Source organism: Agromyces aerolatus (assembly GCF_031432255.1).
Taxonomy (GTDB): domain Bacteria; phylum Actinomycetota; class Actinomycetes; order Actinomycetales; family Microbacteriaceae; genus Agromyces.
In genome coordinates this window covers 1-57,671 of record NZ_JAVKGQ010000014.1, presented here as the reverse complement: position 1 = coordinate 57,671, position 57,671 = coordinate 1, and the positions used below count along the sequence as shown (strand labels likewise).

The following is a 57,671-nucleotide window of genomic DNA, read 5'->3' as shown; positions in this document are numbered from 1 at the left end:
GGCCGAGAGGGCGTCGTCGATCACGTCGAGGCCGCGGGTGAGCTCGGCTTCCGTGATCACGAGCGGCGGGGCGACGTGCATCCGGTTGAAGTGGATGAACGGCCACACGCCGGCCTGCTTGCAGGCGGCCGCGACCGCGGCCATGGGCGCGGCATCCGTGCCCGAGGCGTTGAACGGCACCAGCGGCTCGCGGGTCTCGCGGTCGCGGACCAGCTCGATCGCCCAGAACAGCCCGAGCCCGCGCACGTCGCCGACCGACGGGTGCGCCGCGGCGATCTCGCGCAGCCGCGGCTCGACGACGCGGGACCCGAGGTCGCGCACGCGCTCGAGGATGCCATCGCGCTCGAACACCTCGAACGTCGCGACCCCGGCGGCGCACGCGAGCGGATGCCCCGAGTAGGTGAGCCCGCCCGCGAACGCCACGGTGTCGAAGTGCGACGCGATGCGGTCCGAGATGACGACGCCGCCGAGCGGCACGTAGCCCGAGTTCACGCCCTTCGCGAACGTGATCAGGTCGGGCACGACGTCGAAGTGCTGCACCGCGAACCACTCGCCGACCCGGCCGAATCCGACCATGACCTCGTCGGCGATGTAGACGATGCCGTACTTGTCGGCCAGCTCGCGCACGCCCGCGAGGTACCCGGGCGGCGGCACGAGCACGCCGTTCGTGCCGACGACCGTCTCGATGATGATCGCGGCGATGGTCGACGCGCCCTCGAGCGTGATGACCTGCTCGAGGTGCGCGAGTGCACGCTGCGTCTCCTCCTCGGGCGTCGTCGCGTGGAACGCCGAGCGGTACGGGTACGGCCCGAAGAAGTGCGCGACCGAGCCGTCGGACGGCTCGTTGGCCCAGCGCCGCGGGTCGCCCGTGAGCGAGATCGCGGTCGCCGTGCCGCCGTGGTAGCTGCGGTACATCGACAGCACCTTGCGCCGGCCCGTGACGGCGCGCGCCATGCGCACCGCGTACTCGTTGGCGTCGGCGCCGCCATTGGTGAAGAACACCTTGTCGAGCCCGGCGGGCGCGACCTCGGCGATGCGGCGGGCGAGCTCGCCGCGCACGTCGTTCGCCATGATCGGCTGGATCGTCGCGAGGCGCCCTGCCTGCTGCTGGATCGCCGCGACGAGGTCGGGGTGCTGGTGGCCGAGGTTCAGGTTCACCAGCTGCGAGCTGAAATCGAGGTAGGCGTTGCCCTCGTAGTCCCAGAAGGTCGAGCCCTCGCCCGCGGCGACGGGCATCGGGTCGATGAGCGCCTGCGCGCTCCAGGAATGGAAGACGTGTGCGCGGTCGTCGGCGCGCACGCGCGCGTCGGCCTCGGCGTCGGGCAGGGCGTGGGTCGCGCCCGCGCGGTCGGTGTACGTCGGCGCGTCGGTCAGGGTGTCGGTCATCGGATGCTCCTTCAAGCCGTTGATCGAGTAGCGAAGCGTATCGAGATCCGGGTCTCGATACGCTCGCTACTCGACCAGCGATGGTCAGTGGTTGCTCGGGAAGCCGAGGTTGATCTGCGACTCGGACGGGTTCGGCCACCGCGTGGTGACGACCTTGGAGCGCGTGTAGAAGTGGATCGACTCGGGACCGTAGATGTGCGAGTCGCCGAACAGCGAGTTCTTCCACCCGCCGAACGAGAACGCGCCGACCGGCACCGGGATGGGCACGTTCACGCCCACCATGCCGACCTCGATGTCGAGCTCGAACGAGCGGGCCGTACGGCCGTCGCGCGTGAAGATCGCGACGCCGTTGGCGAACTGGTTCGCGTTGATGAGCTCGACGGCCTCGTCGTACGTCTCGACGCGCACGACCGACAGCACGGGCCCGAAGATCTCGTCCTCGTACACCTTCATGCCGGGCTTCACGTGGTCGACGAGCGAGACGCCGACGAAGAAGCCGTCGCTGTCGAACCGCTGCGCCGTGCCGTCGACCACGACGGTCGCGCCTTCGGCGGCGGCGCCGGTCACGTACGAGGCGACCTTGTCGCGGTGCTCGCGCGTGATGAGGGGACCCATCTCGCTCGAGGCATCCGTGCCGTCGCCGATCTTGAGGTTCGCCATACGCGACGCGACCTTCTCGACGAGCGTGTCGGCGACGTCGCCGACGGCGACGAGCACCGACACGGCCATGCAGCGCTCGCCAGCCGAGCCGTAGGCGGCGGAGATGGCCGCGTCGGCGGCGCCGTCGAGGTCGGCGTCGGGCATGACGACCATGTGGTTCTTCGCGCCGCCGAGCGCCTGGACGCGCTTGCCGTTCTCGCTCGCGCGCTGGTAGATCGACCGGGCGATCGGCGTCGAGCCGACGAAGCTCACGGCCTTCACGTCGGGGGAGTCGAGGATCGCGTCGACCGCGACCTTGTCGCCGTGCACGACGTTCAGGACGCCCTTGGGCAGGCCGGCCTCCTCGAACAGCTTTGCGAGGAACACCGACGCGCTCGGGTCCTTCTCGGAGGGCTTCAGCACGACCGTGTTGCCGCACGCGATCGCCGAGGCGGTCATCCACAGCGGGACCATGACCGGGAAGTTGAACGGCGTGATCGTGCCGACGACGCCGACCGGCTGCTTGGCCGAGTGCACGTCGACGCCGCGCGCGACCTGCTGGGCGTGCTCGCCCTTCAGCAGGTGTACGAGCCCCGCGGCGAACTCGATGTTCTCGATGCCGCGGCTGATCTCGCCCTTGGCGTCGTCGAGCACCTTGCCGTGCTGGCTCGTGATGATCGCGGCCAGCTCGTCCTGTCGTTCGACGAGCAGCTGCCGCAGCCGGAAGAACACGTCGGCGCGCTTGATGAGGCCCGTCGCGCGCCACCCGGGGAGGGCGGCCTTCGCGGCCTGGATCGCCGCCTCGACCTCGGCCGTGGACGCGAACGCGACCTCGTGCTGCTGTTCGCCCGTTGCGGGGTTGAAGACGGGGCCGGTGCGGACGGCCGCACCGGTCTCCTGACCGGCGATGTGGTGGCGGATGAGGCTCATGCGGATCCCTTCGAGTTGCTGCGGGAGGTCGGCCCCGGACGGATCGACCGGGCGCGGAGTAGGCTGTGAGATCCCAGCATTGCAGCGGATCGAAGGGCGATCGAGTGTCAGAGCGTCGTGAACACGATGATTTCCGTACGGATCGTCCGAGCCACGCCTCCCTTGACGAGAGTCATCCCACGGTGGCCGAGGTGCTCGGTCTCGGGGCCGTCGCCGACGGGCGGCCCGAGGTGCTCACGGGCGACGCCGGGCTCGCGGCCCGCGTGCGCTGGGTGCACGTCTCGGACAGCGCCGACGTGGCCCGCCTGCTGAACGGCGGTGAGCTGCTGCTGTCGACGGGGTCGGGGTGGCCGGCGGAGCCGGCCGAGCTCGAGGCGTTCGTCGCGGGCCTCGTCGGTGCGGGCGTCGCGGGGCTCGTCCTCGAGCTCGGAGTGCACTTCCGCTACGTGCCGGCGATCATCGTCGACGCGGCCCGCCGGCACGGGCTCACGCTCGTCGTGCTGCACCGCGAGGTGAAGTTCGTCGCGCTCACCGAGGCCGTGCACCGGCACATCATCTCCGAGCAGACCGCCGCGCTCCGCGCGCGCGACGAGGTGCGCGCGCAGTTCACCGCGCTCGCCCTGCGCGGATCGCCCGCGGACTTCATCGTGCACCGGCTCGCCCAGACGCTCGACGCGCCGGTCGTGCTCGAGAACCTCGCGCACGAGATCGTCACGGCCGAGGTGCCGCCGGGCGCTGAGGAGGAACTGTTCGGCGACTGGGAGGCGCGGTCGAGGCGCGCGCGTGCCGGCGTGATCGCGGATGCGCCGGACGCCGGGCCGCACGGGGCGGACGCCCGGATCGACGACGGAGACGGCTGGCTGATCGTGTCGGTCGAGGCCCGAGGCATCCGCTGGGGACGCCTCATCGCGCTGCCGGGCCCGGTGCACCCGGCCGGTCGCGCGGGCGTGCTCGAGCAGGGAGCCATCGCGCTCGCGCTGGGCCGGCTGGCCGACGGCGGCGTCGACGAGTGGGCGAGGACCGGTCGGCAGCGATTGCTCGAAGCACTGCTCGCCGGGCGCTTCAGCGGGGTCGAGGCGGCGACGGCGAGAGTCGAGGCGGCGGGGCTGCCGGTCGTCGGCGCGCGGCTCGTCGGCGTGGTCGCGACGGGCGAGCCGATCGCGCCCGAGGTCGCCGACGCCGCGGCGCGCACGATCGGCGCCCGGGCCTTGGCCATGACGGTGCCGGTGCCGAACACGGGAGCCGAAGGCCTGGCACGCGGCTCGGGCCAGGCCGATCGGCGGCAGGCATCGACCCACGACGTGCGGCGGTCGGTCGCGACCGCGCTCCTGCTGTCCATCCCGGGAGGCGACGAGCTCACCGATCGCGCGGCGCGAGCGTTCGCGCACGGGCTCGTGCCGGCCGGCGTGGAACACCTCGTGCTCGACATCGGAGCCGCGGGCGAGGGGCTCGAGGCCGGGATCGCGTCGTTGCAGGAGGCGATCGATCTCGCTCGGGCGGGTGCGACCGCCGGCCTCGCCGCAGCCTCCGCCGCGGGCGCCGCCGCCGCCGGGGCCGGCCGTCTCACCGGCCGCGGGCCGGTCCTCCGGCGGGCCGATGACCGGCCGCTCGTGCGGCTCGTCGCGAGCCTCCGTGACGACCAGCGTGTGCTCGAGCACGGTGAGCGCATGCTCGCACCGCTCGTCGAGCACGACCTGCGGCGGCAGGGCGACCTGCTCGAGGTGCTCGGTGCGGTGCTCGCGCATCCGGCGAACCGGACCGCCGCGGCGACCGCATCGCATCTCTCGCGATCGGTGTTCTATCAGCGGCTCACGCTGATCCAGGACCTGCTCGGCGTGGACCTCGACGACGGCGAGACGCAGACCGCGCTGCACCTCGCACTGCTCGTCCGCCGCGCCTCGCGCCGCTGACACGCCCCTGGGTTCGTTCTTCGTTCTTGTGATCGTTCTTGCTCAGGAAGCTGCGCGCCGCGCGCGGCGTGTCGAGCCGCGGCACGCCGCCAATCCGCCCGATCTTCCTGAGCAAGGAACGGGCGGCGACGGAGCACGGCGCCGCCGCGAGGCATCCGTTTACTTGCTATTGACAAGTTTACTTGCAAAGAGCAAGCTGGTGCTCGCAACCCGGATCATCGACGAATCACCGGAGGACCTCATGGCCGAGACCAGCATCTTCGTGAACTTCCCGACGACCGACCTCGAACGCGCGAAGGCGTTCTACACGGCGCTCGGCTTCACGATCAACCCGAACTTCACCGACGACAACGCCGCGTGCGTCGTGCTCAGCGACACGATCTACTTCATGGTGCTCACCAAGGAGTACCTCGGCACGTTCACCGACAAGCAGATCATCGACCCCCAGACGCAGGCGCAGATGAGCATCGCGCTCAGCCGTGACTCGCGCGAAGAGGTCGACGCGGCGCTCGAGCGCGGGCTCGCCGCCGGCGGCACCGAGCCGCGCGAGGCGCAGGACTACGGCTTCATGTACTCGCGCGACCTCGACGACCCCGACGGCAACAACCTCAGCTTCCTCTACATGGAGCCCCAGGCCGCCGAACAGGGACCCGAGGCGTACATGTCCGGCCAGGGAGCCGACGCACCGGCGTCCGCCTGATCGGCGCGCGCACATGGCAGCCCGCGCGACGCGCGGTTTCGGGCAGTACAGCGGCGTGGCTCGCGCCGTCGAGCGGGTCGGGGAACGGTGGGCGTTGCTCATCGTCCGCGACCTGCTCGCGGGCGCGCGCCGGTACAGCGATCTGAAGGCCGGGCTGCCGCGGATCCCGACGAACATCCTGAGCGACCGGCTGAAAGAGCTGCAGGAGGCCGGCGTCATCCGCCGCGTGCCGACCGTGCGCGGCGGCTACGAGCTCACCGCGCTCGGGCGCGGGCTCGAGCCCGTCGTGCTCGCACTCGAGCGATGGGGTTGGTCGGCCCTCGGCGAACCCGCCGAGGGCGAGGTGCTCACCGCCGACGCCCTCGCCGTCGCGCTGCGCGCGGCATTCCAGGCGGATGTCTCGCGCACGCTGCCGAGCACCGAATACGTGCTGCACGTGGCCGACGTGTCGATCTCGGCCGTCGTCGCCGACGGTGCGCTCGACGTCGTCGCGATCGGGCCGGGCGCGCTGCCGCAGCCACGCCGCCGGCTCGCGGCTCCGCCGCCCGCCGACGTGCTCGAGCTCGCGGTCGACGTCGCCGGCTTCCGCCCGCTGCTCGGCGACGGCCCGCGCTCGGCCACGGTGCTGGCCGGCGGCGACGAGCTGCTCGAGCGCTTCCTCCGCACGTTCCGCATCACGCCGGACCCGGGCGTCGATGCGGCCCACGCCGCCGACGAGTCATCCGTCGCCTGACGCCTCACGATCGCGGGCGCACGAGTGCGGGCGTGCAGCGCCGAGCGGCGGCCGCACGCGCATCAGGGGCTGACGTACACCTTGCGCAGCGTCTCGCGCACCGTCCAGACCGTGCGCATGCCGGCCTCGAGACGCACGACCGAGCCGGGGCCGATCTCGATCGGCGGCAGCGCGGGCTCGTCGAACTCGACGGTCGCCTCGCCCGACAGCACCACGAACACCTCGTCGGCCTCGACGTCGCGCATCGCGCCGGGCGTCATCTCCCACACCCCGACCGTGCGGCCCTCGGCCTGATCGAGGCGGACGTACCCCGTGGCCGGTGTGCCGGCCACGACCTGGTCCGAGGAGACGGGTTCGTGGGTCAGGGCCAGTCCCGGAGCATCCGTGAGCCGGCCGCCGGTCAGGCGAGGAGCGTCGTTCATGAATCGAATCCCAATCCGAGTGCGTCGAGGGTTTTCAGGAGGAGGTTGCGGCGACCGCGGTCGTGGTCGGCGCGGTCGAGCGACCACCGGGTCGCGTTGATGCCGATCGACGCCGCGGGCTCGGGCGGGAACGGCAGCGGCCGTTCGCGCACCATGCGCAGCGTCGTGCGCTCGTTCTCGCGCCGCTCGAGCAGGTCGAGCATGACCTCGCCGGCGAACCGGGTCGCCGCGACGCCGAGCCCCGTGAAGCCGCTCGCGTACGCGACACGATCGTCGCGGGCCGTGCCGAAGAACGCGCAGAAGCGGGTCGACGTGTCGATCGCGCCCGCCCAGCGGTGCGTGAACCGCAGCCCCTCGAGCTGCGGGAACGTCGTGAAGAAGTGCGCCGCGAGCTTCTCGAACGACTCGCGGCGGTCCTCGTATCCCGTGCGCAGCCGCCCGCCCGAGTGGTAGATCGCGTCGTACCCGCCGAACAGGATGCGCTGGTCGCGGGTCAGCCGGTAGTAGTGGAACTGGTTCGCGAGGTCGCTGACGCCCTGCCGGTCGCGCCAGCCGATCGCCGCGAGCTGCTCGGCCGACAGCGGTTCGGTCATGAGCACGTAGTCGTACACGGGCACCGTCATGAGCCGGTTGCGCTTCAGCAACGACGGGAAGGCGTTCGTCGCGAGCACCGCGTGCTTCGCGCGGACCCGGCCCCGATCGGTGAGGACCGAGACCGCACCCGTCGACCCGGGCGTCTCGATGCGCCGCACTGGCGAGTGCTCGAAGATCTCGACGCCCGCGTCCTCGGCGATGCGGGCGAGCTCGCTCGCGAGCTTTCCTGGGTGCACGAGCGCGTTGGTGCGGGTCTCCCACACGGCGCCGAGGTAGGTCGGCGACGCGAGGGCGGCCCGGGCCTCGTGCTCGTCGAGCAGCCGCAGCGTGTCGTCGCCGCGTGCGCGGGCGTCCGCCGCGAGCTCGTGCAGCCACTCGACCTGGTGCGGTTCGACCGCGACGCTCAGCGCGCCGACGCGCTCGAACTCGGCGTCCGCACCCCATGCGGCGAGGTCGGCCTCGATCGCGTCGAGGTTCTCGAGGCCGAGACGGTCGAGGGTGTCGATCTCGTCGGGCCACCGGGTCAGCCCGTTCTCCCGGCCGTGCGTGAGGCTCGCCTCGCAGAACCCGCCGTTGCGCCCCGACGCGGCCCAGCCCACCGTACGGCCCTCGACGAGCACGACGCGTGCCTCGGGGTTCCGGCGCTTCGCGAGCACGGCCGTCCAGAGGCCCGTGTAGCCACCGCCGATGATCGCGAGCTCGGCGACGTGCTCACCCGTGAGCGGCGGCCGGGCGGCGCTCACGGGGAGGTCGTCGAGCCAGAACACGCGCTGCTCGGCGCGCGCGAGACTGTGCGCGATCACGCTCGCGGGCGGTCGGCGGCGTTCGAAGACGGTGGTTCCCACGGGCGCGGCTCCAAGTCGGACGGTTCACTCCATCCTCGCCGGGCGGCCGGTGGTCGCGCCAGTGCGCGATGTCGCGAACGGATGCCTCGGCCGGACGGGTCGTCCGGTGGGCATCGCCGCGACGTGCGTGCACCGGCACCTGATAGACCAGAGGTATGACCGGAGCTGAGTTCCAGGAGACGCTCGGGCGCACCGCCCACGCGCTCGCCGCGATGGGTGCGGGGGATGCGCGGCCGTATCAGGCGTGCTGGGCGCACGACGACGGCGTGACGCTGTTCGGCGCGTTCGGCACGATCGAGCAGGGGCACGGCAACGTCATGGCGACGCTCGACTGGGTCGCCAGCCGGTTCAGCGACGGCACGCTCGTGCCCGAGTACGAGACCGTGCAGGTGGGCGAGGACACCGCATTCACCGTCGGGTTCGAGCGGGGCGTCGTGCGGGTCGACGGCGCCGACCCGACCGAGATCACCATCCGCGTGACCCACGTCTACCGCCGCATCGACGACGCCTGGCGCATCGTGCACCGGCACGGCGACCACCCGCCGGCCCTGGCGGTGCGGCCCCGCTTGGAGACCTGACGGGAGAGGTCGCCGTCAGTATTCGCGGGTCATTGCGCCCGGGCACCCGCAGAACGTGACGGCAACCCGCGTCAGCGCGGCGCGTGCGCCTCGAGGAACTCGAACACCTCGGTCTGGTCGACGCCCGGGAACGAACCGGTCGGCAGTGCCGCGAGCAGGCTCGTGGGCGTGCGAGCCGCGGGCCACGAGGCATCCGACCAGCGCGTCGCGAGCGCCTCGGGGGCGCGACGGCAGCAGGACTCATCGGGACAGCGCGACACCGCGCGATGCGGGGTCTCGCGGCCGCGGAACCACTTGACGTGGTCGAACGGCACGCCGACCGACACCGAGTACTCGCCCTCCTTGGCCTTCTCGATGCGCGATGTGCACCAGAACGTGCCCGACGACGTGTCCGTGTACTGGTACCAGGGGCTGAACCGGTCGGTGACGTCGAACACCGTGCGCGCCGTCCAGTTCCGGCAGACCGTGGTGCCCTCGACCGCGCCGAGGGCATCCGACGGGAAGCGCACCCGGTCGTTCTCGTAGGCCTTGATGATCGTGCCCGACTCGTGCACCTTCATGAAGTGCACCGGGATGCCGAGCCGCGCGGTCGCGAGGTTCGTGAATCGGTGCGCCGCGGTCTCGTAGGTCACGGCGAAATGGTCGCGCAACTCCTCCATCGAGATGCGGCGCAGGTTCTTCGCCTCGGTGAGGTAGCGCACGGCCGCCTGCTCGGGCAACAGGATCGCGGCGGTGAGGTAGTTCGTCTCGATCCGCTGGCGAAGAAATTCGCCGTAATTTCTCGGCTCCTCGTGGGCGAGGGCATGGCTCGCGAGCGCCTGCAGGATCGGCGAGCGCGAGTCGCGCGACGACGTCGGCGCGGTCGGCAGGTAGATGCGGCCGTGCCGTTTGTCGGTAACCGAGCGGGTCGAGTGCGGCAGGTCGCCGACGTAGTGCAGCGAGTACCCGAGGTGGCTCGCCATGTCGGCGACCAGCTGGTGCGAGACCGGCCCGCCCGTGTGCCCGACGGCGCCGAGCAGCTCGGCCGCCTGGGCTTCGAGCTCGGGATAGAAATTGTCGCGCGCGCGCATCTCGGCGCGCAGCTGGGCGTTCGTGCGCCGCGCCTCCTCGGGCGTCGCCGCGCGCTCACGGTGCAGGCGGTCGATCTCGTGATGGAGCGCGAGGATCGTGCGCAGCGTCTGGTCGCTCATCGACTTCGCGACGCGGAACGGCTCGAGCCCGAGCGCGCCGAACACCGGCCCGCGTTGTGCACGCTCGACGGCGATCTCGAGCGCGGCGCGCTCCGAGGGCGCGTCGGGCCTGAGCAGCTCGTCGGCGGTCGTGCCGAGCGCCGACGCGATCGTGCGCAGCATGGACAGGCGCGGTTCGCGCTTGCCGTTCTCGATCGCCGACACCTGGCTCGGTGCGCGATCGATCGCCTCCGCCAGGGCGCCGAGCGTCATCCCGGCCGCGGTGCGCCGGTCGCGGATGCGCCGCCCGAGGGTCAGCGCGTCGATCTCATCGCCCGACGGGTCGGATGCCTCGCCGGCGGCGTGGCGGCTCGGCGTGCCGAGGGGCTCGGCCGAGGCCCGACGGGAGCGCGGTTCGACGATGGACATGAGTCGATGCTCACATGGAGCACGCGCCGAGACAAACAGAACTTCCTCAAAGTTTCACAACGTGATGTCGGCTCTCCGCATGAATTCGTGCCTCGCGGTTATACGCGCCGGTGAAGGTCATCGCAAGGGCCTATAGGCCACGGAAGCGGGTTCTTAGCGTTGGCGCACAACCGGCCGAGGCATCCGCTTCCGCCAATGGGAGCAAGTGAACCCACCCTGCGATCGCGGGAACCGGGCGGAGACAGGAAGTGAGCACACGATGACGAACACGTTTTCATCCGACCCCTACGGCTCCGGAGCGCCAGGAAGCGTGTCCTCCGGCGGTGCGGGGAGCGGCGCATCCGGCGGCGGAGGCTCCTCCGACCTTCGTGAGCAGGCCAGAAACGTGGCCTCGGAGGCCGGCGACGCCGGCAAGCACGTCGTCGACGTGGCGAAGGACGAGACGCGCGGAGTCGCGAGCGAGACCAAGACGCAGGCGCGCCGCCTCGTGAGCCAGGTGGGCGACGAGCTGCGCGGCCAGGCCGCGCACCAGCAGTCGAGGGTCGCCGGCGGCATCCGCGACGTCGGCTCGCAGTTCGAGCGCATGGCCGACGGCGACACGGATGGCTCCGGCATGGCCGCGAACCTCGTCCGCGACACCGGACGCCGGGTCGGCCAGGTCGGCGAATGGCTCGACCAGCGCGATCCGAAGGACCTGCTCGAGGAGGTCAAGCGCTTCGCTCGCCGGCGCCCGGGGGTCTTCCTCGCGGTCGCGGCCGGTGCGGGGTTGGTCGCGGGTCGGCTGACCCGCGCGCTTGCGAGCTCCTCGGGTGGCTCGGGTGACTCGGGTGCGGCGCGCCGGGGCGGCGGCACGACGCCGGGCACCGCGACGCGGCCGGTGCCGCCGGTGACGGTGCCGCCGGTGACGGCTCCGCCCGTGACGCCCCCGCGCGCGACCGAACCGCCCGCGACGACGACCATCGGCAACCCGGCGGTACCCGGCGGGGCCGTCGGCGGGCCGGGTACGGCGCAGCCCGGCGGGCTCACCCCGGGGACGGGCGGGCTCTGATGACCGACAACAGACCCGGATTCGAACCGCAGACCCCATCGGAACGGCAAGCCGAACGCGAGTCGCTCGGGCAGCTGCTGCAGGAGGTCTCCCGGGACCTGTCGACGCTGCTCCGCCAGGAGGTCGAGCTCGCGAAGGCCGAGCTGAAGGAGTCCGCGAAGAAGGCGGGGAAGGGCGCCGGTCTCTTCGGCGGCGCGGGCGTCGCGGGCCTGCTGGCTCTCGTCTTCGTGTCGATCGCCGCCTGGTGGGCGCTCGGGTACCTGATCGGCAATGCCTGGTCGGCGCTCATCGTCGCCGTCATCTGGGGCATCGTCGCAGCGGTCCTCGCGATGACCGGCAAGAAGGAGATCGAGGACATCGACGGCGCACCGCAGACCGTCGACACCCTGAAGGAGATCCCGGACACGTTGAAGAGGAATGAGGAGAACCGATGAGCAACCCCGACGAGATCCGCCAGGACATCGAGCGGACGAGGGCCGACCTCGGCCAAGACGTGGACGCGCTCGCCGACAAGGTGAACCCCTCCAAGATCGTGGACCGGAAGACACGCCGGGTGCGCCAGGGGTTCACGACGCTGAAGGAGAAGGTCATGGGAGTCGCCGACGACACCGGAAGCACGGCGCACGGCGCCATGTCGCACGTCGGCGACGCCGCGCACCACGCCGGAGACGCCGTCAAGGACGCCCCGCACAAGGTCGCGTCGACGACGCGCGGCAACCCGGTCGCCGTGGGCCTCATCGCCTTCGGGGTCGGCTGGCTCGTCGCGTCGCTGATCCCGTCCACGCGGGTCGAGCAGCAGGCGGCCGACAAGGCGAAGGAGGCGGCGGAGCCGCTCGTCGACCAGGTCAAGGAGGTCGCCCAGGAGACGGCCGAGCACCTGAAGGAGCCCGCGAAGGAGGCCGCCGAGGCGGTCAAGGAGCGGGCCACGGACGCGGCGCACACCGTCGCCGACGAGGGCAAGGCCGCGGCCTCGGACGTCAAGGACGAGGCGCAGCAGCAGCGAAGCTGACGCCCTCGCTGGTCGAGTAGGCGCGCCAGCGCCGTATCGAGACCCGGTGACCGATCCTCGGATCGCTCGCCGGGTCTCGATACGCTTCGCTACTCGACCAACATCGGCTTCAGCTCGCGGGCGAAGAAGTCGATGAAGCGGTCGGGGTCGGGGCCGTTGTTCATGAGCACGACGTGGTCGTAGCCGACCTTCTCGTACTCGCGGATGGCCTCGAGGTGCGTGGCGGCGTCGGGCCCGCACGGCATCGCCTCGGCGATGTCCTCCGGGCGGGCGAGCGCGGCGGATGCCTCGAAGTTGGCCGGGTTCGGCAGCTCCGCCATGACCTTCCAGCCGGTGAGCGACCAGCGCGCGGTCTCGAAGGCGTGCTGCACCGCGGCGTCCTCGGTCTCGGCCCACGCGAGGCCGACCTCGCCGTAGGCAGGACCCTCGCCACCCGCCCCGCGGAACGCCTCGAACAGCTCGGGCTTCGGCTCCGTGCCGAACAGCCCGTCGCCGAGTTCGGCCGCGATGCGCGCGGCCTGCGGGCCGCCCGCGGCGACGATGATCTCGGGCAGGACGTCGGGCAGGTCGAACACCCGGGCGTCCTCGAGATCGAGGAACTCGCCGCGGTATGACTGGTAGCCGCCCTGCCACAGCAGCCGGATGATCTCGAGGGCCTCGCGCAGCAGGTCCTGCCGCTCGTCGGCGGCCGGGAACCCGCGACCGACGACGTGCTCGTTGAGACGCTCGCCTGAGCCGACGCCGAGCGCGAACCGGCCGTCGGAGACGAGCTGGAGGGTGGCGGCGGCCTGCGCGATGATCGCCGGGTGGTATCGCACGGTGGGGCAGGTGACGCCGGTCGCGAGGCCGATGCGGTCGGTCGTGGCGGCGATGGCGCCGAGCACGGTCCACGCGAACGGGGAGTGCCCCTGGACGTCGAGCCAGGGGTGGTAGTGATCGCTGATCTCCACGAAGTCGAACCCGGCCTGCTCCGCGAGCTGCGCCTGGCGGATCAGTTCGGCGGGGCCGAACCCCTCGGCCGCGAGCTTGTATCCGTACTGCGTCATGACGCTCCTCCGTGGGTCGTGAGTGGTTCGTCGTGACGATACGAAACGCCCGAGGCATCCGTCAGCCCGTTGCGCGCCCCGACCCGGGCGTGTACTCGGGCGAGGGATCGGCGAGCCGCATGGTCGCACCGGAGCCGACCGCGAGCGAGGTCGCCGTGCGCGCGATGGTCTCCTGCATGACCTGCACCGCGGCCGCCGGCGCGAGCTCGGCCGTGCGCGCGACGCTGATCGTGCGGGTGAGCGTGGGCTCCTCGAGCCGGACGGCGCGGAGCCCCGGCCGCTCGATGAGGACCATGGCCGGCACGATCGCGACCCCGATGCCGCGTTCGACGAACCGCAGCACGGCGTCCATCTCGGGGCCTTCGACCACGATCTCGGGTGTGAGCCCGGCGGCCTCGAACGCGGCATCCGTCGTGCCGCGCAGGTCGTAGCTGGAGCTGAAGACGACCTGCGGCAGCCGGGCCACCTCGGCGAGACGGATCGCGCGATGCTCGGTCACGGGCGGCGCGGCGCTCGACGAGATCACCACGAGCTCCTCGACGAGCAGCGGGGCGACGGTGAAGCGCTCGGTCGAGGACGCGTTCGACGTCGTGATCAGCGCCAGGTCGAGCTCGCCGCCGGCGAGCTCGTCGAGCAGGCGCCGTGATCCGTGTTCCGAGACGTGCAGCTCGATGCCGGGGTGCGCGGCGTGGAACGCGCTCAGCACCTCGGCCACGAGGCTGATGCAGAGCGTCGGCGTCGCGCCGAGGCGTACGCGTCCGCGACGGAGCCCGGCGAGCTCGGCGAGTTCGCGGCGCACGCGCTCCGCGTCGGCGAGCATGCGCCGCGCGAGGGGGAGCAGCGCCTCGCCCGCGGTCGTGAGGGTGCTGCCCCCGCGAGCGCGCTGGAACAGCTCGGCGCCGAGGTCGCGCTCGAGCGTGGCGATCTGCCGGCTGAGCGACGGCTGAGCGAGGTGCAGCCGGTCCGCGGCCTGCGTGAAGTTGCCGAGGCGGGCGATCTCGACGAATCCGCGGAGCTGGTCGAGATTCATATCCATAGCCTACGGCTATCGAATCCAGGTCGAAGATGCATTGGAGTAATTCTCGACTCGTGCCTAGCTTGGACTCGTGAGCATCTCCGAACGACGACTCTCCACCACCGTCCTCGTGATCGGCACGGGCGGATCCGGCCTCCGCGCGGCCATCGAGCTGGCCGAGGCGGGCGTCGATGTGCTCGCGCTCGGCAAGCGCCCCAAGTCCGACGCGCACACGTCGCTCGCCGCGGGCGGCATCAACGCCGCGCTCGGCACCATGGACGCCGACGACAGCTGGCAGCAGCACGCCGCCGACACCATCACCGAGAGCTACCTGCTCGCCGATCCGCGCACGGTCGAGATCGTCACCTCGGGCGCGGCCCGCGGCATCGACGACCTCGAACGCTACGGCATGCCCTTCGCGCGCGAGGACGACGGCCGCATCTCGCAGCGGTTCTTCGGTGCGCACACCTACCGGCGCACGGCGTTCGCGGGCGACTACACGGGCCTCGAGATCCAGCGCGCGCTCGTCAACCGCGCGACGCAGCTGCAGATCCCGGTGCTCGACACGGTCTACGTCACCCGCCTCCTCGTGAACGAGGACGGCGCCGTGTTCGGCGCCTACGGGTTCGACCTCGAGGACGGCACCCGGTACCTCATCCACGCCGACGCGGTGATCCTCGCCGCGGGTGGTCACAACCGCATCTGGCGGCGGACGTCGTCACGGCGCGACGAGAACACCGGGGACTCGTGGCGGCTCGCCGTCGAGGCCGGCGGCCGCGTGCGCGACCCCGAGCTCGTGCAGTTCCACCCGAGCGGCATCATCGAGCCCGAGAGCGCTGCGGGCACCCTGATCTCCGAGGCGGCGCGCGGCGAGGGCGGCATCCTGCGCAACGGGCTCGGCGAGCGGTTCATGCACAAGTACGACCCCGAGCGGCTCGAGCTCTCCACGCGCGACCGCGTCGCGCTCGCGTGCTACACCGAGATCAAGGAGGGCCGCGGCACGCCGAACGGCGGCGTCTGGCTCGACGTCTCGCACCTGCCGCGCGAGACGATCATGACCCGGCTGCCTCGCGTGTACCAGACCATGCTCGAGCTGCAGTTGCTCGACATCACGAAGGAGCCGATCGAGATCGCGCCGACGGCGCACTACTCGATGGGCGGCGTGTGGGTGCGGCCCGAGGACCACGCGACGGATGTCCCGGGGTTGTACGCGATCGGTGAGGCGTCGTCCGGGCTGCACGGTGCGAACCGGCTCGGCGGCAACTCGCTCATCGAGCTGCTCGTGTTCGGGCGCATCGTCGGGCAGGCCGCTGCCGCGTACTCGGCCGCGCTGCCGGCGCAGACCCGGTCGGCCGCGGCGGTCGCCACGGCGCGCGCCGAGATCGATGCCCTGCTCGAGGCATCCGGACCCGAGAACGTGCGCGCCCTGCAGCGCGCGATCCGCGACACGATGACCGAGCACGCGGGCGTCGTGCGTGACGAAGCCGGCCTCCGGGCGGGGCTCGCCGAGCTCGACGCGATCGAGGCGCGCACGGCCGACATCGGCGTGCACCCCGACCTCGCGGGGTTCCACGACCTCGCGCACGCGTTCGACCTGAAGTCCGCGGCGCTCGCCGCGCGCGCGACGCTCGAGGCCGCGCTCGAACGGCGTGAGACGCGGGGCTGCCACAACCGCAGCGACCACCCCGAGCTCGATTCGGGCCTGCAGGTGAACCTGGTGTGGTCGCCCTCGACGGGGGTGACCCGCGAGGAGATCCCGCCGATCCCGGCCGAGATCGCCGCGCTCATGCGCGAGGTGTCCGTCGCCGGCAAGCTCGTCGAGTAGCCCGCGCCGCTCGCCTGGCCTCCCACCCCTCCCGCACGCTCGACGGGTGAGCGTGGGGGAGGGGGCGAGGGGTCAGGTGCGGGTGGGCTCGGAGGCGCGGTCGGGGGCGGGTTCCGGGGTGCGAGCGCGGTCCTTGACGAGCGACGGCAGGTGGTGGTCGAGGAGGGTCAGCACCACGGCGATGACGATGCCGATGAGCAGGATCACGCCCGAGTTGCGGAGCGAGTCGGCCAGGCCGATGGTCGCGACATCGAGGAACGGGTAGGGGTACCAGCCGGTGACCGCGCCGTGCACGAACGTGTAGACGAGCCAGGCCAGCGGCCAGATGAACGCGAGCACGGTCGTCAGCCAGGTGCTGCGCGGGCGCGGCCCGAAGATGAGCCAGCCGATGAGCGTGGCCCACGGCGAGATGTAGTGGAACCCGATGGTGGCCGCGAGCGCCCACCCTTCCGGGTGGACGAGCGGCGCGAGGATGGTCTCGTAGACGAGCCCGGTGATGATGATGCCGAGCAGGGCGTCCAGACGGATGACCCGCCAGAGCTTGCCGTCGCGCGTGACGTTGATCGCCAACGCGATCGACGTGACCAGCACGAAGAGGTTGCTCTGGATCGTGAAGAAGCTGAACAGCCGCACGAACCTGGTGGCGAGGCTTTCGCCGGCGGTGGACTCGCCGGAGTTGACGTCCTGCCCGCCCGTGAAGATGAGCACGATCTGGATGAGGAGCGCGGCGGCGACGACCACGGCGATCGTCCCGAACCACCAGCGCGCGAGGCGCGCCCTGAGATCGATCTGCGGCGCCGGCGGTGTGGTCGATGAGGATCGCGTCGTGGACATCGACGTTATGGTTGCACACTCTCCGCATCGGTGACCAGACCCGATCTGACGGCGTCCGGAACGAAGAAGTGCCGCCCCGCGGTGAGCGGGGCGGCACTTGACATGGTCGCGCAGAGATATGCGCGGGCGTTCAGCGTGCTGGGATCAGCGCTGCGTCGCCCGGGTGCGGCGGGTCACGAGGATCGCGCCGGCACCGAGGACGAGGAGCGCGAGCGCCGAGAGGCCGATGCCGAGGTCGACACCCGTGTCGGGGAGCCGGTTCACGTCACCCGCGGGAGCCGCAGGGGCCGGGGCCGGGTCGACCGGGGTGGGCTCGGGGGCGGGAGCGGGCGCGACGACCTGCACGTAGAACTCGGCGATGCGGCCGCTCTCGAGACCGTCGACGAAGACCGCGAGCGTGTCGCCCACCTCGGCGCCCGCGAGGGCGGCGGAGACGGTGCCTGCGCCGTTGGCGTCGGCAACGGCGGTGCCGTACGACTCGTCGATGAGCTCGGTCTCTTCGGTGTAGCGGAGCAGCCCGAAGCCGTACTCGACCTCTTCCTCGGCGCCGAAGCCCGCGAACTGTGCGGAGACGCCGGCCGCGAGGGCCTCAGGGGTCACGTCGCCCGCGATCGCGACGGAGGCACCCTCGGTGATCGTGATGTCGACCGAGTTCGAGTAGACCCAGCGGTCGACGCCGCCCTCGGCCGCGCGCTGCGTCACGGACGCGGCGTACACCGGGTAGCCGTCGGCGTCCGGGGCCTGGGTCGCGGCGTCGGGGACGATGTGCGCCTCGATCGTGCCGTCCTCGGCGACGTCGATCTCCGTGCTGTAGATCCCGCCGCCGCCGTTCTCGCCCATCGAGCCGATGCCGAACTCGGCGGTCGGGATGGTCGGGTCGAAGCCGTATCCGGTCACGGTGAAGCCGTCTTCCCAGTCTCCGGCGGGGAAGCTGGTCTTGCTGAGCTCGATGACGCCCTCGTAGGGCTCGATCGGTTCGGCCGCGGCGGGCGATGCGGCGACGAGCCCGCCGAGCGTGAGCGCGCCGGCGGCGACGAGCGCGCCGAGGCGGCGGCGTGAGGCAGAGTGAGCCAAGGGAGGATCCTTCGTTCGGTAGGGAAAACGGACACGATGGCCCGCAAACGAGTGACTCCCAACCTACCCCAATACGGAAAGCCGTCTCCATGGGCAGGACTTCCCATGTCGCACTGCGCTGCTACGCGCGCTCGGCGGACAGGGCTGCGATGACGTGGCGGGCGCCGGCGGTGAGCGGCGGATTGCGGTCTGTGAACGTGGTCCGGTCGGTGAAATAGACCAGCTGCGCGAGCGCCTGCAGCAGAGCCCAGCCGCGCGCCCGCGCCCAGAGCGCACCGTCCGCGCCGACCTCGGAACGGAACACCCCGCGGGCGGAGGGAGACAGCAGGTTCCAGGCCACACGGAGGTCGCTCGCAGGATCGCCGAGTCCCATCGCACCGAAGTCGAGCACGCCCGAGAGGCGGCCGTCGCGCACGAGGAGATTGCCGGGCGTGAGGTCGCCGTGGATCCAGACGGGCGGGCCATCGTGGCGCGGGGCGGCGAGCGCCTCGTGCCAGATCGCGAGCACGGTGTCGCGAGCGTCGTGGAGCTCGCCGCGCTCGCCGGCGAGCCGGCCGATGGCCGCGCGCACGAACTCGTCCTCCTCGTGCAGCGGCCGAGGCCAGGCGGTCACCGGCGCTCCCGCCGGGTCGAGCGCGCGCATCGCACGCACGAACCGGGCGAGGTCGCGCGCGAGCCCCGCGTCATCGTCCCGGCCGCCCTCGACCGCGGGATGCGCGCCCTCGAGCCAGCGGCAGACGGTCCACGGCCAGTCGAACCCGGAGCCCGGGGCGCCGAGCGCCACGGGCACCGGCACCTCGACCGGGAGGGCCGGCGCGAGACGCGGCAGCCACGTGAACTCGCGCTGGACCGGCGCGACCGCCCACGGGATCCGCGGCAGTCGCACCGAGAGCTCGTCGCCGAGCCGGTAGATGGCGTTGTCGGTGCCATACGACTCGATCCGCGTGATCGGCAGGTCGGCCCATTCGGGGAACTGGGTGCTCACGAGACCGGTGACGAGCGCGCTGTCGATCACGACCTCGTCGTCGTGCATGCGCGTCATCGCCTCACGCTACCGCCGGGATCTTCCGCGACGCAGAAGAAGCAGAGAAGTTCTTCGCACGAATCCGGTTCGCGGTGCGTGCGCGCGTCACAGGCTGGTTCGCACCAGGAGGCGGGCGCCGAGGCCCGCACCACCGCCGACCGACACGAGGAGCCTTCCCATGAGCACGATCCGACCCGGTGACCAGACGCAGACGGCTGCCGAGCTGCAGCTCGAATGGGACGCCGACGCCCGCTGGGACGGGGTTCGCCGTGACTACACCGCCGAGGACGTCATCGCGCTTCGCGGTCCGGTCCGTGAGGAGCGCACGCTCGCCAAGCGCGGCGCCGAGAAGCTGTGGCAGGACATCCAGCAGAACACCGGTACGGCCTTCGCGCCGCAGGAGGACCCGCAGTGGTCGGCCGCGCTCGGCGCGCTCACCGGCAATCAGGCCGTGCAGCAGGTGCGCGCGGGCCTCAAGGCGATCTACCTGTCGGGCTGGCAGGTCGCGGCCGACGCCAACCTGAGCGGCCAGACCTACCCCGACCAGTCGCTCTACCCGGCCAACTCGGTCCCCGCGGTCGTGCGCCGCATCAACAACGCGCTGCTCCGCGCGGGTCAGATCGAGACGGATGCCTCGTCGAGCGGTGTGACCGACTGGATGGCGCCGATCGTCGCCGACGCCGAGGCCGGCTTCGGCGGCCCGCTGAACGCCTACGAGCTCATGCACCAGATGATCGAGGCCGGCGCGGCCGGAGTGCACTGGGAGGACCAGCTCGCGAGCGAGAAGAAGTGCGGCCACATGGGCGGCAAGGTGCTGATCCCCACGAGCCAGCACATCCGCACCATCAACGCGGCACGGCTCGCGTCGGACGTCGCGGGTGTTCCGTCGATCATCATCGCGCGTACCGACGCGCTCGCCGCGACCCTCATCACGAGCGACCACGACGAACGGGACCGGCCGTTCGTGACGGGCGAGCGCACCGCCGAGGGCTTCTACCACGTGCGGAACGGCATCGAGCCGGTCATCGCCCGCGGCCTGGCCTACGCCGAGTACGCCGACCTGCTGTGGGTCGAGTCGGCCGAGCCCGACCTCGAGCTCGCGCGCCGCTTCGCCGAGGCCGTGCACGCGAAGTTCCCGGGCAAGCGGCTGTCGTACAACTGCTCGCCGTCGTTCAACTGGAAGCGCCACCTCGACGACGACCAGATCGCGAAGTTCCAGCGCGAGCTCGCGTCGATGGGCTACGCGTTCCAGTTCATCACGCTCGCCGGCTTCCACTCCCTGAACCACGGCATGTTCACGCTCGCCAAGGACTACAACGAGCGGCACATGTCGGCGTACGTCGAGCTCCAGGAGGCGGAGTTCGCCTCGGAGGCCTCCGGCTACACGGCCACGCGCCACCAGCGCGAGGTCGGCACCGGCTACTTCGACCGGATCGCCACGGCATTGAACCCCACCAGCGCCACCCTCGCCCTCGTCGGATCGACCGAGGAAGAGCAGTTCCAGCACTGACCCGCGTACGGGTCCGACCCGCGTGCGGGTCGACGAACTCCGAGGAGACACCATCATGAACACCACGCCCACACTGACGCTCGAACGACCGCAGCCCGAGGCATCCGCGCCCGCCCTCGAGCCCGCGACCGGGTCCGGCAGCTTCCGCGCCCACCGGCCGCGCATCGAGGTCACCGCGCCGCTCGGCGAGCGGTACGCGGAGATCCTCACGCCCGAGGCGCTCGCGTTCCTGGCCGAGCTGCATGACCGGTTCGCGCACGTCAGGCACGACCTGCTCGCGGCGCGTTTGCAGGGCCGCGTGGACGCGGCGAACGGCCGCGACCCGAAGTTCCTGCCCGAGACCGCCTCGATCCGCGCCGATCGCTCGTGGCGGGTCGCCGGGGCCGGTCCCGGGCTCGAGGACCGCCGCGTCGAGATCACCGGCCCGACGGATCGCAAGATGGCGATCAATGCCCTGAACTCGGGTGCGAAGGTCTGGCTCGCCGACCAGGAGGATGCCACGAGCCCCACCTGGGCGAACGTCGTCGAGGGCCAGCTGAGCCTGTTCGACGCCGTGCGCGGGAACCTCGGGTACACGAGCCCCGAGGGCAAGGAGTACCGGGTCACCGCGACCGAGACGCCGACCATCGTGATGCGCCCGCGCGGCTGGCACCTCGTCGAGAAGCACCTGCGGTTCCACGATCGCGCCGGCCGGGCGATGCACGCCTCGGGCTCGCTGGTCGACTTCGGGCTGTACTTCTTCCACAATGCCCAAGCGCTGATCGGGGCCGGCCGCGGACCGTACTTCTACCTGCCGAAGCTCGAGTCGCACCTCGAGGCGAAGCTGTGGAACGACATCTTCGTGTTCGCGCAGGAGGCGCTCGGCATTCCGCAGGGGACGGTTCGCGCGACCGTGCTGATCGAGACGATCCAGGCCGCGTTCCAGATGGACGAGATCCTCTACGAGCTGCGCGACCACTGTGCGGGCCTGAACGCGGGCCGCTGGGACTACATCTTCTCGATCGTGAAGACGTTCAGGTGCCGCGGGCGGCGGTGGGTGCTGCCGGATCGCACGAGCATCACGATGACGGTGCCCTTCATGCGCGCGTACACCGAGCTGCTCGTGTCGACGTGCCACCGGCGCGGCGCATATGCCATCGGCGGCATGAGCGCCTTCATCCCGAACCGGCGGCGTCCCGAGGTGACCGAGCGCGCCCTGGAGCAGGTTGCGGCCGACAAGCGCCGCGAGGCGACGGACGGCTTCGACGGCACCTGGGTCGCACACCCCGACCTGATCCCCGCCGCGCGGTCCGAGTTCGACGCCGTGTTCGGCGACCGTCTCAACCAGCTCGACCGGTTGCGCGAGGACGTCGAGGTCACGGCGGCCGATCTGCTCGACATCTCGTCGGCGGGCGGCCAGGTCACGGAGGCCGGCGTGCAGTCCAACATCTCGGTCGCGATCCGCTACCTCGAGTCGTGGCTGCGCGGCACGGGCGCGGCCGCGATCGACGACCTCATGGAGGACGCGGCGACGGCCGAGATCGCGCGCTCGCAGATCTGGCAGTGGCTGCACGAGAACATCGAGACCGCCGAGGGCACGCGGATCGACCAGACCAGCATCGTGCGCCTCATGGCCGCGGCGGTCGCCGAGCTGCCGCGATCCGAGGGCGACCGCTTCGACGACGCGATCTCGGTGTTCCGCTCGGTCGCGCTCGAGCCCGAGTTCCCGACCTTCCTCACGATCCCCGCGTACACGCGGTTCCTCTGAGCCGTCCGCCCCGCGCCATCTCTTACCTACCGCGCCAGCCACGACCGTCGTGGCGGGCGCGGTAGGTGGCGCGTGGCGCGGTGAGCCGGAACTGGCGCGGCAGGCGAGATGTGGGGCGGGACGCAATGGGGCGCGGATGCCTCGGGCAGCGGCTGCCCGTCCCGTCCTAGCGGATGACGTCGTGCGCGGCCCAGGTCGCCAGCTCGGTGTGCGTGGCCGCGCCCTCCCAGTCGCCGGGATGCGTGCATGCCGCAGCACCGTTGCGGATGGCCAGCTCGAGTCGCGCTGCCGCATCTCGGCCCTGCATGAGGCCAGCCAGGTACGCGCCCGCGAACGCATCTCCCGCGCCGACCGTGTCTGCGACCGCCACGGGCACCGCAGGCCGCGCCGACCACACACCGGCGACGAGGCTCCCCGCGCCGCGGTCGCCGAGCTTCATGACGACCTCCGACGGACCGAGCGCCGAAAGCCCGCGCGCGAGTGCCTCAGGGCCATCGGTGGCGTCGGTGCCGAGTACGAGTGCCACTTCGTCGTCACCGGCGAAGACCAGGTCGGCCGCCGCCACGAGTCTGCGGTAGATCGGTCGTGCATGATCCGACGACCACAGGCGGCTGCGATGGTTCACGTCGAAGGCCACGCGCGCGCCAACGGCGCGAGCCGCAGCGAGGGCGCCGAAGACCGCGCGCTGCGCGCTCACCGAGAGCGCGGGGGTGATCCCGGTCAGGTGGAGCACATCGTCGGCCACCAGCTCGGCGCGATCGATGTCATGGGTGTCGAGGCGGCTCGCTGCACTGCCGGCCCGGTAATACTGCACCTCGGTCACCCCGGAGCGAGGCGTGTCCTTCAGCAGTATCCCCGTCGGAGCCATCGGGTCGACGGCTGCACGGACATCGACTCCCTCTGCGCGCAGCTCCCGGACGACTCGCCGGCCGATCGCATCATCGCCGACCCGGCTCACCCAGCAGGCCGCGACGCCAAGACGGCGCGCGGCGATCGCCGAGTTCGACTCCGCCCCGCCGACACCGACCTGCGCATCGCCCAGGAGTGCGAAGCCGCCGTGCGCCGTGGAGCGCACCACGCCGATGCTCTCGCCGAGCGTCACCAACCGGCTCATGCGCGTGCCGGAGCCAAGCGGGCGGCGTCTCGACTGAGCTCGGCGATACGCTCGCTGTCGCAGCGCTCGACGGCGTCGGCCGGAAGCATCCAACTGCCGCTCACCGCGGTCACCGACTCGATCTCGAGATACGCGGCGGCGTTCGCGGTCGATATGCCGCCGCTCGGGATGAGGCCGACGGCCGGAAACACCGCGCTGAGCGACCTCAGGAATCCCGGGCCGCCGAGGGCGCCGGCCGGGAAGACCTTGACGCACCGCACGCCGACCGCGAGGGCCGACATGAGCTCACTCGGCGTGGCGATGCCGGGAAGCATGGGCAGGTCGAGGCGGTGAGCAGTGGAGACGGCCTCGCGGTCGAAGCCGGGAGCTACGGCGAAGGCCGCACCGAGGCGGTGCGCCGTGACGACGTCGTCGGCGGTGAGGGCCGTGCCGACCCCGAGCACGATCTCAGGGACTTCGTCGCGGATCGCCGCGACGGCATCCCAGGCGCGCGCGGTGCGCAGGGTCACCTCGACGCACCGGATCCCGCCGGCGAGCAGGCCGCGCGCCGCTGAGACCGCTGAGGCGGGATCGGCCGCGGTGAGCACGGGGACGACGCGACCCGAGGTGACGGTGCCGGGAAGCGTATGCGTCACGCCTCGGCCATCCACGTCACGAACTCGACCCCGCGCGCGACGACCGTGTCGAGCAGCTCCCTCCCGAGACGCTCGTCGGCGAGCTCAGGTGCACCCAGCGCGCCCGTGGGGGTGAGCTCGTCGAAGTCACGTGACATGAAGATCCCGACCTCGCGCTCGGGGATGGCCTGGCCGCGGAGGAGCGGATGGGCCGGCGGGATCAGCTCCGCCGCAGCCGGCGGGGGAGCGACCACCAGCTCGGGCGCGATCGCCATCGCGAGGCTCGTCTCGACCTCGCACGCGTGCCCCGTGAGCGGGCTGCGGGCGATCTTGGCGACCACGTCACGACCCAGCAGCGACCAGTGCGCGACCGCGATGCGCACGCCGAACCGCTGCTGGGTCTCGGACATCCATGCGGGAAGGAACGCGAGATTTCCGCCGTGCCCGTTCACGATCAGGAATCGCTCGAATCCGTGACGCATGAGCGAGGTCACGAGGTCTTCGAGCTGCGCGGTGAGCGTCGACACCCGAGCGGTCATCGTCCCGGGGAAGTTCCGGTGGTGCGCCGAGAACCCCACCGAGACGGTGGGGGTGACGACGGCTCGCCCAGCGGCGCCTTCGGCGATGCGCTGGGCGAGCCGTTCGGCCACGACCGCATCCGTGCCCATCGCGAGGTGCGGGCCGTGCTGTTCGGTCGCCCCGAACGGGATCAACGCCACCCGCGCGACGCGTGCGAGCTCGGCGAAGCGCGCAGAGCTGATCCTCGAGATGCGGTACTCGGTCACGATGAACTCCTCGTCAGAATCGCTCGTACGCCATGTACAGGTCGCCGACGAGCTCGCCGCCCTGGATCCGATCGCGGATCTCGCCCTCGATCTCGACCGTCTTCTCCGACTCGAGGAGGACCTCGGTGGCGACTTCGGCGGGGATCACGACGATTCCATCACAGTCGCCGACGATGAAGTCGCCGGGGCGGACGGGCACCCCGCCGCAGACGACCGGCGTCTCCATGTCGACCACGTTCCAGCGGCCGCGAGCGTCGCGCGGGACGCGGAAACGGTGGAAGACCGGGAAGTCGACGTCGAGGATCGCGGCGGTGTCCCGCATGCCACCGTCGATCACGGCGCCGACCGCCCCGCGGGCCATGGCGCCCGTGGTCAGCAGCTCGCCCCAGTGACCGGTGGTGCGGTCGTCGGAGCAGTCGAACACGGCCACGTCATACGGCTTCAGCGCGTCGATCATGCGCGGCCCGAGGCGGATGGCCCGCTCCGTCGAGCGCTCGGGCTTGCCCAACGCGGTGTAGGCGCGGCCGGCGACGCGGTCGGTCAGGCGCAGCGACTTGATGTCCTCATGCATCACCTGGTTCCAGAAGCCCAGGTCGTCGAGGACGTCCGCGATGGCGGGGACGTAGATCTTCTTGAATCGCTCGCACATCTCTGCGAGCGGGATGTCCGTGGACATGGTGCTCCTTCAGTAGGCCGGCCGAGTGCCGCCGATCGTCGACGGCGGTCCCAACCGAAGCGGACCGCCGCGTTACATGAATTAGACATCGACAATCTGGATTTGGCAACTTGAAAGATGGATGTACTATCCATATAGATCCTCCACGGCGCGAGACCCCGCGCAGTGTCCCACTGACCGCGAGGTTGCTGACATGCTGATGTTCCTTACGAAACGCGCGGCGATGACCGTGTTCGTCTTGTGGGGCGTCTTGACGGTGATCTTCCTCGTCGTGCGGGTGGTGCCCGGCGATCCGGCGCTCACCCAGCTCGGGCCGACCGCGAGCGAAGAGGAGCTGAACGCCTTCCGCGAGCGATTCGGGCTGGACCAGCCGCTGTTCGTCCAGTACTTCGAGTTTCTGCGCAATGCCGTGGTCTTCGATTTCGGCGATTCGTTCCGGCTCGGTGGACCGGCGATCGAACACGTGATGGACCGGCTCCCGGCGAGCCTCATCCTCGCGGGCACCGCGATGCTCATCGCACTCGTGGTCAGCTTCCCGCTCGGAGTCCGGGCCGCGCTGAACCCCGGCGGCTGGGCGGACCGGATCTCGAGCGTCGCCTCGCTCACGATCCAGGGGCTGCCCACGTTCTGGGTGGGCATCATGCTCATCCTCATCTTCGCCAGGCTGTTGAACGTGCTGCCCAGCGGCGGCGGGGGCTCATGGCAGCACGTGATCCTCCCAGCCGTGACCATGTCCCTCCCGCTCATCGGCGTCATCATCCGCCTCGTACGGAGCGGCCTGCTCGAGGTCATGCGCGAGGGCTATGTCCAGACCGCCCGCTCGAAAGGCCTGGGCGAGCGCGTCGTGGTGGGAGTGCACGGGCTGCGCAATGTGCTGATCCCCGTCGTGACGGTGCTCGGCCTGCAGTTCGGGGTCCTGATCGGCGGTTCGGTGGTCGTCGAGATGGTGTTCTCCTGGCCCGGCATCGGCCGGCTGCTGATCGAGGCGATCGGCAATCGCGACTACCCGGTCGTGCAGGCCGCGGTCGCGGTCATGGCCATGGTGTTCGTCGCCCTCAACCTCATCGTCGACCTCCTCTACGGGGTCCTCGATCCGCGGATCCGTCAAGGAGCCTCCCGATGACCGGCAGCACCGTCATGACCGTCACGCCGAGCAAGCCGCTCCTGCGCCGACGTTCCTCGGCCCCCCTCTGGATCGCAGTCGGCGTCCTCGTCCTCTTCGTGCTCGCCGCGGCGATCGGCCCACTGCTGCTCGGTTACGACGGCACCAAGGTCGACAACGGCGCACGCCTGCTGCCGCCGGGCAGTGTGCTCAGCAACGGCCAGATCGCATGGCTCGGGACCGATCAGGTCGGCCGCGACGTGGCCGCCCAGATCATGCAGGGTGCGCGGGTCTCGCTCATCGTCGGCGTCGCCACGCTGGTCCTCGCTGGATTGCTGGGCACGCTCATCGGGGTCGTGTCGGGATACTACGGCGGAGCCATCGACTCCGTCTTCATGCGCATCGCCGACATCCAGCTCGCCTTCCCGTCGATCCTGCTCGCGATCCTCATCTCGGCGATCCTCGGCCCGAGCATCGTGAACGTCATCATCGTGCTCGCCATCTCACGATGGGTGACCTTCGCGCGGGTCGCTCGCAGTGCGACGCTCGCGGTCAAGGACCGTGAGTTCGTGCAGGCCGGGCGACTGCTCGGCGCACCCGATCTCTCGCTGCTCGTGCGGTATGTGCTGCCGAGTGCGCTCTCCTCGCTCGTGGTCGTCGCGACCGTCGAGTTCGGCCTCGTGATCATCGCGGAGGCGTCGCTGAGCTTCCTCGGCCTCGGAACCACCGATGCGATGCCCTCGTGGGGGCTCATCATCGCCAACGGCCGCGACTACATCCCGAACGCCTGGTGGATCTCGACCTTCCCGGGCATCGCGCTCGCGATCGTCATGGTCGCGATCGGCGTGCTCGGCGACCGGCTCCGCGACCGGCTCGACCCGGCCCTCGCGTGAGGCCGGGCAGCGCCCACAGACCGACCTGCCGCCTCCGACGCTTCAGAAAGAGACTCCCGTGAACCTTCCGATGCACATCGACGCGGCCGTCGACGGTCCGCGCTTCGAGGTGCGCAGTCCGGTCGACGGCAGGATCGTCACGACCGCACGTGATGCTGCGCCCGACGAGGTCGATGCCGCGGTCGAATCGGCCGGGCGTGCCGGTGAATCGCTCGCGCGCCTCACCGCGTTCGATCGTGCCGATCTGCTGCGCGGTGCCGCGGCCAACCTGCGTGCCATGACGGAGGAGATCGCTGAGATCGTCGCCTGGGAGACCGGGCGACCGCTCGCGAGCGGCCGCGACGAGGTCGCGAAGGCCGCGAGCGGGCTCGTGCTCGCGGCTGAGGAGGGCGTCCGGCTGGGCGGTGAGGTGGTCCCGGTACGGGCAGCCGACCGGCACACGATGACCACGAGGCATCCGCTCGGCGTGTGGGCCGTGCTGAGCCCGTGGAACTTCCCCGTGAACATCCCCATCGAGTACCTCGGTCCGGCCATCGCGACCGGCAACGGTGTCGTCTGGAAGCCCGCGCCGAGCACGGTCGGCTCGGCCGCGCTCGTCATGGCCGCGTTCCGCGACGCCGGACTGCCCGACGGCGCGGTGCAGCTGCTGACCACCGACCGCATCGACACCGCCTCCACGCTCGTCTCGCACCCGGGCATCGCCGGCGTCGGGCTCACGGGGTCGACGCCCACGGGTGAGGCCGTCGCGCGCCTCGCCGCCGGCAAGGAACTGATCTTCGAGCTCGGCGGCAACGGCCCGGTCCTCGTCTTCTCCGACGCCGACCTGCCGCGCGCGGCAGCGGCGATCGCCGCATCGGGGTTCTCCGCGTCAGGCCAGATCTGCTCCTCGACGGGGCGCGTGCTCGCCGACCCGAGCGTCGTCGACCGCCTCGCCGACCTCATCGCCGATGAGGCCCGCGGATATCGGCTCGGCGACCCCTTCGACGCCGACACGGTCATCGGGCCCGTGCACGACACGGGGATCGCCCGCCGGGTGCGCGAGCGTCTGGCTTCGGCGGTGGCGGCCGGCGCTCGGGTGCACACACCTGACGACGCGGACGATCGGTCGACGGAGTGCTATCTGCCGCCGGCGGTCGTGTCCGGTGTGCCGCTCGGGCACCCGCTCGAGGCCGAGGAGTCGTTCGGCCCGGTCGTGCCGATCGTCGCCGTGCACGACGACGACCTCGTCGCCACCGCCAACGCGGGCGCGCACGCGTTGTCGGTCGCGCTGTTCACGAGCGACTACCGCCGCGCGATGACGGCGTCGGCGACCATGCGATTCGGTTCGGTCGTCGTGAACGACCGGCCGTCGTACTGGGAACTCCACCTCCCGTTCGGCGGCTGGCACGGCCGCGCCTCCGGAAGCGGCCGCGTCGGGGTGCGCGAGGTGGTCCGCCGGATGACGCAGACGAGGACGACGACCTTCGCCTGGTAGCCCGCGCCGGCACCGAGCGAGCCCCAGAGACCTCCACCGCCAGACCTGCACCGCCCGCATCACCGCTCACCTGCACCACCTGCCTCACCCGAGAACGAAGGAGTAATCGAAGCATGAGAATCGCATCATTCGCACGCCGCAGTGCGCTGGCCGGCGCGCTCGTCGCCGCGCTCACGCTCACCGCGTGCGCGTCGGGGACGAACGAGGACTCGCCGAGCGAGCTCATCGTCGCCAACCCGATGTCCGTCGCGTCGATCGACCCGCACGGCCCCGGGAGCGGCGACCGGCCGACCATCACCGTCGCGCAGCACGTGTTCGACACGCTCGTCGTCCGTGACGGCGCGGAGTTCCTGCCGAGCCTCGCGACCGAGTGGGACAACAGCGACCCCAACGTCTGGCGGTTCAGCCTCGTCGAGGACGCGACGTTCCACGACGGCACGCCCGTGACCGCCGAGGATGTCGTCGCCTCGTATGAGCGGCTCATCGAGCTCAAGGGGCCGCTCGCGAGCACGTGGGCTGCCGTCGAGTCCGTGATCGCGGAGGACGAGCACACCGTCGTGTTCACGACCACGACCCCGCTCGGCACGTTCCTCAGCAATCTCGCGCTGCTGTTCGTCGCACCGGCCGCGAGCATGGATGAGACCGACTTCTTCCTGGAGCCGATCGGATCGGGGCCGTTCGTGGTCGAGTCCTTCACGCCCGGTGACCGCACCGTGATGACGAAGAACGAGGACTACTGGGGCGACCAGGCGCAGGTCGATCGGCTCGTGATCCGCGAGATCCCCGAGGTCTCGTCGCTGGTCGCCGCACTCGAGACCGGCGAGGTCGATCTCACCTGGGGCATCGCCCCCGACCAGATCGCGACCGTTCAGTCGATGGGTGACGTCACGCTCGAGTCGATGCCGAGCTTCCAGTACTACATGAGCTGGTTCAACTCGTCGCGTGAGCCGTTCACCGACCCTGAGGTCCGTCGCGCGCTCTGGCACGCCGTCGATGTCGACAGCCTCGTCGAGCAGCTGTTCCCGGGCGCGGCCGAGGTCGCCTCAGCGCCCATCCCGTCGACCGTCTTCGGCTGGTCGGAGCAGACGCCCTACGAGTACGACCCCGAGCTCGCCAAGCAGATGCTCGCCGACGCGGGCTATCCGGACGGATTCGACTCGGCGCTCGACATCTCGGTCGGCGGCGGTCCGCAGATCCGGCTCATCGCGCAGACCATGATCTCGGACTGGCAGGAGATCGGCGTCGACGTCGAGCTGCAGGAGAAGGAGCGCGCGGTCTGGCTCGAGGACCTGCTCGCCCTCAACTGGGACATGAACCTGCTCGTGAACTCCGTGCTCACCGGCGATGCCGACTTCACGCTGGGCCGTCTCTACCCGAGCGAGGCCAACCGCACCGGCTACGCCAATCCGGAGCTCGACGAGCTCCTGGCGGCGGCGAAGGCCACGGTCGACCAGGACGAGCGGCTCGCCCTCTACGAGGAGGCGAACGCCATCATCTGGAACGACGCGGTCGGCATCTTCCCGATGGAGCTGCTCGCGAACTACGCGTGGAAGAACACGGTGCAGGGCTTCACGCCCGACCCGAATGAGACCCCGCGGTTCACCGCGGTGTCCGTCGAGTGACCGAGTACCCGGACAGCTGAACGACCGAGAAGGAGCCGCCATGTCACCCGACCCAGGGGTCGTACTCGAGGCGACCGATCTGCAGATCGAGTTCACCACGCGCGCCGGAGTCGTCAGGGCCGTCGACGGCGTCTCCTTCTCGGTCCGCCGTGGCCGGACCCTCGCCATCGTCGGTGAGTCCGGTTCGGGCAAGTCCACCACCGCGCTCGGCATCACGGGCCTGCTGCCCCGGCCGGCCGGCCGCATCGCCGGCGGTTCGGTCCGGTTCGAAGGCCGCGAGCTGGTCGCTGAGGAGCAGTTCCGTGCGGTGCGCGGCGACGGTGTCGCGATGATCTTCCAGGATCCGATGAGCTCGCTGAATCCCGTGATGACCGTCGGCAAGCAGATCGGCGAGGCGCTTCGTCGCCGACGCGGGTTCAGTGCCAAGGCCGCGCGAGCCCGGGCGATCGAGCTCATGGAGCAGGTCCGCATCCCCGCGGCGACGCAGCGAGTGGATGCCTATCCACACCAGTTCTCCGGCGGGATGCGTCAGCGAGTGATGATCGCCCTCGCGCTCGCCCTCGAGCCCAAGGTGCTCATCGCGGATGAGCCGACCACCGCCCTCGACGTCACGGTTCAGGCGGAGATCATGGCGCTTCTGGCCGATCTGCGCGACGAGCGGGACATGGGCATCGTCCTCATCACCCACGATCTCGGCGTGGTCGCCGAGTCCGCGCACGAGGTGCTCGTGATGTATGGCGGGAAGCCGGTCGAAGAGGGTCCGGTGACGGACGTCTTCCCGAACCCGGCTCACCCGTACACGGCCGGCCTCCTCGCCTCGATCCCGCGGATCGATGAGCTCCAGGACCGGCTGCCGGCCATTCCCGGCCAGCCACCGGACCTGAGGCGATTGCCCGAGGGCTGCGCGTTCAGCGCACGCTGCCCGATGGTGCAGGACGTGTGCCACACCAGTCGGCCCGCCTTTCTGCCGGTGGCTCCGCACCGGTCGGCCGCGTGCCACTTCGCTCGTGAAGGAGTCCCCGCATGACGACGCCGTTGCTCGAGGTCGACGACCTCGCCGTCAGCTTCCCGCTGAAGCGTTCGTCGCTGAGGCTGCACGCGCCGCGGCTGCACGCGGTCGCGGGGGTCAGCTTCTCGGTGCGCGCGGGTGAGACGGTCGGCCTCGTCGGGGAGTCCGGCTCGGGCAAGTCCACCATCGCGCGCGCGATCGTCGGACTCGAGCAGGTGACCGGTGGCGACATCCGCTTCGACGGCGAGTCGCTGCTCACCATGTCGCGTGGGCGCCGGCGCGAGGTGGGCCGTCAGATCCAGATGGTGTTCCAGGACCCGTACTCGTCCCTGCACCCGCGAATGACCGTGCTCGACGCCATCTGCGAGGGGTGGCGGCACAACCCCGGTATCGTGCCACGGCAGCAGTGGAAGCCCCGTGCACTCGAGATCATGGAGCGGGTCGGTCTCAGTCCCGATCATGCGAGCCGGCTCCCCGGGCAGTTCTCTGGCGGCCAGCGCCAGCGCATCGGTATTGCGCGGGCGCTCGCCCTCGAACCGCGGATGATCGTCTTCGACGAGCCGGTCTCGGCGCTCGACGTCAGCATTCAGGCGCAGATCCTCAACCTGCTCGCCGACCTCCAGCGCGACCTGGGCCTGACGAGTCTCTTCATCGCGCACGACCTCGCCGTGGTGCGCCACATCTCCGATGACATCAACGTGATGTACCTCGGCAAGCTCGCGGAGACCGGCCCCGCTGAGGCCGTGTTCGGCGATCCGCGGCACCCGTACACGCGCGCGCTCCTCAGCGCCGTCCCGCAGATCACCGTGAACCCTTCGGCACGACCGGACGGGACGCGTGGCCTGTCGGGTGAGATCCCGTCGCCCGCCGATCCGCCGTCGGGATGCCGGTTCCGGACCAGGTGCCCGCTCGCCCAGCCGCAGTGCGCGGAGGTCGTCCCGGGATTCGTCGACCTCGGCGACCGGCATCGCGCGGCCTGCCATCTGGTGGTCGCATGACCATCAGGGTCGCGGTGGTCGGTCTCGGCTGGATGGGGCGCGACCACGCCAGGGTGCTCGCCGCGCACCCCGAGGTGGAGCTCGTGGCCGTCGTCGACCGGGACCCCGATCGTGCCGCGCGGGTCGCGGCCGACACGGGCGCCCGGCCCACGGCCGACGTGTCGCCGCTGCTGACCGAGCTCGACGCGGTGAGCGTGTGCACGCCGGATGCCGCGCACGAGGCGCTCGTGGTCGCCGCGCTCGATGCCGGCGCGCGCGTGCTCGTCGAGAAGCCGATGGCCACGTCCGTCGCCGCTGCGAAGCGCATGCTCACGGCCACCGGCGGCGATGACGCTCGGCTGACGGTCGGTCATCTGCTGCAGCACGACGCACGTGTGGTGCGCGCCCGCGCGGCGATCCAAGACGGGGCACTGGGCCGCGTCTGGCACGCCCGCGTGCGACGGCACGCGAGCCGTGCGGTCGCCTCGCATGTCGCGGGGACGAGCACGGTCGGCTGGTTCGGGACGATCCACGACGCGGAGCTCCTGCTGTCCGTCATGCCCGCCGACGCGGTGGAGGTCCGGGCCGCCGGGCGGCGGAACCTGGTCTCGCCCGGCTGGGATGTCATCGACGCCGCGGTCGAGTTCGCGGATGGCTCGTACGGCACCCTGCACGAGTCGTGGACGCTCGCGCCGACCCGCCCGAATCGCTCGGACAGCGGATTCACGATCGTCGCCGAGCACGGCAGCATCGACGTCGATCTCGGGCACGGCCAGGTGCTCGTCGCCGGTCTCGATGGCGCGAACGCGCCCGACGTCATGCACTATCCCTCGGCGGAGCTCGCCGATGCATCCGATCTGCAGACCGAGCTGCACACCTGGATACGCACCGTCCGGACCGGCCGGCAGCATGGGGTCGGCGGCCGCCGCGCAGCGCGAGCGGTCGCACTCGTCGCGGCCGTGCACGACTCCCTCGAAACCGGCCGTCCGCATCGGCCGGCAACCATCCCGTGATCGAAACGAGGTTCCCCATGTCTGAGGTCTCCACGCGGTTGCGTGCCGCCGGACTCGAGATGCCCGCGTACCAACAGCTCCCATCGGACTTTCCGCGCGTGCGGACCCTCGAGGTGGGCGAGCTGCTCTTCGTCTCGGGGCATGGGCCCGACGCGCCGGGGTTCCCCAGGCTGCGCGGCAAGGTCGGGCGGGAGCTCGACCTCGCGGCAGGTCGCCAGGCCGCTCGGCAGACCGCGCTGAACATGCTGAGCACGATCGACCATGAAGTCGGGCTCGACCGAGTGGCCCGCATGGTGAAGGTGCTCGGAATGGTTCGGTCGGCCGAGGGGTTCGGCGGTCAGCCCGCGGTCATCGACGGCGCGTCCGAGGTCTTCCTCACGGCCTTCGGTCGCGATCTCGGCATCCACACGCGGTCGGCCGTCGGCATGGCCGAGCTGCCCGACGGCATCCCCGTGGAGATCGAGCTGCAGGCCCAGCTGCACCCCGTCAGGTGACGTTGGCGCCGAGGTAGCCGAGTTCGGAGGAGATCTCGCCCGCCCAGTGGATCGCGAGCTGGGCGAGACGGTCCTGTTCGGTGTCCAGCTGCATGGCGCCGAGCGGCCCCGAGATCGACAGCGCCGCGACGATGGTGCCCTCGCGGCCGCGGATCGGCGCGGCGATGCAGGCGCGGCCGGGCGCCGCCTCCTCACGCTCGACCGCGAACCCTCGGAGCCGCACGCGCTCGATCTCAGCGAGCAGCTCCTCGTGATCGGTGATGGTGTGCTGCGTGTACCGCGGCAGCTCGTCGCCGACCACGTCGCGGATCTCGTCGTCGGAGAGCCCGCTCAGCAGGGACTTGCCGAGCGCCGTCGCGTGCAACGAGCCGGTGCGCCCGACCAGGGTCGCCGGCCGCGGCGCCTTGGCGCCCTCGAAGTTGAGCAGGTACAGGAATCGGTTGCCGTCGAGTTCCGCGACGTTCACGCCGAGGCCGGTCTCGTGCGCGAGCTCTTGGGCGAGCTGGCGAGAGCGCTGGTGGACCGGCGAGAAGTTGAGGGCGATGTTCGCGAGCCGCAGGTTTTCGTGGCCGAGTGTGTAGAGGCCGGTGCGCTCGTCGTGCGCCAGGAATCCGAGTGCGGTGAGCGTGCCGACCAGCCGGGAGACCGTCGACTGGCCGAGGCCCGTGTCGGCGACGAGCTCGGAGATTCGTTTCGCGGAGTACCGGTCCGAGAAGGTGGTGAGGAGCGAAAGGGCGCGCTCGACACTCTTGGTGCCATTCGATGTCTCGCGTGAGCCGGACACACTGCCCTCTCCAGTTGTGAATATGCGATCTATATCGTAGATCAATTCCTCCACCGGTGCGCGACGACGCGCGATGCGTGCCGACGCGCGGTCTCGATACGCTGCGCGACTCGACTGGCGGTGAGCTCAGCGCAGCGGCACCCGCACGTCGGTGCCGCCCTCGGGCGTGAGCCGGGCGTTCATCTTCACGAGCGACGGCGTCGGCACGAACCCGCCCGCGAACAGCGCCTCGCCCTGACGGAACCACGGCGAACGCGCGAGCAGCGCCTGCGGCGCATACCCGAACGACGTGCCGAGCTCGGCGAGGTCGACGGGCGAGCTCATCTTCATGAGCGCGAGGTTGTCGCACTGGGTCAGGATGCCCGAGTGCACCTTCGACGGCCGCTGCGTCGACAGCAGCAGCCACAGCCCGAACTTGCGTCCCTCGGCCGCGATCTGGATGAGGCGCTCGCGCACCGCCACCGCGAGCGGCGAGTCGAGATGCGGCGCGCAGAGGTTGTGCGCCTCGTCGATGACGAGCAACACCGGGCGCCGCTCTTCGCGCCTGGCCCAGAGGTCGTCGAGGAGCGCGAGCGCGACCACCAGCTGCTGTTCGGGCGTCGAGAATCCGCCGAGGTCGAGCACCGTGGCATCCGGTCGCTCGTCGACGACGTCGGTCACCGCGGTGTCGTCGCCGGCCCAGACCTCCCAGTCGAGGATGCCGAGGTTCTCGATGCGCTCGGCGAGCGGGTGCGACTGACCCTCCTCGAGATGGTTGAGCCGGTCGAGCACGTCGGCGAGGTCGGTCGCGTGCAGGAGCTCTTGATCGAGGTGCACGAGCTGGTTGTACTCGGCGCGGTTCGCGACCGGGTCGAGCCTGAGCACGGCCGCCTTCGACGGCAGCGGCATGTCGAGGAACCGGGCGCGCAGCGGCGACGCATCGTCGCGCGGCCGCAGCACGCGGATGTCGCGCTGGGCGAGCGCGTCGGCCGCGGGCCCGGATGCCCCGGGGTTGAGCTCGCCGAGGCGCACGAAGTCCGAGTTGGGGTCGAAGATCACGATCGGCAGCGCGGTGTGCGCGACGAGCTGCTCGAGCACGACGCCGAGCGCGTACGTCTTGCCCGAGCCGCTCTGCCCGCACCAGAACGTGTGCCGGTTGAACCGCAGCGGCAGCAGCCGGGCGGCGCCGCCCGGGGGCGTGAGGTTGGTGCCGACCTCGAGCACGGCCCCCGTCGACGCGTGCAGCATCTCGATGGTCTCGTGGTCGACGGTCTCGAGCGTGGCCGAGGCGAACGGCCGGCTCCTGCGGAGGTCGAGGGTGCCGTCGCCCAGCTCACCGAGGAGCCGCCCGCGGAGGGCGGCGGGGGTGCCGGCGCGCTCCTCCACGATCGCGAGCTGCCGTGCGCCTTCGGCGTGCAGGATCACGAGTGAGCCGGCGACGAGGCTCGACTCCGACGCGTCCTCGACGGTGAACGAGCGGCCGTCTTCGCTGCGGGCGGCGATGCTGGGCGGGACGGGGCGTGGCGTGGCATCCATGCGCCGATCCTCGCATCGCATTCCTTGCTCAGGAAGATCCGGGAGCCCGCCGGCGAGTCGGGCGGCATCCGACGGCGCGCCGCCCGTTCCTTCCTGAGCAACGTTCGGGGACGCCGTGGTGGGTGCCGTGTGTGTACAGCCGTCCGGAGGCTCATCTCCGCGCGGTTATACTCGACCCGCGAGAATGTCGGGTCCGTTCAGCCCCGGCGACCGGGGCCGAGCCCCGAACACTGGGGCGCAGCCCCGATCCGGGGAAGGGGCCGAGCATGGGCAGACGCATGACCGCGACGCCGCCCGTCCTCGCCGGGTACGCGTACGTCCGCCCCCTCGGTGCGGGCGGCTTCGCCGACGTGTTCCTCTATGAGCAGGACATGCCGCGTCGGCTCGCGGCCGTGAAGGTGCTGCTGGCCGACGCGCTCGATCCCGAGGTGCGTCGTGCGTTCAACGCCGAGGCCGACGTGTCGGCGCGGCTGTCGTCGCATCCCGCGATCGTCACGATCTATCAGGCCTCGGTGTCGGCCGACGGCCGTCCGTACCTCGCCATGGAGTACTGCCCCGACACGATGTCGGCGCGTGCGAAACGGCAGCCGCTGCCGCTCGCCGAGGTGCTCGACACGGGCGTCCGGCTCGCGGGCGCACTCGAGACCGCGCACCGCGCGGGCCTGCTGCACCGCGACATCAAGCCGTCCAACGTCCTCGTGAACGCGCTCGGCGCACCCGTGCTGGCCGACTTCGGCATCGCGGCGGCGCGCGCCGCCGAGGCCGGCGAGTCCGAGGTCTTCGCGATGAGCGTGCCGTGGAGTGCGCCCGAGGTGCTGCGCGAAGACGTGAGCGGCTCGGTGCAGAGCGAGGTGTGGAGCCTCGGCGCGACGCTGTACACGCTGCTCGCGGGGCGCAGCCCGTTCGAGGTCGCCGATCGCTCGCACAACACGCGTGAGCAGCTCACCAAGCGCATCCTGCGCGCCAAGTACACGCCGATCCCGGTCCCCGACGTCCCGCAGCAGGTCGACGACGTGCTCGCGACGGCCATGTCGCGTGAGCCGGGCCGCCGGTTCGAGTCGATGGCCGCGTTCGCCGATCGGCTGCGCCAGGTGCAGTACGAGCTCGGCTTCGCGGTGACCCCGTTCGAGGTCATCTCGCCCGAGTGGGCGGGTGCCGCACCCGTGCGGTTCTCCGACGCGTCGCTGCGCGGCCCCGTGATCACGACCGTCGCGGCCGAGTCGCGCCGCGCCACGCGGCAGTCGAAGCGGCTCGCCCCCGACTCGACCGATCGCGACGGCCTGCCCGTCGCGGCCGAGCGCACCGGGCGGCTGAAGGCCGGGCTCATCGGTGCGGGGGCCGCGGTCGGTGCGGTCGCGGTGCTGTTCGTCCTCGCCCGGGTGTTCGGGATTCTCTGATGCCGCGTTCGACCACACGCCCGCTCCGGCGCGGACCGCTCCTCGCCACCGTGGGTGGCATCGCCGCGGTCGGCGTGGTCGCGACGCTCGCGGTCGTGGCCACGGGCTACGAGTCGCAGGAGGTGCCTCGGCTCGAGGCATCCGTCTGGGTGACCCGCGACGACGGGCGTTACGCGCGCGTGAACACCGAGCTCGCCGAGCTCGACACGGTGCGATCGGTCGACGACCCGACGACCGTGGTGCAGGACGGCGCGACTGGCGTCGTCTACGCGGGCGGGCTGCGGCAGCGCTGGTCGATCGACGCGGCTGCGCCGGTCGATCTGGTCGGCGAGGGCGAGGGCGACGCGGCGGCCGGCCCCGATGGGGCGGATGCCTCGGGCGATGCGGATGCCTCGGGCGACCCCGAGGCCGCGCCGGCGCTCGCGGCCGGTGGCGAGCAGATCGCCGACCCGACGCCCTCGGGCACGCGTGAGGTCACGGCGGCCGGGCGCTACGTGGCGTATCGCACCGACACCGCCCAGGTGTACCTCGGCACGCTCGACGATGGCGTGACGGTCCCCGTCGACCCGTTCGCGGGTGAGGCCGAGGAGGAGGGCGAGGACCCCGTCGTGTACTCGGCCGAGGCCGTGGGGCTCGCACCCGACGGCGCACTCGCGACGTACTCGGCGAGCGAGGGCGGCGTGCGCCGGTTCGACGGCGCGGCGCTCGAGTTCACGGGCGGCGTCGAGCAGCTCGAGCAGGCGCCCGCGGCGGACGCGGCGCTCGCGCTGACGGTCGTCGGGTCCACCTGGGTGCTGCTCGACGCGGCCGAGGGCCGCGCGTGGGTGGCCGGCCGTGCCGAGCCCGTCGAGGTCGAGGTCGAGTCCGACGCGGTGCTGCAGCGCGGCGCGGCCGACGGCGACGTCGCGTACGTGGCCGACTCGGCCGGCCTGGTCGCGATCCCGTTCGACGGGTCGCCCGCCGAACGCCTCGTCGAGGCCGACGGCGTGCCCGCGGCACCGGTCGCGCAGGGCGACGATGTGGTCGCGGCGTGGCTCGGGCAGCAGTCGGGCACGGCGTGGAGCCGGTCGGGCGGCGAGCAGACGCTCGACGTGCCCGACGGGGCACTCGACCAGGTCGCGCAGGTCGCTCCCGCGATCCGGGCCAACGGCGACCGGGCCGTGCTGAACGAGCCAGGGTCGGGCCTGGTGTGGACGCTGCCCGACGGCCGGCTGATCCCGCTCGAGCAGTGGTCGGTCGACGACGACCCCGAAGAGCTCGAGGGGACGACGATCGTCGAGGACGTCGCCGAACAGCACCCGCCCGTCGCGGTCGACGACGCGTTCGGGGTGCGGCCCGGTGAGCTCGTGAGCCTGCCCGTGCTGCTCAACGACCACGACCCGAACCGGGGCGATGTGCTGACCATCGCGGCCGATTCGGTCGGCGGCGTCGACCCCGCAGGCTTCGGCGAGCTCTCGATCGTGTCGAACGGGCAGGCGCTCGCGGTCCGCGTCGCGGGCGAGGCATCCGGCACCGCGCGCTTCACGTATGCCGTGACCGACGGTCAGCAGTCCTCGGAGCCCGCGACCGTGACGCTCACGGTCGTGCCAGACGATCAGAGCTCGGCGCCCGTCTGGTGCGGCGTCGACGCGTGCACGCAGCAGTGGCCGTCGCCCGAGGTGCTGCCGGGCGGCACCCTGCTCGTCCCGGTGCTCGACGGCTGGGTCGACCCCGAGGGCGACGCGTTCGTGCTCGCGGACGCGAGGGCCGACGACCCGGCGGCTCCCGTCACGGTCGTGCCGCGCGCCGACGGCCGGCTCGCGGTGCGGCACACCGACCCCAACGCGGGCGACGCCGAGATCCCGCTGACCGTGACCGTCGTCGACGCGCGCGGCGCGACGGCCGAGAAGACGCTCGTGCTGCGGGCGACGAGCCAGCCCGGCATCGTCGCGGGCGGCGTGGCCCTGGCCGCGGCGGCCGGTGAGACCGTCGTCGTCGACGTGGCGCGGCATGTCACGGGCGGCTCGGGCGCGTTCCGGCTGGTCGACGCGGTCGCGTCGGCGGCCTCGGCCGCCGGGCTCGCGGTCACGCCGAACGCCGCGGCCGGCGAGATCGAGCTCTCGGCGAGCGAGCCGGGCGAGTACGTCGTCGGCTACACCGTGGCCGACGGCGTGTCGCAGGCCGAGCAGTCGGCGACGATCCGGCTGAGCGTGTTCGCGGCGGGCCGCCCGCTCGCGATCGCCCCCACGACGGCGTACGTGCGGCCGGGCGAGGACACCACGATCGACGTGTTCGGCGCCGTGCAGAACGCCGCGGGCCGGGTCCTCCTCGTGTCCGAGGCGCGCAGCTCGAGCCCCGACCTGACGGTGGGCGTCGTGTCGTCGTCGCAGGTGCGACTCGGCGTCGTGGGCGGCGCGCAGGTCGCCGAGGGCATCGTGGGCCGGGCCGAGGTGGTCGTGACGGATGGCTCGGGGCAGGCCGTGACCGGCGTCGTCTCGGTGTTCCTCGCGGCCGACGCCGGCGATGACGCGCCGATCGCGCTGCCCGACAGCGTCACGGTGCGCGCGGGCGAGCTGGCCACCGTGCCGGTGCTCGCCAACGACGTGAGCCCGCGCGGTGCGCGGCTCGTCGTGCAGCCCGCGGTGCAGGGCTCGGGCGCCGAGGGCGAGCTCGCGTTCGCCTCGGGCGACGTGGTGCGCTACCTGGCGCCGAAGGCGCCCGGCACCTACCGGGTGAGCTACGCGGTCGCCATGGAGAGTCACCCCGATCGGGTCGACCACGCCGACATCACGGTGACCGTGCTGCCCGGCGGGGCGAACCGGCCGCCACGGCCGCCCGCACTGAGTGCCCGGGTGCTGAGCGGGCAGAGCGTCGAGATCCGGGTGCCGCAGTACGGCGTCGACCCCGATGGCGACCGCGTCGTGCTCGCGAAGATCGCGCAGCCCGCGGCCGGCCAGGGCACGGCCTCGATCTCGGCCGAGGGCGACACGGTCGTGTACCGCGCTCCGGCCGACGGCGTCGAGGGCGGTCAGCTCTCGTTCGAGTACACGCTGCGCGACACGCAGGGCGCCGAGAGCGTCGGCGTGATCCGGGTCGGCGTGCTCGCGGCAGGTCTCGCGGACGCCGCACCGGTCACGTTCAGCGACTATGCGCGCGCGACACGGGGCGCGTCGACCCCGGTGCGGATCGCGCCGCTCGCGAACGACCGCGACCCCGCGCTCGGCACGCTCGAGCTGGTCTCGGTGGCGCCGAACGCGCCCGCGGGCACGGCCGAGTACGCGCGGCTCGAAGCGCTCATCGACGGCGCGACCTCGCTCCAGCAGGGCGTCGTGGTGCTCACCGCGGGTGAGTTCGCGGGCACCAACTCGTACGTGTACACCGTTCGGTCCACCAAGACGTCGTCGACCGCGCAGGGCCTCATCGTGCTCGGGGTCGGCGACGCCGCAGCGGTCGACCACCCGGTCGTGGCCGACACCGTCGTCACGGCGCGCACCCGGGGCGAGTTCGCGGGCGACGGGATCGACGTCGTGTCGAACAAGGTGCAGTGGGCGACGGGTGACGTCGCGGGGCTGAAGCTGCGGCTCTGGGGGGACGCCGCGGCGCGCTACGACGTGTCCGGCTGGCGCGTGTCCGGCGACCTGCCGGCCGACGGCGACCTCGTGCCGTTCGAGCTCACCGGGGAGGACGCGGTGGGCGGCGACGTCACCGCGTACGGCCTGCTGCGCATCCCCGCGTTCGACGACATGCCCGTCCAGCTGGGCGCTGACGTCTCCGCGGTGCGCGTGAACGAGGAACGCTCGGCCGAGTTCGACGTGCGCGACCTCGTCGATCTGCCGTCGGCCGACCGCATCGAGCTCGCCGACGGGCCGTACGCCACGCAGCGCTCGGCGGCGGCCTGCCGGCCGAGCGGCGACCGCGAGGCGACGTACGAGGCGGGCCGCGAGGCGCCCTGGACGGACTCGTGCCTCGTGCCGGTACGCATCGAGGGGCAGTCGCGCTGGTCGTACCTCGCGGTGCCGGTCGAGATCGAGCCGAAGGACCCGCAGGCGATCCTCACCGCGATCTCGCGCACCGTCGCGCCCGGCGCGAGCGAGGCGGTCGACCTCTACGGCGATCTCACGACGTGGGAGGGCGGCCGCATCGGCGACCGGTCGCGCCTCGACTACCAGGTCAGCCACTCGGGCTCGGTGTTCGCGATGCAGCGCTCGGGCAACCAGATCGTCTTCGAGGCGCGCGCCGACGCGCGGCCCGGCACGCGCGAGACCGCGACCGTGACCCTGCCGGGCTTCGACAATGCGACCGCGACGATCACGGTCGTCGTGGGCATCGCGCCGCCCGATGCGCCGCGCGGCGCGACGTTCACGCGGGAGTGCACCGTCAGCGCCGGCTCGTGCACGGTCGAGGTCGTGGGCGCCGCGGGCGAGTACGACCCGTTCGCGGGCAAGCAGGGCGCCGGGCTGTCGCTCGTCTCGGTCGGCTCGGGCGGCGGCGTGAGCTGCGACGTCGCGACCGTGCAGGCCGCGGGCAAGACCGCGGTCGTCGCCACGTTCCCCGGCGGGCAGACCGCGTTCGGCGGGCAGTGCACGGTGCCGTTCACGGTCGCCGACGCGCAGGGGCGCACGGGCACCGGCACGCTCACGCTCGACGTCCAGGGCTACCCGCAACGTCCCGCGAGCATCGCGACGGCGCGCTACGACGGGTCCTCGGTCACGTTCAACGTCACGCTCGGCGAGGCGGCGCGCGCGCACCCCGCGATCACGGGCGTCGCGATCACGCGCGACGGGCGAGCGGATGCAGCGGGCTGCGCGCCCTCGATCGCCGGCGTGTACTCGTGCACGGTGACGGGCCTCACGAACGGCGAGAAGCACCAGTTCACGGCGCGCGCCGTGAACCGCGTGGGGGAGTCGGTCGACACCTCGGCGGTGACCTCGTGGGCGTACCAGGCGCCCGAGGTGCGGTCGGCGGCCGCGGAGCCGGTGTACGAGGCCGGGCGCACCACGCAGAGCAACGCGGTGGTCGAGCTCAAGGTCCGCGGCACCGACGACGCGCAGGCGTACCGCATCGCCGAGCGCAACCAGACCCTCGAGCGGACGGGCGACACCACGACCGTCCGGCTCGACACGCCGCCTGGCACGCAGAACTTCACGATCGTGCCCATCAGCCGCTTCGAGCCGCCGATCGCGGGGTCGTCCGACGGCGCCTCGACCGTGGCCTCCGTGAACGCGGCGGGTGCACCCGGTATCGGGGGCATCAGCGCCTCGGCGCCCTCCACCACGTCGATCTCGGTGGGTGGCGGTGAGGTGAACCGCAACAACAGCTCGCTGTCGACGGAGATCAAGTACCTCGCCTGGAAGGACGGGGGAGCTCCGCAATGCAGCGTCGGCCCCAACGGTGCCGGCCTTTCGGTCAGCGGGAATGGATCCGTCAGTCAGTCCGCCAGCCCGACCATCACTGAGCGGATCGAGGAGTACGAGCGGTATTACGTCATGGCCTGTGCGAGCAACGGATACGGAGTGGCTCAATCGAACGTGACCGAGGTCTGGACCTATTCGCGAGTGGTCCCGGTCGTCGAACAGGGGTACCGCGTGCGGACCGAAGCCGCGAGTTCCGGTGCGAGGTATCACTACGGACTCGAGTACGGCCCGAAGGTGTCGGTACCGAATCGGTTCACGCCCGAGTACTTGTCGTTCAATGGCTGGACGGGTTCCGAAGGATTCGATCTGAGCGACGACGCCATCACCCAAGTTCAAGCCCGAGGGTGTCGCTACGGCGGGCTGCTCTGCACCGACACCATCGACATCGCCCCAGAGACGGCACCAACCACTGTCACGGTGGAGTTCCCCACCCAGTGTGTAGCGACACCGACGCGCGAAGCGGTCTGGGTCTCCAGCGCCGCCCGGGGCGCGGCGAACATCACCTGGACGCACACAACGGGCGACTTGGTCGCGACGTACACGGTGCAGTTCATCGACGCCTTCTCCGCGCTGATGCCTATCGTCTACGAAGTCCCGGTCTGCGCGCCCGAGCCGCCGATCGAGGATCCGGACCCGCCCGTCGGCCCCGATGACCCAGGCGGCGGCGAGACCACGCCGACCACCCCCTGACCTCACCGACCACACGCCTCAAGCTCCCTCCGAGAGGATCCACCGCATGACGCTCGCTCCCGCGCAGACCGCCTGGTTCGCCGAGACGTTCTCGCTGATCGCCGACAATGTCGAGCAGGCGATCCTCGGCAAGCGGCACGTCGTCGAGCTCGTGCTCGCGACGGCCATCTCGGGCGGTCACGTGCTGCTCGAGGACTACCCGGGCACGGGCAAGACGGCGCTCGCGCGCGCCCTCGGGCAGACGATCGACGCCACCAACTCGCGCATCCAGTTCACGCCCGACCTGCTGCCGGGCGATGTCACGGGCATCACCGTGTACGACCAGAAGCGGGGCGAGTTCGAGTTCCACGCGGGGCCGGTGTTCGCGAACATCGTGCTCGCCGACGAGATCAACCGCGCGAGCCCGAAGACCCAGTCGGCGCTGCTCGAGGTCATGGAGGAGGGGCAGGTCACGGTCGACGGCGTGAGCCGCAAGGTCGGCGACCCGTTCCTCGTGCTCGCCACGCAGAACCCGATCGAGCAGGGCGGCACGTACCGGCTGCCCGAGGCGCAGCTCGACCGGTTCATGATCAAGACCTCGATCGGCTATCCCGACGAGGCCGCGACGCTGCGCATCCTGCAGGGCGTGGCGAACCCGCGCCGCGACCTCACGCCGGTCGCCACGACCGACACGATCGTGACGATGACGGACCTCGCGCGCGGCGTGTACGTGAACCCGCTCGTCTCGGACTACGTCATGCGCCTCGTCGACGCGACCCGCCGGGCCTCCGAGGTGCGGTTGGGCGTGAGCGTGCGCGGCGCGATCGCGCTGTCGCGCCTCGCGATGGCGTGGGCGGCCGCGCAGGGCCGTTCGTATGCGACGCCCGACGACGTGCGCGAGGTCGCGATCCCGGCGCTCGCGCACCGCATGGTGCTCGAGCCCGAGGCCGAGTTCGACGGCGTGACCGCGGTCGCCGTGGTGAGCCAGATCCTGCTGGACGTCGCCGCTCCCCGGGAGAACGGCGCGGCGTGACCCCTTCGGCCCGAGCGCGGCGAGACCGCAGCACCGGACGCACCGGGCGTTCCGGTGGGCTGTCGCGCGCCACGGGCCTGACCCGCACCAGCGGGCTGGCCCGCACGAGCGGGCTGAGCCGCACGAACACGGTCACCCGCACGGGCACCCTGAGCCGGACGGGCACCGTGACCCGGCGCGGCGGAGCGCGCGGCGTCGCAGGGCTCTGGATCGGGGTGCGCGCGAACGCCCGCCGGTTCGGCCGTGCCGTGGCGGGGGCGGCCCGGCGCACGCGCGAGACCGTCTCGGCCGCGGGCGCGGTGCTCATCCTGATCGCCGTGGCCGGTGCGGTCGCGGGCCTGCTGTTCGACTGGGTCGAGGCCTGGGCCGCCGCCGGCATCGCGCTCGCGCTGCTGCTCGTCGCCGTCCCGTTCCTGCTCGGCGCCCACGACTACCGGCTCGAGCTGCAGCTCGACCGCGACCGGGTCGTCGCCGGGTCCGAGGTCACCGGCCGGCTCGAGCTCGTGAACGCGGGCCGGCGCACGGCGCTGCCCGGCGTGGTCGACATCCCCGTCGGTCCCGGGCTCGTCGAGGTGCACGTGCCGCTGCTCAGGCCGGGCGCGCAGCACGGCGAAGACCTCACGATCGGGGCCGAGCGCCGCGGCGTGATCGACGTCGGCCCGATGACCGTGAACCGGGGCGACCCGCTCGGCATCCTGCGCCGGGAGCAGGGCTGGCCCGAGGTGCAGCGCATCTTCGTGCACCCCGTGACGGTGCCGATCCCGAGCACCAGCGCGGGCCTCGTGCGCGATCTCGAGGGCACCCCGACGGGCACGCTCGCGGACGCCGACCTGTCGTTCCACGCCGTGCGCGAGTACGTCCGCGGCGACTCGCAGCGGCACGTGCACTGGAAGGCCACCGCGAAGACCGGCACGCTCATGGTGCGTCAGTACGAGGAGTCGCGGCACGCGCGCATCGCGCTGCTGCTCGACCTCGCGCGCGAGGAGTACGCCGACGACGACGAGTTCGAGATGGCCGTGAGCGCGACCGCGTCGCTCGGGCTGCAGGCCGTGCGCGAGGGGCGCGACGTGTTCGTGGCCGTGGGTGCCGAGGTGCCCGAGACGAACGATGCCGTGCAGTCGATCCGCACGCTCGCGACGACCACGCCGCGCGTGCTGCTCGACGGCATGTCCGCGGTCGACCAGGGCGACCGGGTGACGCGGCTCGAGGCATCCGCCGCGCTCGCCGCGCAGACGTTCGCCGACCTCTCGATCGTGTTCCTCGTGACCGGGTCGCGCATGCCGCTGCAGCGCATCCGCCAGGCCGCGATCGCGTTGCCGCAGGGCATCGGCGTCGTCGCGGTGCGCTGCGAGCCCGCGGCCGAGCCCGTGGTGCGCACGACCCGCGAGGTCACGGTGCTGACCATCGGCGCGCTCGGCGACCTCACCCGGCTCCTCGCGAGGGGGGCGGCGTCGTGAGCGGCGAGCTGCGCGCGCGTCCGCGGGGCGCCGACCGACGCCGGGGGACGCGTCGCCCGGCCTCGGATCGCGATCTCAGGCTCGAGCTGCTCGGCCTCGGCTACCTCGTGGTCGGCACAGCCATCGCCGTGGTCGCGGCGTGGCCCATCCATGAGACGTTCCGGCTCGCGCTGGTCGCCGCGGCCGGCCTCGCCGTCGGTGTCGCGGCCGCGGTCTTCGCGCGCCGGCTCGTGCGTCGTGGGCTCATGCGCGTGCTGCTCGCGATCGGGCTCGCGTTCGCGGGCTTCGCGATCGTGGTGGTGCCGGTCGCCGTTCCCGCCGCGCTGCGCTCGGTGCCCGACGCGGTGATCGGGCTCCGTGACGGCATCGTCGGCATCGTCGTCGGCTGGAAGCAGCTGCTCACCCTCGACCTCCCGCTCGGCGACTACCAGGCCGTGCTCGTGCCGTTCCTCGTCGTGACCGTCGTCGGTTCGACCGCCGCCGCGCTCCTGGTGCTCAGGGGCGGCGCAGCAGCGCCGTGGGCGGTGCTGCCCGTGCTCGGGCAGACCGTGTTCGGGCTCGTGTTCGGCAGCAGCAGCACGAGCGCTCCGGTGACCTTCGCGGGCCTCGAGATCGCGGCGCCGCGAGAGCTCGCGGTCGGCGTCGCGAGCGTGGCTGCGGCGGTCGCCTGGCTCCTGATCAGGCACCGGATGCTCCGGGCGCGCGCCCTCGCGCGCGCTCGCGCCGGCACCGTCCGGCAGTCGGCCGAGTCGACCTGGCTGACCCTGCGCCGGCGGGCGCTCGCGGGCGGCCTGCTCGCCGTCGCGTTCGTCGTCGGCCTCGCGGTGGCCCCGGCCGCCGCGTCGTTCGGCGACCGCTCGGCACTCCGCGACGAGGTGACGCCCGCGATCGTGCTCCAGCGGCAGGCGAGCCCGCTCGCGGCGTACCGGTCGTGGTTCGCCGACCCGCGGTACGACGAGGTCGTGCTCACCGTGGACGGTGACGTCGAGCAGGTCGGCCGGCTTCGGCTCGCCGCGCTCGACCGCTACGACGGCGAGGTGTTCTCGGTCGACCCGGATGCGCGGTTCTCCCGCCTGCCGTCGAGCGCGCCGTTCGGCGTCGACCTCGCCGAGCTCGAACTCGAGATCGGCGACGCGTACGAGGGCGTGTGGGTGCCCGCGCCGGCCGAGCTGGCCGCGGCGCCGTCGTTCGCCGGGCCGCGCGCCGACGCGCTCACCGACGGGTTCCACCGGTCTGAGTCGGGCGACGCGGTCGACATCGCGCCGGTGCCGGACGGTGGTGCCGGCAGCTCGGCGCTCGGTCTGGTGCCCGGTGACCGGTACTCGATGCTGGCCGTGCCGTCGGCTCGTGACGCGACGCGGCAGGCGTTCGGCACCGCTGAGGGTGCTGAGGATGCGCTCGACGCCGACCTCTACCCGCAGCTGGCCGCATGGGTCGAGGCGCAGGGTCAGCCGCGCACGGGCGCGGGCTACCTCGAGCTGATCGATCGGCTGCGGGCCCGCGGGTACCTCAGCCACGCGCTCGTGAACGACGACGCGTCGGCGAGCTGGACGGCCGGGCTCGCGACCGAGGCCGGCGGCTATCAGTTCCTGCCGAGCTATGCGGGCCACTCGCGGGCACGCATCGAGACGCTGTTCGGCGAGCTCATCGAGCAGGAGCGCCGGGCCGGCGAGGACGCGGCGCCCGAGATGCTCGTCGCGGGCGTCGGCGACGACGAGCAGTTCGCCGTGGCCGCGGCGCTGATCGCGCGGCACCTCGGCTTCGACTCGCGGGTCGTGCTCGGCGTTCGGCTCGCCGGCACCGAGCCGATCCCGGGCATCGCGACGTGCGACCCCGACTGCACGGGTGCCGCCGTCGGCGCATGGGTCGAGGTGGCTGCCCAGGGCGACTGGGTCCCGGTCGACGTGACGCCGCAGTTCACCCTGCTGCCGACCGACATCGCCGAGGGCGAGCAGCTGCCGAAGCATCCGACCGTGCCCGATGACGCACGCAGCGAGCCCATCGATCCCGAGCGGGCCCAGAGCGATGCCGAGGCGGCGGCCTCCGCGCCCGTCGAGGAGACGGACGCGACCGCGGCCCTGGTGCTCGCGATCGTGAGGATCGTCGCGCTCTCGCTCGCGCTGCTCGCGTTCCTCGCGCTCCCGGTCGTGGCGATCCTCCTCGCGAAGCCGCTCCGACGTCATTCACGTCGGCGGGCGTCCGATCCCGAGCTCCGGATCCTCGGGGCCTGGGAGGAGGTCGCCGACGCCTACGAGGACGCCGGGCGCCCCCTCGCATCCACGGCGAGCCGCCGCTCCGCCGCGCAGCGCACGGGGCGGACCGGTATGGTCAGGCTTGCGGCCTCCGTCGACGAGGCCGTGTTCGCCGCGCATCCCCCGGCGCCTGAAGCCGCCGAGGAGGCGTGGCGGATCGCCGACGCCGAACGTGCCGAGCTCACCTCGAGCCTGCGGAAGCGGGATCGCGTGGCGGCCGCGCTCTCGCTCAGATCGTTCGTCGGCAGGCTCCGAACCCGCCAGCTGCGCGCACCCCGGAAGGAACTCGCTCCGTGACCCCAGACCCGTCCGACCTCGGTGGACTCGTCGCGACGCTCGTCGTGACCGTGGTCGCCTCGCTGCTCATCGCGGCCGCCGTCTACGTGTGGACCGGCCTCGCCATGTCGCGCCTGTTCGGCAGGCTCTCGGTCGAGCCGTGGCGTGGCTGGGTGCCGCTGCTGAACCTCGCGGAGATCCTCGCGCTCGGTGGGTCGCCGCGCTGGATCGCGCTGCTGTTCCTGGTGCCGTTCGCGAACATCTACGCGCTCGTGATGTTCGCGATCGCGGCGCACCGGGTCAATGTGCTGTTCGGTCGCGGCGCGGGCATGACCGTGCTCGCGGTGCTCGTGCTGCCGGCCTGGGCGAGTGTGCTCGCGTGGGGGCGTGACGCGCCGGATCCGGAACGCGGTCGGCTCGCGACCGCCGTCGGCCGGACGGCGCAGCCCACCGGGCCGCTGGCGGTGCCGCCCGAGCCGGTCGCGCCGCGCCACGAGCCGGCCGGCGCGGATGCGGGCGCGAGCTCCGCGCGGGCGTTCCCGCCGCTCCCGGGACTCGAACACCAGGCCCCGGTACGCCCCGGCGCCCAGCCCGCGGCCGAGCGACCTGCGGCGTTCGCACCCGTGCCGCCTCCGCCCGCGACGATCGCGCCGCCGCCGGGCCTCGGCGAGCAGGCGGGCTGGCCGGTGTCGCCGCCGGCCCGTCAGGCCCAGACGCCGGCGCCGGCGCCATCCGGCTCGGCCGGATGGCCCGCGTCGGGTCAGCCTGTGTCGGGTCAGCCGGTGTCGGGTCAGCCTGTGTCGGGTCAGCCTGCGTCACCGCAGCAGGCGCAGGCCGGGGCGGATGCCTCGGGCCGGCCGGGTCCGGCCGGGTGGCCTGCGTCCTCGCAGCCGGCGTTCCCGCAGCATCCGCCGACCGGTCAGGCCGTGCCGCGACCCGAATCGGTGCCCGCGCAGACCCCGCCCGGCCCGGCCTGGGCACCCGGCCCCGACCTCGCGACGCCCTCGACCGCGGAAGCTGCTGCGGCGCCTGCGGCGCCCGGCGGCCAATCCGCGACGTCGTCGCCCGCGAACGCCGAGGCCGCAGCGGCACCCGCCGCGCCCTGGGCTGCCGGTCCCGATCTCGCACCGCCGTCCGCGAACGTGCAGGGCACGGCGGCCGGCACGGCGGGCGTGCCGGCCGCCGGCCACCCGGCCGCGTTCGCCGCACCGGTCCCGCCCACCGGTCAGCCCGCACCGGCCGGACCGCGTCCTGCGGGGGCTGCCGGAGCGCCTTCGGCCGCACCGCCCGCGCCCGCCGACGACCAGCACGGCGGACTCGACTTCGCCGAGGCCGCGACGATCCTCGTGCACGGCGATGAGGCGAACGACGTCGAGGCGACGGTGATCGTCGACCGTCGTCCGCGCCGCGAATGGCGGCTCGAGCTCGACGACGGCGAGGTGCTGTCGCTGACCGGCGAGGTGATCGTGCTCGGACGCAACCCGTCGGCCGGGGCCGGCGAGCAGCGGCTCGCGGTGCCCGACCGGACGCGCACGCTCTCGAAGACGCATGCGCGGCTCGCGCACCGGAACGGCGTGTGGACCATCACCGACCTCCGATCGACGAACGGCGTGCTCATCGTCGACACCACCGGCGAGGAGACCCTCATCGAACCCGACGTCGAGACCAGTGTCAGCGGGCGGTTCGTGCTCGGCGAGGTCGGGATGCGCGTGATCGAGGGTGGCGCGTGAGCGTGGCATCCGTCCCCGTTACGCTCGCGGTCGGCGTGCGCACCGACACGGGGCACAAGCGCGCCGCGAACGAGGACTCGGTGCTCGCCGAGTCGCCCGTGTTCGTCGTCGCCGACGGCATGGGCGGTCACGAGGCCGGTGACCGGGCGAGCGCGGCCGTGGTCCAGGCGTTCCGGCACTACGCACGCGTCGGCGAGCGCGCGACCATCGACGGCGTGCGGATGGCGCTGGCCGTGGCGGAGGCCGACGTCGGCGAGCTCGCGACCGGGTCGGCACGCGGCGCCGGATCGACCGTCACCGGTGTCGCGCTCGTCGAGCACGAGGGCCTGCCGTGCTGGCTCGTCTTCAACGTCGGCGACTCCCGCGTGTACCGGCAGCTGGGCAGCGACCTCCAGCAGGTCACGATCGACCACAGTCTCGGGCAGGAGCTCGTCGACAGCGGCGAGCTGCGACGCGAAGACCTGCGCGAGTTCCCGCGCCGCAATGTCATCACGCGGGCGATCGGCGCGGTGGACAGCGCGGCCGACAGCTGGCTGCTGCCGCTCACGAACGGCGAACGGCTGCTCGTCTGCTCCGACGGGCTCACGAGCGAGCTGTCCGACGAGGCCATCCGGGCGACGCTCACCATGACGGGCCGGGCCGACACCGCGGCCGACGCCCTCGTCGAGCGCGCGCTCGAGGCGGGTGGACGCGACAACGTCACGGTCATCGTCATCGACGTGGTGTCGGGCGGCACGCCCGGCGAGGGCGACGACACGACGAGCGGCCGATTCGAGCCCACCACGGTCGACTCGACGGCCGACGGCACGACGATGCCGGTGCGGGCGGGCCGATGACGCGCGACGGTCAGCCACGTGCGGCCGGGCCCGGCGGCGATCTCGACGCCGAGCTCGTGAGGCTCGACGACCTCGACGCGGTCGACGACGAGCTCGAGGGTGAGAGCGTCGTCGTCGACCGCAGGATGGCCGGCGAGGTGGCCGGCAGCGAGGTCGCGGACGAGACCGTCGTCGTCGACCGCGGCGCTGCCCGCGGCAAGACCGTCGACGAGGCCGTGGACGACACCGTGGTCGTCGACCGGAGCGCTCCCGACGACGACTTCGCCGATCAGGACACCTTCATCGTCATCAGTGGCGGCGACCGCGCGCCCGAGGGTGAGATCCCGCACGCGGACACCGTGGTCGTCGACCGAGGGAGCGGCGCGGAATCCGCCCTGCCCGAGGCATCCGCCACCGTCGACGCCCCCGTCCGCCGCCGCCGCCTCGGCGGCCGGCGCACCCTCGAACCTGCGCCGCTCGAGCCCATCGACCTGCGCTCCTCGGTCCGCGCCGTCGGCGCCGGCGCGGTCGAGTACTACCGCCCGCGCCGGCTGCCCGAGGCCGCACCGCCACCGGCCTCGTTCGACGCCGCGCCGCCCGTGCGCGAGCCGTCGCCCGGCCTGCCCTCGGTGCGCCGCAGCTCACGCCGCATCGCCGCGATCACGCTCGCCGCGCTCACCGGAGCCATCATCGTCGGCGTCGCCGGCGCCCTCACGATCGCCGGCCTCCTCTTCGGCGCCTGACGCGCGCTGGCGCGGCGCGGGCCGCGTATATTGGTCGGACAGCCCCCGGAGTCCTTCGGACCGGGCTCAAGGCCCCGCCTCGGAGGGGCCTTGCTTCGTCGTCCGTGGCCCGGTGCCGGCCGGCAGTCGGCGGCCGGTCAGGACGTGGGTGCGGGCTCGGCGAAGATCTGCCAGGCGTGGCCGTCGGGGTCGGCGCAGAGCGCGGTATAGCCCCAGTCCTCGCGGGCGGCCGCGGACAGTATCGAGCCTCCCGAATCGGCGATGCGCTCGACGAGCCGGTCGACCTCGGCATCGGAGGTGAGCGTGACGCCGAGCAGGCATTCGCTCACTCCGGACGGGGCGAGCGGCCGTCTGCCGATCGCCCCGGCGAGGCCCGCGGCTGGGATGAGCGCCAGAAGGGTGCGATCGTCGAGCCGAAACGTCAGCGGCTCGGGGATGCCGTCCTCTTCCGGCGCGCCGACCGGTTCGAAATCGAACGCCGTCCGGTAGAAGTGCATGGCGCGCCGACGGTCGGCGATCGGCAGGCTGATGGTGATCTCGCGGACGTGGGCGGGCACGGGCGGCTCCTCGGAGGCGATGGCGGGAACCTCCAGTCTGGAACACCGGACGGGTGGTTTCCACTCTCGCGGGCACTCCACGAATCGTGCCCGGATATGCTGCGAGCGATGTCGTCGCCGCGCGGCGGTCGAGGGGAGCGGATCGTGCGTCAGGTCACCGGGGCAGTACGGGTCGCCGTGGCGGGGCTCATCATCGCCGCGATCGTCGGGCAGTTCGTCGTGAGCTGGTCGCTGGTGCCCGATCGGGCGGTGTTCCTCGTGAACTTCTTCAGCTACTTCACGATCCTGTCGAACGCGCTCGCCGCACTGACGCTGCTGGTCGCGGCCTGGTTCTCGTTCACGCGGCCGGTCGAGCCGTCGTGGTTCACAGTCGTGCGAGTATGCGCCGCGACGTATATGGCGACGACGCTCGTGGTCTACAACCTGCTGCTGCGCGGAATCTCACTCGATCAGGCGACGACCGTGCCGTGGTCGAACGAGATCCTGCACGTCTGGGGGCCGCTGCTCGTCGTCGCGGACTGGGTACTCTCGCCGGGCCGGAACCGCGTTCCCTGGTCGCGATACTGGATCATCGCGGCGTTCCCGATCGTCTGGGTCGTGTACTCGTTGGTCCGCGGCCCGATCGCCGACTGGTACGCCTACCCGTTCCTGAACCCCGCGCAGGACGGCGGGTACGGCGCGGTCGCGATCTACGTGGCCGCGATCGCGGCGTTCATCCTCATCGTCGGGGCCGGCCTCGTCGCGATCAGCCGGCTGCGCACGCTCGGTGCGCACGCGCGGCCACCCGCGGATCCCGCCGCGCCCGACGCCGACACCGGCCCGCGTCCCGGATCGCTCGTCGGCTGAGGCGCGTGGCGGGTGGTTCGCTGGGATGGAGGTCGGCGCATCGTGGTCCCGATACGCGTGCTCCATCGGCGCTCGCTACTCGATCCGCGGGAGGCGCTCGGCGCTCGCTGGTCGACGGGCAGGAGGCGGTCGGCGCATTGTGGTCTCGATACGCGTGCTCCTTCGTCGCTCGCTACTCGACCGGCGGGAGGCGGTCGGCGCTCGCTGGTCGACGGGCGGGAGGCGGTCAGCGCGTGGCGGTGAGCCAGGCGGCGACCGACTCGTGCAGCTTCGCGGTCTGCGCGGCGAGCCCGTCGTCGCGGGCCGGCACGCGCTCGAGGGGTGCGCCGAGCGCACCGGCCCAGCGTTCGCCGAGCTCGAACGGATGCACCGGGTCGCGCGGCGCGGCCACCACGAGCGAGCGGATGCCTCGCGCGGCGAGCCCGGCGAGCTCGGCGTCGTCCGTGAACGCGCGATTGCGCGGCACCTCGACGAGCCTGATCGCGCGCTCGGCGGCGCGCGGCGCGGTGAACTGCGACAGAAGCCCCTTCGCGCCCGCAGGCGTCTCCCGGGCGAACGCCTGGTAGCGCGTGCTCTCGCGGAACTCGGCGAGCCCGCCCTCGGCTCCGGCGTCGTGCAGCAGCTGCCCGATGACCGGGAACACCCGGAGGTTCGGCGGCATCGACCGGTCGTCGAACGAGGGCCGAACGAACACGGCCCGCTCGATCGGCAGAAGCCGATGCAGCGCGAGCCGCAGCGCGATGGCGGCGCCCATCGAGATGCCGATGACGGTGAGTGGCGTAGCCGCTCGTGCCGGGCCGGCCGCGCCCGCGGCCGTAGCGGGCGCGTCGTGCCCGGGGTCGGCGGCGGCGCGGACGAGCGGGTCGTCCGTGGCGAGGCGGGCGCCGGAGGCATCCGTCTCGCGCACCGAGGCCGCGATCTCGTCGGCGAGCCGGTCGATCGCGAAGTCCTGGGCGCGGCCGACGCGCTCGTCGGTGCCGTGCGCGCGCACGTCGATCGCGATGACGCGCTCGCCGGACTCGGCGAGGATCGGTCCGAAGAGCTCGAGCGGCTGCCGCCGGTCGGCGCCGAGGCCGTGCAGCAGCAGGGTGGTCACGCGAGCGGGCCCGGCCGGTAGAACGAACGGTCGCGGCCGTTCGGCGGTGCGAGCGGCGGCGAGGTCGGCGCGATCAGGGTCAGCAGCTCTTCGGCCAGACCGATGAGGATCGCGATCTGGTCGTCGTCGCGGTCGACCCACCGGCACTCGGGCTCGCCGGTCGGGACGAAGTCCTCGTGGCGCTCCCAGACGACGAGGGTGCGCTCCGCGCCCAGCACATACTGCTGCCACCACACCTGACGCAGATAGCTGCGCGGGATGCCTCGCCAGGCCTTCGCCGTCGTCTTGATCTCGCACAGCTCGAGCGCGCCGGTCGGACGCATGACGAGCCCGTCGGGCGTCGCGAGATGCCGCCGGTCGGTCTCGGCGTGGAACAGCAGGCTCGACGGCAGGAGGCCGTGCTCGCGCCGGGCCCAATCGGCGATGACGGGTTCGCGTTCGCGGCCGTGGTCGGTGAACCGGCTGCCGCCGAAGCGGCGGCCGCCCGTGCCGTGCAGCTTCTCCCAGGCCGCGGATCGCACCGCCGTGCGGCTCGAGAGCTTGGCCGCGTCGGTCGCCGTGACGCCGCGCGCCCGCGCCTTCAGCCACCCGACGCGATCGCCCGAGTCGGCGACGATGCGCCGTTCGTGCGGATGCGGGTCGCGTCGCTGTTCCGCGCGTTCGGTCGTGGCCGCCGCCCGCGCCGGCGGTGCGTAGTCGTCGAGCTCGAAGAGCGCGAACGGCTGGGCGAGAGTCACCTCAGAAGCGTACCTCCGCCCACCGCCGTCGCCCGTGCGCCCGCGCCCGCGCGTCCCGCGCGCCCCGTGCGTCCCGAATCCTCGTTCGAGCGGTCGCAGATGGTGGGTGTTGGGCGGTCGCACCCGCAATGCGCGACCGTTCGATGTTTGGGGGGTGCTCGGCGTGGAGGTCGCACGGTCGGTTGCGGTCGAGCGGTCGCAGATGGTGGGTGTTGCGCGGTCGCACCCGCCATGCGCGACCGTTCGGTGGGGCGGTGGTCGTGGTCGCGCGGGCGCGGGCGCGGGCGGGCGCGTCAGCGCGCGGCGGCGAGCTGGTCGATGCCCTCGGGCGAGAGCGCGTGGTGGATGGCGAGCATGCTCGCGCCGAGCACCGCGGCGTTCTCGGCGGCGGCCGACTGCACGATCGCGAGGTGCTCGGTCGCGAGCGGCATCGACCGCGTGTACACGACCTCGCGGACGCCCGCGATGAGGTGTTCGCCGGCCCGCGCCATGGAGCCGCCGATCGCGATGACCGACGGGTTCACGAGGCTCACGCACGCGGTGAGCACCTCGCCGATGTCGCGTCCGGCCTGGCGCACGGCCTGGATCGCGTCGAGGTCGCCGCGCTTGACGAGGTCGACCACGTCGCGCCCGGTCTGCGCCTCGATGCCCTGCTGCCGCAGTGCGCGCGCGATCGCCGGGCCGGACGCGAGCGCCTCGAGGCATCCGCGGTTGCCGCAGTGGCACGGCACGCCCGCGCCGCGGGCGACCTGGACGTGACCGATGTCGCCCGCGATGCCCTGTGCGCCGCGCTGCAGCAGCCCGCCCGAGATGACGCCGGACCCGATACCGGTCGCGACCTTCACGAACATGAGGTGCTCGACGTGCGGCCACGCCATGGCGCGCTCGCCGAGCGCCATGATGTTGACGTCGTTGTCGACGAGCACGGGCACCTCGAGGTGCTGCTGCACCCAGCCGGGCACGTCGAACCGGTCCCAGCCGGGCATGATCGGCGGGTTCACGGGGCGGCCGGTCGAGTGTTCGACGGGTCCCGGCACGCCGATGCCGATCGCCGCGAGATCGCCGCGATCGCGGCCGAGGCCGTCGACGAGCTGGTGTCCGGCCTCGACCATCCAGCCGAGCACGGCCTCGGGGCCGGAGGTGATGTCCATGGGCTCCCCCTGCTGCGCGAGCACGGTGCCGGCGAGGTCGGTGACGGCGATCGTCGCGTGCGACGCGCCGAGGTCGGCGGCGAGCACGACGCGTGCGCCGGGGTTGAGCGCGAACTGGGACGGCGGCCTTCCGCCGGTCGAGACCGCGTCGGCGACGGGCGTGACGAGGCCCAGGCTCATGAGCTCGTCGACGCGTGCGGCGATGGTCGAGCGCGCCAGGCCCGTCGCCTGTGCGAGCGACGCGCGCGTGCGCGGGACGCCGTCGCGCAGCAGCTGAAACAGCTCGCTCGCCCCCGAGACGCCGAGCGCCGATCCGCGGCTGATGTCGACCATCCACCGAGTAAAGCACACCGGCTTGATGAAGTCGCACGAGCGTTAACCGAAACGTGATGAACAACTTTTGACGAGTGAGTAGCAAAAGTTGGCAGACCTGTGTCAGCATGTCCGCATGACGATGGATGTCACCGCTCCGGCCCGCACGATCCGCGCCGGATTCGTGGGGGGCGGCTTCATGGCCGCCGTGCACTCTCGGGCCGCGCGCGCTGCAGGAGCGGCGCTCGTGGGCGGGGCGTCCTCCTCGGCCGAGCGGGCGCGTGACGCCGCCGGCCGCCTGGGCCTCGATCACGGCTTCGCCTCGCTCGACGATCTGCTCGCCGACCCCGAGATCGACGTGGTCCACGTCTGCACCCCCAACACGACGCACGCCCGCATCGCGCGAGCCGCGCTCGAGGCCGGCAAGCACGTGATCTGCGAGAAGCCGCTCGCGACCGACGCCCGCGACGCGGCCGAGCTGACCGAGCTCGCGGAGGCGCGCGGCCTGGTCGCCGCCGTCCCGTTCGTGTACCGCTTCCACCCCATGGCGCGCGAGGCTCGCGCCCTCCTCACCGGCGGCGCCGCCGGCCGGCTCATCAGCGTGCACGGCGCCTACTTGCAGGACTGGCTCGCGACGCCCCACGACGATGACTGGCGGGTCGACACCG

48 protein-coding genes (1 of these 48 running past the window's edge) are annotated in these 57,671 nt (G+C 72.1%); 28 read left to right on the top strand and 20 right to left on the bottom strand.

What is annotated here, in order from left to right; genetic code table 11:
- Positions 1-1,386, bottom strand: partial view of an aspartate aminotransferase family protein gene (locus RH864_RS15410; protein ID WP_310518456.1) — the 5' portion only. It extends 21 nt beyond the left edge of the window; the window shows 1,386 of its 1,407 coding nt (coding positions 1-1,386); its start codon is at positions 1,384-1,386; its stop codon lies off the left edge, out of view.
- Positions 1,387-1,470: 84 nt separating this feature from the next.
- The gene (locus RH864_RS15405) at positions 1,471-2,955 is read right to left on the bottom strand and encodes a CoA-acylating methylmalonate-semialdehyde dehydrogenase (protein ID WP_310518455.1); all 1,485 of its coding nucleotides are present in this window, start codon (positions 2,953-2,955) and stop codon (positions 1,471-1,473) included.
- Positions 2,956-3,137: 182 nt separating this feature from the next.
- On the opposite strand from RH864_RS15405, the gene RH864_RS15400 reads away from it, so the two are divergent.
- From RH864_RS15400 to RH864_RS15390, 3 genes are all read left to right on the top strand, one after another.
- Positions 3,138-4,865, top strand: coding sequence for a PucR family transcriptional regulator (locus RH864_RS15400; RefSeq protein ID WP_310518454.1), 1,728 nt, complete (start codon positions 3,138-3,140; stop codon positions 4,863-4,865).
- A gap of 241 nt (positions 4,866-5,106) precedes the next feature.
- Positions 5,107-5,565, top strand: coding sequence for a VOC family protein (locus tag RH864_RS15395; RefSeq protein ID WP_310518498.1), 459 nt, complete (start codon positions 5,107-5,109; stop codon positions 5,563-5,565).
- A gap of 13 nt (positions 5,566-5,578) precedes the next feature.
- A complete protein-coding gene (locus tag RH864_RS15390; protein WP_310518453.1) occupies positions 5,579-6,298 on the top strand; it encodes a winged helix-turn-helix transcriptional regulator in 720 nt (239 codons plus the stop codon).
- A 62-nt stretch (positions 6,299-6,360) separates the two neighbouring features.
- Here the strand turns inward: RH864_RS15390 and RH864_RS15385 are convergent, their stop codons facing one another.
- On the bottom strand, positions 6,361-6,720 hold the full coding sequence (locus RH864_RS15385; protein WP_310518452.1) for a cupin domain-containing protein: 360 nt from the start codon (positions 6,718-6,720) through the stop codon (positions 6,361-6,363).
- Positions 6,717-8,159, bottom strand: a complete 1,443-nt coding sequence (locus RH864_RS15380; RefSeq protein WP_310518451.1) for an NAD(P)/FAD-dependent oxidoreductase — start codon at positions 8,157-8,159, stop codon at positions 6,717-6,719. Before RH864_RS15380 ends, RH864_RS15385 begins: the two co-directional genes overlap by 4 nt.
- 155 nt (positions 8,160-8,314) lie before the next feature.
- On the opposite strand from RH864_RS15380, the gene RH864_RS15375 reads away from it, so the two are divergent.
- The gene (locus tag RH864_RS15375) at positions 8,315-8,737 is read left to right on the top strand and encodes a YybH family protein (protein ID WP_310518450.1); all 423 of its coding nucleotides are present in this window, start codon (positions 8,315-8,317) and stop codon (positions 8,735-8,737) included.
- 71 nt (positions 8,738-8,808) lie between these two features.
- Here the strand turns inward: RH864_RS15375 and RH864_RS15370 are convergent, their stop codons facing one another.
- Positions 8,809-10,335 (bottom strand): helix-turn-helix domain-containing protein, encoded by a 1,527-nt coding sequence (locus tag RH864_RS15370; protein ID WP_310518449.1) that lies wholly within the window; start codon positions 10,333-10,335, stop codon positions 8,809-8,811.
- Between the two features lie 259 nt (positions 10,336-10,594).
- Between RH864_RS15370 and RH864_RS15365 the strand changes: the two genes are divergently transcribed.
- From RH864_RS15365 to RH864_RS15355, 3 genes are read left to right on the top strand one after another with little or no spacing between them, the layout of a single operon-like run.
- Positions 10,595-11,383, top strand: a complete 789-nt coding sequence (locus tag RH864_RS15365) for a hypothetical protein (protein WP_310518448.1) — start codon at positions 10,595-10,597, stop codon at positions 11,381-11,383.
- Complete coding sequence (locus tag RH864_RS15360) at positions 11,383-11,817, top strand: phage holin family protein (protein WP_310518447.1); 435 nt, start codon at positions 11,383-11,385, stop codon at positions 11,815-11,817. Before RH864_RS15365 ends, RH864_RS15360 begins: the two co-directional genes overlap by 1 nt.
- On the top strand, positions 11,814-12,392 hold the full coding sequence (locus RH864_RS15355; RefSeq protein WP_310518446.1) for a DUF3618 domain-containing protein: 579 nt from the start codon (positions 11,814-11,816) through the stop codon (positions 12,390-12,392). Before RH864_RS15360 ends, RH864_RS15355 begins: the two co-directional genes overlap by 4 nt.
- 89 nt (positions 12,393-12,481) lie before the next feature.
- Here RH864_RS15355 and RH864_RS15350 read toward each other — a convergent pair whose 3' ends face one another.
- Positions 12,482-13,438 (bottom strand): TIGR03557 family F420-dependent LLM class oxidoreductase, encoded by a 957-nt coding sequence (locus RH864_RS15350; protein WP_310518445.1) that lies wholly within the window; start codon positions 13,436-13,438, stop codon positions 12,482-12,484.
- Positions 13,439-13,499: 61 nt separating this feature from the next.
- Positions 13,500-14,468 carry a LysR family transcriptional regulator gene (locus tag RH864_RS15345; protein ID WP_310518444.1) on the bottom strand — a complete coding sequence of 323 codons (969 nt, stop codon included), beginning with the start codon at positions 14,466-14,468 and terminating at the stop codon, positions 13,500-13,502.
- A gap of 76 nt (positions 14,469-14,544) precedes the next feature.
- Here RH864_RS15345 and RH864_RS15340 point away from each other — a divergent pair, with 76 nt between their 5' ends.
- Positions 14,545-16,278 (top strand): L-aspartate oxidase, encoded by a 1,734-nt coding sequence (locus RH864_RS15340; RefSeq protein ID WP_310518443.1) that lies wholly within the window; start codon positions 14,545-14,547, stop codon positions 16,276-16,278.
- 72 nt (positions 16,279-16,350) lie between these two features.
- Here the strand turns inward: RH864_RS15340 and RH864_RS15335 are convergent, their stop codons facing one another.
- From RH864_RS15335 to RH864_RS15325, 3 genes are all read right to left on the bottom strand, one after another.
- Positions 16,351-17,112, bottom strand: a complete 762-nt coding sequence (locus RH864_RS15335; RefSeq protein ID WP_310518442.1) for a Pr6Pr family membrane protein — start codon at positions 17,110-17,112, stop codon at positions 16,351-16,353.
- A 144-nt stretch (positions 17,113-17,256) separates the two neighbouring features.
- Positions 17,257-18,186, bottom strand: a complete 930-nt coding sequence (locus RH864_RS15330) for an LPXTG cell wall anchor domain-containing protein (protein ID WP_310518441.1) — start codon at positions 18,184-18,186, stop codon at positions 17,257-17,259.
- A 121-nt stretch (positions 18,187-18,307) separates the two neighbouring features.
- Complete coding sequence (locus RH864_RS15325; RefSeq protein WP_310518440.1) at positions 18,308-19,228, bottom strand: aminoglycoside phosphotransferase family protein; 921 nt, start codon at positions 19,226-19,228, stop codon at positions 18,308-18,310.
- Positions 19,229-19,388: 160 nt separating this feature from the next.
- Between RH864_RS15325 and aceA the strand changes: the two genes are divergently transcribed.
- Both aceA and aceB read left to right on the top strand, forming a co-directional pair.
- Entirely contained in the window at positions 19,389-20,720 is a 1,332-nt protein-coding gene (gene aceA, locus RH864_RS15320) for an isocitrate lyase (protein WP_310518439.1), read from the top strand.
- Between the two features lie 55 nt (positions 20,721-20,775).
- Complete coding sequence (gene aceB, locus RH864_RS15315; RefSeq protein WP_310518438.1) at positions 20,776-22,467, top strand: malate synthase A; 1,692 nt, start codon at positions 20,776-20,778, stop codon at positions 22,465-22,467.
- A gap of 166 nt (positions 22,468-22,633) precedes the next feature.
- Here the strand turns inward: aceB and RH864_RS15310 are convergent, their stop codons facing one another.
- Genes RH864_RS15310 through RH864_RS15295 form a run of 4 tightly spaced genes read right to left on the bottom strand, consistent with a single transcriptional unit; the run spans position 22,634 to position 25,656 of the window.
- Entirely contained in the window at positions 22,634-23,581 is a 948-nt protein-coding gene (locus RH864_RS15310; protein WP_310518437.1) for a sugar kinase, read from the bottom strand.
- Positions 23,578-24,216 (bottom strand): bifunctional 4-hydroxy-2-oxoglutarate aldolase/2-dehydro-3-deoxy-phosphogluconate aldolase, encoded by a 639-nt coding sequence (gene eda, locus RH864_RS15305; protein WP_310518436.1) that lies wholly within the window; start codon positions 24,214-24,216, stop codon positions 23,578-23,580. The genes RH864_RS15310 and eda overlap by 4 nt, the downstream gene beginning before the upstream one ends.
- Positions 24,213-24,980: a creatininase family protein gene (locus RH864_RS15300; protein ID WP_310518435.1), complete on the bottom strand. Its 768-nt coding sequence runs from the start codon at positions 24,978-24,980 to the stop codon at positions 24,213-24,215. Before RH864_RS15300 ends, eda begins: the two co-directional genes overlap by 4 nt.
- Positions 24,981-24,993: 13 nt before the next feature.
- On the bottom strand, positions 24,994-25,656 hold the full coding sequence (locus tag RH864_RS15295; protein WP_310518434.1) for an RraA family protein: 663 nt from the start codon (positions 25,654-25,656) through the stop codon (positions 24,994-24,996).
- Between the two features lie 193 nt (positions 25,657-25,849).
- Here RH864_RS15295 and RH864_RS15290 point away from each other — a divergent pair, with 193 nt between their 5' ends.
- The 8 genes from RH864_RS15290 (at position 25,850) to RH864_RS15255 (ending at position 34,240) form a co-directional block, all read left to right on the top strand.
- Positions 25,850-26,779: an ABC transporter permease gene (locus RH864_RS15290; RefSeq protein ID WP_310518433.1), complete on the top strand. Its 930-nt coding sequence runs from the start codon at positions 25,850-25,852 to the stop codon at positions 26,777-26,779.
- Positions 26,776-27,651 carry an ABC transporter permease gene (locus RH864_RS15285; protein WP_310518432.1) on the top strand — a complete coding sequence of 292 codons (876 nt, stop codon included), beginning with the start codon at positions 26,776-26,778 and terminating at the stop codon, positions 27,649-27,651. The genes RH864_RS15290 and RH864_RS15285 overlap by 4 nt, the downstream gene beginning before the upstream one ends.
- Positions 27,652-27,709: 58 nt before the next feature.
- The gene (locus RH864_RS15280; RefSeq protein ID WP_310518431.1) at positions 27,710-29,125 is read left to right on the top strand and encodes an aldehyde dehydrogenase family protein; all 1,416 of its coding nucleotides are present in this window, start codon (positions 27,710-27,712) and stop codon (positions 29,123-29,125) included.
- A gap of 113 nt (positions 29,126-29,238) precedes the next feature.
- A complete protein-coding gene (locus RH864_RS15275; protein ID WP_310518430.1) occupies positions 29,239-30,747 on the top strand; it encodes an ABC transporter substrate-binding protein in 1,509 nt (502 codons plus the stop codon).
- A gap of 40 nt (positions 30,748-30,787) precedes the next feature.
- A complete protein-coding gene (locus RH864_RS15270; protein WP_310518429.1) occupies positions 30,788-31,774 on the top strand; it encodes an ABC transporter ATP-binding protein in 987 nt (328 codons plus the stop codon).
- Positions 31,771-32,754 (top strand): ABC transporter ATP-binding protein, encoded by a 984-nt coding sequence (locus RH864_RS15265; RefSeq protein WP_310518428.1) that lies wholly within the window; start codon positions 31,771-31,773, stop codon positions 32,752-32,754. Before RH864_RS15270 ends, RH864_RS15265 begins: the two co-directional genes overlap by 4 nt.
- Complete coding sequence (locus RH864_RS15260) at positions 32,751-33,746, top strand: Gfo/Idh/MocA family protein (RefSeq protein WP_310518427.1); 996 nt, start codon at positions 32,751-32,753, stop codon at positions 33,744-33,746. The genes RH864_RS15265 and RH864_RS15260 overlap by 4 nt, the downstream gene beginning before the upstream one ends.
- 17 nt (positions 33,747-33,763) lie before the next feature.
- Positions 33,764-34,240 (top strand): RidA family protein, encoded by a 477-nt coding sequence (locus tag RH864_RS15255; protein ID WP_310518426.1) that lies wholly within the window; start codon positions 33,764-33,766, stop codon positions 34,238-34,240.
- On the opposite strand, the gene RH864_RS15250 is transcribed toward RH864_RS15255, so the two are convergent.
- A complete protein-coding gene (locus RH864_RS15250; protein WP_310518425.1) occupies positions 34,233-35,024 on the bottom strand; it encodes an IclR family transcriptional regulator in 792 nt (263 codons plus the stop codon). The genes RH864_RS15255 and RH864_RS15250 overlap by 8 nt on opposite strands.
- A 126-nt stretch (positions 35,025-35,150) precedes the next feature.
- Entirely contained in the window at positions 35,151-36,539 is a 1,389-nt protein-coding gene (locus tag RH864_RS15245; protein WP_310518424.1) for an ATP-binding protein, read from the bottom strand.
- Positions 36,540-36,805: 266 nt separating this feature from the next.
- On the opposite strand from RH864_RS15245, the gene RH864_RS15240 reads away from it, so the two are divergent.
- The 8 genes from RH864_RS15240 to RH864_RS15205 are packed head-to-tail and all read left to right on the top strand — an operon-like array spanning position 36,806 to position 52,304.
- Positions 36,806-37,936 (top strand): serine/threonine-protein kinase, encoded by a 1,131-nt coding sequence (locus RH864_RS15240; RefSeq protein ID WP_310518423.1) that lies wholly within the window; start codon positions 36,806-36,808, stop codon positions 37,934-37,936.
- Positions 37,936-44,019, top strand: coding sequence for an Ig-like domain-containing protein (locus RH864_RS15235; protein ID WP_310518422.1), 6,084 nt, complete (start codon positions 37,936-37,938; stop codon positions 44,017-44,019). The genes RH864_RS15240 and RH864_RS15235 overlap by 1 nt, the downstream gene beginning before the upstream one ends.
- Positions 44,020-44,065: 46 nt before the next feature.
- The gene (locus RH864_RS15230; RefSeq protein ID WP_310518421.1) at positions 44,066-45,031 is read left to right on the top strand and encodes an AAA family ATPase; all 966 of its coding nucleotides are present in this window, start codon (positions 44,066-44,068) and stop codon (positions 45,029-45,031) included.
- Positions 45,028-46,488, top strand: a complete 1,461-nt coding sequence (locus tag RH864_RS15225; protein ID WP_310518420.1) for a DUF58 domain-containing protein — start codon at positions 45,028-45,030, stop codon at positions 46,486-46,488. Before RH864_RS15230 ends, RH864_RS15225 begins: the two co-directional genes overlap by 4 nt.
- The gene (locus tag RH864_RS15220) at positions 46,485-49,037 is read left to right on the top strand and encodes a transglutaminase-like domain-containing protein (protein ID WP_310518419.1); all 2,553 of its coding nucleotides are present in this window, start codon (positions 46,485-46,487) and stop codon (positions 49,035-49,037) included. Before RH864_RS15225 ends, RH864_RS15220 begins: the two co-directional genes overlap by 4 nt.
- Positions 49,034-50,746, top strand: coding sequence for a DUF5684 domain-containing protein (locus tag RH864_RS15215; protein WP_310518418.1), 1,713 nt, complete (start codon positions 49,034-49,036; stop codon positions 50,744-50,746). The genes RH864_RS15220 and RH864_RS15215 overlap by 4 nt, the downstream gene beginning before the upstream one ends.
- Positions 50,743-51,582, top strand: a complete 840-nt coding sequence (locus RH864_RS15210; protein ID WP_310518417.1) for a PP2C family protein-serine/threonine phosphatase — start codon at positions 50,743-50,745, stop codon at positions 51,580-51,582. The genes RH864_RS15215 and RH864_RS15210 overlap by 4 nt, the downstream gene beginning before the upstream one ends.
- Positions 51,579-52,304: a hypothetical protein gene (locus RH864_RS15205; protein WP_310518416.1), complete on the top strand. Its 726-nt coding sequence runs from the start codon at positions 51,579-51,581 to the stop codon at positions 52,302-52,304. The genes RH864_RS15210 and RH864_RS15205 overlap by 4 nt, the downstream gene beginning before the upstream one ends.
- Positions 52,305-52,441: 137 nt before the next feature.
- Here the strand turns inward: RH864_RS15205 and RH864_RS15200 are convergent, their stop codons facing one another.
- Positions 52,442-52,861: a VOC family protein gene (locus RH864_RS15200; protein WP_310518415.1), complete on the bottom strand. Its 420-nt coding sequence runs from the start codon at positions 52,859-52,861 to the stop codon at positions 52,442-52,444.
- A gap of 108 nt (positions 52,862-52,969) precedes the next feature.
- Between RH864_RS15200 and RH864_RS15195 the strand changes: the two genes are divergently transcribed.
- Positions 52,970-53,707, top strand: coding sequence for a Pr6Pr family membrane protein (locus tag RH864_RS15195; protein ID WP_310518414.1), 738 nt, complete (start codon positions 52,970-52,972; stop codon positions 53,705-53,707).
- A 226-nt stretch (positions 53,708-53,933) separates the two neighbouring features.
- Here RH864_RS15195 and RH864_RS15190 read toward each other — a convergent pair whose 3' ends face one another.
- The 3 genes from RH864_RS15190 to RH864_RS15180 all read right to left on the bottom strand — a co-directional run bounded on the left by RH864_RS15190 (position 53,934) and on the right by RH864_RS15180 (position 57,024).
- Positions 53,934-54,803 carry an alpha/beta fold hydrolase gene (locus RH864_RS15190; protein WP_310518413.1) on the bottom strand — a complete coding sequence of 290 codons (870 nt, stop codon included), beginning with the start codon at positions 54,801-54,803 and terminating at the stop codon, positions 53,934-53,936.
- Positions 54,800-55,540 carry a YqaJ viral recombinase family protein gene (locus RH864_RS15185; RefSeq protein ID WP_396129991.1) on the bottom strand — a complete coding sequence of 247 codons (741 nt, stop codon included), beginning with the start codon at positions 55,538-55,540 and terminating at the stop codon, positions 54,800-54,802. Before RH864_RS15185 ends, RH864_RS15190 begins: the two co-directional genes overlap by 4 nt.
- A gap of 293 nt (positions 55,541-55,833) precedes the next feature.
- Positions 55,834-57,024 (bottom strand): ROK family transcriptional regulator, encoded by a 1,191-nt coding sequence (locus RH864_RS15180; RefSeq protein WP_310518412.1) that lies wholly within the window; start codon positions 57,022-57,024, stop codon positions 55,834-55,836.
- Between the two features lie 115 nt (positions 57,025-57,139).
- Here RH864_RS15180 and RH864_RS15175 point away from each other — a divergent pair.
- Positions 57,140-57,671 (top strand): Gfo/Idh/MocA family protein (locus RH864_RS15175; RefSeq protein ID WP_310518411.1); only part of this gene is annotated, 532 nt, incomplete at its 3' end.

What these genes read in the sequence shown, in the direction of transcription:
- RH864_RS15370 (WP_310518449.1), bottom strand. Translation starts at nt 10,335, where the DNA reads ATGTCCATCGTCGAACCGCGCTCCCGTCGGGCCTCGGCCGAGCCCCTC.
- RH864_RS15265 (WP_310518428.1), top strand. Translation starts at nt 31,771, where the DNA reads ATGACGACGCCGTTGCTCGAGGTCGACGACCTCGCCGTCAGCTTCCCG.
- RH864_RS15235 (WP_310518422.1), top strand. Translation starts at nt 37,936, where the DNA reads ATGCCGCGTTCGACCACACGCCCGCTCCGGCGCGGACCGCTCCTCGCC.
- RH864_RS15365 (WP_310518448.1), top strand. Translation starts at nt 10,595, where the DNA reads ATGACGAACACGTTTTCATCCGACCCCTACGGCTCCGGAGCGCCAGGA.
- RH864_RS15405 (WP_310518455.1), bottom strand. Translation starts at nt 2,955, where the DNA reads ATGAGCCTCATCCGCCACCACATCGCCGGTCAGGAGACCGGTGCGGCC.
- RH864_RS15230 (WP_310518421.1), top strand. Translation starts at nt 44,066, where the DNA reads ATGACGCTCGCTCCCGCGCAGACCGCCTGGTTCGCCGAGACGTTCTCG.
- RH864_RS15355 (WP_310518446.1), top strand. Translation starts at nt 11,814, where the DNA reads ATGAGCAACCCCGACGAGATCCGCCAGGACATCGAGCGGACGAGGGCC.
- RH864_RS15295 (WP_310518434.1), bottom strand. Translation starts at nt 25,656, where the DNA reads ATGTCCACGGACATCCCGCTCGCAGAGATGTGCGAGCGATTCAAGAAG.
- RH864_RS15345 (WP_310518444.1), bottom strand. Translation starts at nt 14,468, where the DNA reads ATGAATCTCGACCAGCTCCGCGGATTCGTCGAGATCGCCCGCCTCGGC.
- RH864_RS15290 (WP_310518433.1), top strand. Translation starts at nt 25,850, where the DNA reads ATGCTGATGTTCCTTACGAAACGCGCGGCGATGACCGTGTTCGTCTTG.
- RH864_RS15240 (WP_310518423.1), top strand. Translation starts at nt 36,806, where the DNA reads ATGGGCAGACGCATGACCGCGACGCCGCCCGTCCTCGCCGGGTACGCG.
- aceA (WP_310518439.1), top strand. Translation starts at nt 19,389, where the DNA reads ATGAGCACGATCCGACCCGGTGACCAGACGCAGACGGCTGCCGAGCTG.
- RH864_RS15195 (WP_310518414.1), top strand. Translation starts at nt 52,970, where the DNA reads ATGTCGTCGCCGCGCGGCGGTCGAGGGGAGCGGATCGTGCGTCAGGTC.
- RH864_RS15245 (WP_310518424.1), bottom strand. Translation starts at nt 36,539, where the DNA reads ATGGATGCCACGCCACGCCCCGTCCCGCCCAGCATCGCCGCCCGCAGC.
- aceB (WP_310518438.1), top strand. Translation starts at nt 20,776, where the DNA reads ATGAACACCACGCCCACACTGACGCTCGAACGACCGCAGCCCGAGGCA.
- RH864_RS15310 (WP_310518437.1), bottom strand. Translation starts at nt 23,581, where the DNA reads ATGAGCCGGTTGGTGACGCTCGGCGAGAGCATCGGCGTGGTGCGCTCC.
- RH864_RS15180 (WP_310518412.1), bottom strand. Translation starts at nt 57,024, where the DNA reads ATGGTCGACATCAGCCGCGGATCGGCGCTCGGCGTCTCGGGGGCGAGC.
- RH864_RS15350 (WP_310518445.1), bottom strand. Translation starts at nt 13,438, where the DNA reads ATGACGCAGTACGGATACAAGCTCGCGGCCGAGGGGTTCGGCCCCGCC.
- RH864_RS15270 (WP_310518429.1), top strand. Translation starts at nt 30,788, where the DNA reads ATGTCACCCGACCCAGGGGTCGTACTCGAGGCGACCGATCTGCAGATC.
- RH864_RS15360 (WP_310518447.1), top strand. Translation starts at nt 11,383, where the DNA reads ATGACCGACAACAGACCCGGATTCGAACCGCAGACCCCATCGGAACGG.
- RH864_RS15255 (WP_310518426.1), top strand. Translation starts at nt 33,764, where the DNA reads ATGTCTGAGGTCTCCACGCGGTTGCGTGCCGCCGGACTCGAGATGCCC.
- RH864_RS15335 (WP_310518442.1), bottom strand. Translation starts at nt 17,112, where the DNA reads ATGTCCACGACGCGATCCTCATCGACCACACCGCCGGCGCCGCAGATC.
- RH864_RS15325 (WP_310518440.1), bottom strand. Translation starts at nt 19,228, where the DNA reads ATGACGCGCATGCACGACGACGAGGTCGTGATCGACAGCGCGCTCGTC.
- RH864_RS15285 (WP_310518432.1), top strand. Translation starts at nt 26,776, where the DNA reads ATGACCGGCAGCACCGTCATGACCGTCACGCCGAGCAAGCCGCTCCTG.
- RH864_RS15205 (WP_310518416.1), top strand. Translation starts at nt 51,579, where the DNA reads ATGACGCGCGACGGTCAGCCACGTGCGGCCGGGCCCGGCGGCGATCTC.
- RH864_RS15275 (WP_310518430.1), top strand. Translation starts at nt 29,239, where the DNA reads ATGAGAATCGCATCATTCGCACGCCGCAGTGCGCTGGCCGGCGCGCTC.
- RH864_RS15390 (WP_310518453.1), top strand. Translation starts at nt 5,579, where the DNA reads ATGGCAGCCCGCGCGACGCGCGGTTTCGGGCAGTACAGCGGCGTGGCT.
- RH864_RS15385 (WP_310518452.1), bottom strand. Translation starts at nt 6,720, where the DNA reads ATGAACGACGCTCCTCGCCTGACCGGCGGCCGGCTCACGGATGCTCCG.
- RH864_RS15395 (WP_310518498.1), top strand. Translation starts at nt 5,107, where the DNA reads ATGGCCGAGACCAGCATCTTCGTGAACTTCCCGACGACCGACCTCGAA.
- RH864_RS15375 (WP_310518450.1), top strand. Translation starts at nt 8,315, where the DNA reads ATGACCGGAGCTGAGTTCCAGGAGACGCTCGGGCGCACCGCCCACGCG.
- RH864_RS15260 (WP_310518427.1), top strand. Translation starts at nt 32,751, where the DNA reads ATGACCATCAGGGTCGCGGTGGTCGGTCTCGGCTGGATGGGGCGCGAC.